The sequence below is a fragment of the Ruegeria sp. CF3 genome (genome assembly GCF_056537365.1).
In genome coordinates this window covers 1238165-1292803 of the sequence record NZ_JBQFRK010000001.1, presented here as the reverse complement: position 1 = coordinate 1292803, position 54639 = coordinate 1238165, and the positions used below count along the sequence as shown (strand labels likewise).

Below are 54639 nucleotides of genomic sequence, written 5' to 3'. Positions count from 1 at the left end.
GGTTTCCCGTTCGGCTCGCACCACCAGATCGATCAGCGCGTCCAGTCGCCGCGCCTGCGGCGCCAAAGGCCGGTCCAACCAGCGGGTCTCGACCGGATAGCTGCGCCCTTCGGATGTCACCAGAGGCGCGTTCATCAGCTGGCCCACCGGTTCAGCATCCAGCGTCGCGGACATCGCCAGCAAGATCAGGTCATCGCGCAACGCTCCAGTCACCTCAAGGCACAGTGCAAGCCCAAGATCGGCGTTCAGGGACCGTTCGTGGAATTCATCGAATATCACAGCACCTACGCCGGGCAGGTCAGGTTCGGATTGCAGCATCCGTGTCATGATACCTTCGGTCACAACCTCGATGTGCGTCGCCTTTGAAACTTTCACGTCTCCACGGACACGATAGCCCACGGTCTGGCCCACGGGCTCACCCAGCGTCTCAGCCATGCGTTCGGCGGCGGCGCGGGCGGCCAGCCGCCGGGGTTCCAGCATGACGATCCGGCCCTCGCACAGACCGGCCTGCAGCATCTCAAGCGGCACGCGGGTTGTCTTGCCCGCACCCGGCGGCGCCTGCAGCACCGCGCGCCCATGCGTTCGCAAGGCGTTCAGAAGATCGGGAATGGCGTCATCAATGGGCAACCGGGTCATATCGCCTTATCGCCAAAGCCTCGGCCAAGGTCCAGCGTCGCCAAACTCAGCTCCGGTTGGGGCTGGACAAACCGGGTCATCCCCCCTCATCTAGGGCAAATTCCAGCCGGGGACTTACCGATGAACATTGCCGAGCTTGGCGACAGGATCTTGAACGGAGAGCGCAGGGCATTGGCCCGTGCGATCACACTGGTCGAAAGCGGGCGTGAAGATCATCGAGCGCAGGCAACCGCGCTGCTGGATCAATTGAGCGGCGCCGGACGCCAGGCGTTGCGGATCGGCCTGTCGGGCACGCCGGGTGTAGGCAAATCGACCTTTATCGAAAGCTTCGGCATGATGCTGACGGGGCTGGGGCTGCGCGTTGCGGTTCTTGCAGTTGACCCTAGCTCGGCCCGTTCGGGGGGCTCGATCCTGGGCGACAAGACCCGCATGGAAAGGCTGAGCCGCGAGAAAAACGCCTTTATCCGCCCGTCCCCCAGCCAGAGCCATCTTGGTGGCGTGGCGCGACGCACACGCGAAGCGATTGCACTTTGTGAGGCGGCTGGTTTTGACGTCGTGCTGATTGAAACCGTGGGTGTGGGCCAATCGGAAACCGTTGTGGCCGAGATGTCTGACCTGTTCCTGCTGCTGCTGGCCCCGGCGGGCGGCGATGAGTTGCAGGGCGTCAAGCGCGGCATCATGGAGATGGCTGACATGATCCTGATCAACAAGGCGGATGGCGACCTGAAAGCGACTGCCACCCGCACCTGCGCCGATTACGCGGGCGCGCTGCGTCTGCTGCGCAAACGCCCGCAGGATCCCGAAGGGTTTCCCAAGGCCATGACCGTTTCAGCGGTTGAAGAGCATGGGCTGGAACAGGCCTGGGACGAGATGCAGGCCCTGACAACCTGGCGGCGCGAAGCCGGGCATTGGGTATCGAACCGCGCCACACAGGCACAATACTGGTTCGAGCAAGAGGTACGCCACGCATTGCTTGCGCGTCTCGAAACGCCACAGATGCGCAGTCGGATGAGCGATCTTGGCGCTCAGGTCAGTGCGGGCCACCTCAGCCCATCGGCGGCGGCCGAACAAATCCTCTCCGGGCTGTCCGACGCGTAACACTCTGGCGGTATGATGCGTGCGCGGCTGGTGCGCTGACCGCTAATCGTGTATTAAAGCTACATATATTGTTGTGTTTGAGTGTAAGTCACTGCGTTTGAACCGGGTTGAGAAAGGGCTTGGTCAGCTCGGATCGTGCCCGGATTCTCCGAGGAACGGGACACGTCAGAATGCCCAATATCAATGGTACCAACGGCGACGACGATATCGATGTCACAAATGACAACGGTACTCTGAACGGAAACCCGGCGACGCCTCCGGTGACCGGTATCCGCGGCCGTGGCGGCGATGACGATATCACCATCACCAATAGCACCATTGCCAACAATGTCCTGGGCAATGCAGGCACCGACACGATCATTGTCACCAACAGTACGGTTGGCGGGCGCATCGCTAGCGGGTCCGATGCGGATACGGTTGATATCAGGGGGTCAACCGTCGGCGATATCCGGCTTGGTGCCGGTAATGACACGCTGAATTTCACCAGCACCACGGTGTCGGGTGACATTCGCGGCGGCAGCGGAACCGACACGCTGAACCTCCCTGAGGGCACTGTTATCACGGACGATACTTTCGGGGTGATTACGGTCGAAGACGGGGTTGGTTATTCAGTCTCTAGCGGCACATTTACCCTGCCTTCAGGCATCACCGTCACGTATTCAGCGTTCGAGAACGGGTCGGGTATGCCCTGTTTCACGCGCGATACATTGATCACGACACAGGATGGGCGATCCCTGATCCAGTCGTTGCGCACTGGTGATCTGGTCCACACTCTTGGGCAGGGCCTACACCCGATCCGTTGGATCGGGCGGCGCGAATTTGATCGCTTCCAGCTTGAAGCCAACCCCAGACTCTGGCCTGTGCGTATCCTTGCAGGGGCATTGGGCGAGGGGCTGCCGCATCGCGATCTGCTGGTCTCGCGCCAGCATCGGATGCTGGTGCACTCAAAGATCGCCCAACGCATGTTCGGCACGACCGAGGTTCTGATTCCGGCCATCAAACTCACCGCAATGCCGGATATCTACGTTGATGAAAGCGTGGAAAGCGTCGAGTATTACCACCTGCTGTTCGACCGCCATCAGGTGATCTTTGCCGAGGATGCGCCAACCGAAAGCCTCTATACCGGCCCCGAAGCGCTGAAAATGCTGAGCGCCGCGTCGCTTCGCGAGATATTCGAGATTTTTCCCGAACTGACAGACCTTGACTATCGCGCCGACCCGGCCCGCATGATCCCCGGCAGGCGGCTGCAAGCGCAGTTGATCACGCGGCATTTGAAGAATAACAAGCCGCTGTTGCGGATGTCCCCGATCTTGACCTCAAATGAATTCAACTCGGGTGCAAAGATTTCGCCGCAGCCGTCTTGACCCTTCGCGCGATTCCCACTAAACGCATCCAACCAGTTTTCGGGCGCGACTTCGGGTTGCGCCCCTTGTGATTTGGCCGCGGGTCTTGTACCCGGCCTCCAGAAACAAAGGAAGAAACCATGTCGCGCCGTTGCGAACTGACCGGAAAAGGCCCGATGACTGGCAACAATGTCAGCCACGCCAAAAACAGAACTCGTCGCCGTTTTCTGCCCAACCTGAACGACGTTACCCTGCAGTCGGAAACTCTGGGTCGTGGCGTCAAGCTGCGCATCTCGGCAGCTGCCCTGCGCTCGGTCGACCACCGCGGTGGTCTGGACGCGTTCCTGGCCAAAGCCAAGGATGACGAGCTGTCAGCGAATGCCCTGAAAGTGAAGAAAGAAATCGCCAAGGCGCAAGCCTCGGCCTAAGCGCTTTCTCACGCAAGAATTCAGCCCTGCACCCTGCGGTGTGGGGCTTTTCTTTTTTGCATTCGCTGCCCCTGTACGAATGATTGTCTCTAAAATGGTAATAAAACGCCCTGCTTCGTGACGTTGTTCACAGAACGCCTGCTGAATATCGCATATGTTGATGCATATTCATGTTGAGGGGGTTACCATGTCACTCAAAGCAAAGAATTTTCTGTTTTTACTGCCACGATCAATTGCAAAAGCCGTGATCCGCTGCACCCGGATGCAGCGCCGGGTAAACCGACTGCATACGGGGATGAATGCCGAGGCGTTCAGGCCGCCGAAAAGCTGAGCTAGGCCATACTGTCTCAGCCACTGCTTTGCGCTTGAAGCCGGTTCAGTGGGCGGCGTATATACCAAGCTGACATGACAGGCTTTTTCCGCACATTTCTGCCTTATGCGCTGTCCCTGATGGTGATCCTCACCGGGCAGGGACTGGCCGTGTCGCGGGGTATGGAGCGCGCGGTCGGGCAGATGGTTTTGTGCACCGGCAGCGGGCCGGTCGTCGTCTATATGGACGAAGACGGCCAACCGACCCGCGCACCGCAATACTGCCCTGACTATGCGCTCAACCTTCTGGGCGCGATCCATGAAGCCTCGGTTGCCGTACCTCCGGCCCCGTCGCGCGCGCTCCCCGCGCCGTCGCTCCTTTCCCAGCATCTGATTGCCGCGCCGTTGCCGCGACACCCAGCTCGTGCCCCGCCGGTTTCTGCCTGATTCCAGTTTCCAAACTCTATCAGACAGTTACCAAGGAGAGGCATAATGACCCTCAAATCCAGCCTGCTTGCAGTCCTGACTACCTTTTCGCTGACCGGTGCGGCGCTGGCTGCCGATACCATCTCGGTCGAAGACCCTTATGCACGGTCTTCGGGCAAAACCGCGAAGGCGGGTGCCGCCTTCATGATGATCCAGAATCAAGGCGATACCGATGACCGCCTGATCGGCGTGACCTCGGATGCGGCTGCCCGAGTGGAACTACACACTCATAAGGTTGACGAAAACGGTGTCGCCAAGATGGTGCATGTGAAGGAAGGCTTCGCCATTCCGGCGGGCGAAACCCACATGCTGAAACGCGGCGGTGATCACGTCATGTTCATGGGCCTGACAGCGCCCTTCGAACAGGGAGGGAGCGTTCCCGTCACACTGATCTTCGAAAACGCCGGAGAGGTCGCGGTCGAGATCCCGGTCGATCTTGAGCGCCAGGACAAAGGCGGCCATTCGAACTAACGCCTGTCTTCAGGCTGTGGTACAGCCATCATTCATACGTCAGGCCGGGCAATGCCCGGCCTGTTGCGTCATCTGTTGACGGTTTTCATCTCCAATCGATCGCCCGCTTTTTTGAACCGTGCCGCCAGAAAGAACATCACCACCGCCGAGGTCAGCGCGAAGAAGGCAATTGCCCAGCCCAACGCCACCATGCCGCTGCCGGGCCAGAAGATCAGCACCAGCCCGACGATGAGTGCGAAGATACCTGAATTACGCACCGTTGCGCGCTCGGGGTCTTGTGGATGCATTTGCGGCAGCGCCATGAACGAGCCGATCGCAACGAACAGCGCCATCGCCCCCATGAGGGTGAAGGCCAGCCAGGCCACGCCCTGTGGCCAGATCAGCAACACCAAACCGATCAGCGCGGCACCGATCCCGACGCCTCCGATCAGCCCGCGCCGCCCAAAACCCAGCCAGGTCAGCGCGCCATCCAGAATCAGCAGCGCCCCTACCAATCGCAGCAATAATGAGATGCTGCTGGTCGGCCAGAACAGCGCTGCAATCCCGATCAGACCTGCGAGAATTCCACGCAGCAGAAAGGTCCACCACAGGCTGGCCAGATTGGTACTTAACGTATCGCGCGCGTCGATACTGCCGTCGTCAAGGATTTCTCCGTCTTTGGGCGGTAGATCGGTCATGTCACTCACTCGGGTTTGCGTTTTCTGCACCATAGACGGGAAGACGCGCCGCTGTCTGCCCCTATCGCGTGCTGCCTCGCGCCAACAGCTCATCGACCCAGCGCGGTACTGCCTCTGAGGCTGGCCCCAGCCGGGTTTCATCAAAAATTCCGGCGGATGGCTCAAGGTTCAATTCGATCGTCCGCGCGCCCACGGCCCGCGCCTCTTGTACAAACCCTGCCGCCGGATAAACCTGCCCCGAGGTGCCGATCGAGGCGAACAGCGATGCTTCCATCAGATGGTCGTAGATCTCATCCATGAAATATGGCATCTCGCCGAACCATACCACGTCGGGCCGGGCCGAGGGCTGGTGACAGGACGGGCAGGGCTCACCCACATCCATTTCGGGTGGCGAAGCCCAACGATATCCGCACGCCGCACACAAAGCCCCAGCCAACGTGCCATGCATATGGATCACATGCGCGGCCCCTCCTGCCTCGTGCAGGCTGTCGACATTCTGGGTGACAAGGATCACCTCTCCAGGCCAGCCCTGCTGCAACCGGGCCAGCGCCTGATGCGCCGCGTTGGGTTGCGCCTTGGCGGCCTGTACTCGGCGGGCATTGTAAAACTGATGCACCAGCGACGGATTGCGGGCAAAGCCCTCGGGCGTGGCCACATCCTCGATCCGGTGCTGCGCCCACAGGCCCCCTTCATCGCGGAACGTGCCCAACCCGCTTTCGGCGGAAATCCCGGCCCCGGTCAGAATGACGATCTTTTCCATACCTGCCCCACGCGCTAAACCTCTCTTATGTCACACCGTATCCTTTTCGTCTGCCTGGGCAATATCTGCCGGTCCCCCGCCGCCGAAGGTGCTTTTCGCGCCCGCGCCCCGCAGCACCAGACCGACAGCGCCGGAACCTCGGGCTGGCATATCGGAGACCCGCCCTACGGCCCAATGCAAAAGGCAGCCCGCGCGCGTGATATCGACCTCAGCGACCTACGCGCGCGCCAGTTCGTGGCCGAGGATTTCAACCACTTCGACCTGATCATCGGAATGGACGCAGAAAACATCGCGAACATCGAAGATTTGCGCCCGGACGGCAACGACACCCCGGTCCGCCTGTTGACCGATTTCGCCCCCCATATCGGTGCCGACCATGTGCCTGACCCGTACTACACCCGGGATTTCGACGGCGTTCTGGACCTGATCGAAGAGGCCGTGGCGGGGCTGGATGCGCATGTACGGGCTCAGTGGTAGTTTTGCCTTGCGTATTCAATCAATCCAGAGCGACAGCATGTTTGAGCCCAAAACCAACGTTTATTCGGCCTCCGCAGGCTGCATCGCAATCAGCGACAGGGGTCAAATCATCCGCCCTCTTAGCGCAAACCCTTGTGCCTATGCAGATAGTCGCATTAAGTGGATGGAATACTAGTCCGATCCCCAATGGTCATTTGATGGAATGATACAAATTCCTGATACACGCACGAGGCTGTCATCAGCACACATAAATCTCCAAGCTCCAAGTGAGACTGCAGCCAGTTAATCCAAATGAGTTAGACATATGATCACAGGCACGTTTAACCAGCTGAATACCCCGAAGGGTAGTCACAAAAAATGAACGACGAGCGCGCGCTGTTCCTGCACGAAGTTCTGTCACCGGAAAGACTGACGCGGGTGGTGGATGTGGGTGCCAATCCTCTTGGCGCTACCCCATATTCAACCCTCCTGAAGAACCGCATATGCGATGTCTGGGGTTTCGAACCACAGCAAGATGCATTTGCACGGCTCTCTGAAGAGGGAGGAGAAAATGAAACCTATCTTCCTTATGCGATCGGCAGAGGAGGAAGTGAGCGCCTTCATGTTTGCAAGGGAAGTGGCTTCACTTCGCTATTCGAGCCCAACCCCGACTTCATCAGAGTTATGGGAAGGTGGCCCAGGCAAATGCGGGTCGAAGAAGTTGTACCAATAACCACCCATCGGCTGGACGACCTGAAAGAGCTGCCAGAGTTCGATCTGCTGAAGATTGACGTGCAGGGCGGAGAATTGGACGTATTCAGGAATGCGCGCGAAAAACTCAAGAATGCGGTTGCTGTGATATCCGAAATCGCAATGGTGCCGCTTTACAAAGGTCAGCCACTGCTTGACTCACAAATGAGCGAGTTGTCTGCGCAGGGATTTCATTTCCACAAGTTTCTTTTTCTAAAATCGATGGCGGTCAAGACCCGTGCCTCGTCCCGCCTGAAGATGCGCGCTATGCGCAATCAGGCCATTGATGGCGACGCCGTGTTCCTGAAAAGGTTCTTCGCACTGGAGGACTCACCGACAGAAAGCTTGAAACATCTTGCGATCCTGGCGGACGCAGTGTTTCAAAGCCCCGATGTCGCACTTATGGCTCTGGAAGTGTTGGCTGATCGCGACGTCGTCAAAGAGGCTGAACTGGACGCCTACGAGGCGTTAGTAGAAGCTGAATTCAGCAGGTGAGAACAGCCTTTATTCCGGACATACTAACGCTCAGTAAACGTCTTTTGGTTTGCAGGACGGATGACGCATGGCTCAAACAAAAGAGCCTGGATGCTCACTTTCCGGTTCACCCCACCACCTTCAACTGACCACCTAACCACGGCAATTGCGCAATCGCTGGATCAACGATCTGGCTGCGCATCAGGCGTCGGATCATGTCGGCCACCTCCTGCGGCACCTGATCGGACCAGTCGGTCCGTGTAAACAAGGAAATGGTGCGTGCGAATTCACCGAACGGGGCAGGGTGCGCCTCCATCCCGTCGTGGAAGCGGGCGGCGCGCATATAGCCCAGCGGCGTGGTAATCGCCCAGCCGAGGCCGCGCGCGACCATCGCCATCAGCGCGAGGTGTGAGCCGATTTCGAACCGTTCCTCGAATTCCAGCTGCTGTCGGGCCAGATGGCTTTCGATCTGACGGCTGATCAACTGCTCGCGGGCATAGCGCAGAAAGGGCAGATCCTGCACTGGTTGCGCAACGCCCTTAGGCGCGACCAGAATGAACGGATCCTGCACCAGCGGATATTCGACCACGCCCTCCAGCACCTCGCCAGAATGGGCCGAGACCGCCATGTGCAGGCGCTGCGCTTCCAGCTCGGCAAACAGGTCCAGACTGGGCAGCGTGATCAGCTTGAATTTCGACCGGGTCAGACTGTCGGCCAGCAACGTCGCCAATCGAGGCGTCAGGTCGTTGTCGAAATCGTCGATCAAGCCGATGGACAGGGTGGTCAGATGCCCCAGATCCATCACCGCCAGTTCGCCTTGCGCCATCTGCAACTCGGCCAGCACTGCCTCGGCCCGCGCCAGGAAACTGCGGCCGGCCTGCGTCAGTCGCATCGGTCGCCGCCCGTGATCCACCAGATCGGTGCCCAAAGCCTTTTCCAGATTGCGCAATTGCTGGGAAACCGAGGGCTGGCTGAGCCCCGTGATCTCGGCCGCCTGCGCCACCGATCCCGTCCGTGCCAGCGCCTCGAACACCTCAAGGCCCCGCAGGGTCAGCCCTTTCATCACCATCGCACATACCTTTCGCTGCGCCATTTCTGAGGCGCAGCGGGCATCAGGTCAAGGATTGACAGGGCTCAGTTGCAGATCGCTTGCGCCATCTGGCCAAAGTTCTGATACCGATCCCACAGCGCATCATCGCGCGCGGTCTGCGACATCTTCAACTCCTGCGCCTGATGCGGGTTGGTGAACCACTTGGCGACGGTCTTCTGATCACTACGCGTCAGCGCCTGATCCGCCACGCGCTGAATACACCGGCACCGCGCCCGCGTCGCCGCTTCACGGTCTGATGCTAGACACGCCCGCTTGATCTGCGCCGCGTCCACTGTGTGGGCCACCGACGTCAGCGATGCCGCACAAAATGCGATTAAGAGGAACTGTTTCATACTCGAGCCTCGTTTTTTGCCTGCCCGGACGGGTCTTATGCCCCTCTCGGTCTGCGGCGGAGTATGAATCAAAGTGGATTCGGGATCAATTGGGTGGTTCGAAAAAGTGATTGCACGCGGCTGGGATGTCGCGTTTTCTGGCCAGACATTGTTTAAATCTCTTTCATGAGACCACTATGCTTAAGAAATACGGGCGCACGTTCCATCTGCCGGAGTCTCCCGGGGCCACCAGCGATGATAAGATCATGTCCAGCGTTGATGAACTGGCTTCGGCTGAGGAGGCCGTCTTCACCGAAGAACTGGACGGTGAGAATACAACGATTCATAGTCAGGGCTGCCATCCTCGCAGCATTGACGCGCGACACCACCCGTCCCGAGATTGGATGAAGGCCTTCGCTGCCGGAATTTCGCCACAGCTTGACGAAGATGAGCGCACAGTCGGTGAATATCTGTTTGCTCGCCACTCGATAGCGTACTCGGCGTTGCCGACTTATTTCCTGGGCTTCGCCTGGATCAAGGCAAAGCGCGTGCAATCGTGGGACGCGACGCTTTCACGCTTTCTCGAGCTGGGGATTACTGCCGTTCCCGAACTCTATCGCGGACGGTTCTCTGTTAAGGTTGTGGCAGATGTGATCGCGGGCCTGGAACTGGATACTCAGGAGGGTTTTGTCGTTCGCACAACTGCAGCGTTTAACGATGAAGACATGCCCACTCACCTCGCAAAATACGTGCGCGAGGGTCACGTGCAAAGTGATACGCATTGGATGAACGCGGAGTTGGTCAAAAACAGGTTGCTCTGAACGGTCAGAGGCCTCGCAATCAAAGGGTTTCGCTGGGGCTTCGTCCCACCTTGACCACAGCCCATTTCCGACGCATATCCCCAACCCATGACAGACCTCGCTCATATCCGCAATTTCTCCATCGTCGCGCATATCGACCATGGCAAATCCACCCTTGCTGACCGGCTCATCCAAGAGACCGGAACGGTCAAGGATCGCGACATGAAGGAACAGCTGCTCGACAGCATGGATATCGAGCGTGAACGCGGCATCACCATCAAGGCCAACACGGTTCGCATCGACTATACCGCCGACAATGGCGAGCAATATGTGCTGAACCTGATCGACACCCCCGGCCACGTGGACTTTGCCTATGAGGTCAGCCGCTCCATGCGTGCGGTCGAGGGGTCGCTGTTGGTTGTCGACTCGACCCAGGGGGTTGAGGCGCAGACGCTGGCGAATGTGTATCAGGCCATCGACGCCGACCACGAAATCGTGCCGGTGCTGAACAAGATCGACCTGCCCGCGTCCGATTGTGACCGCGTGGCCGAACAGATCGAGGATGTGATCGGCATCGACGCGACCGACGCCATTCAGGTCAGTGCCAAGACGGGGCAGGGCATCCACGAAACACTTGAGGCCATTGTGCAGCAGCTGCCCGCGCCGCAAGGCAACTTGGACGCGCCGCTCAAGGCGATGCTGGTGGATTCCTGGTACGACGCCTATCTCGGCGTCATCGTTCTGGTCCGCATCATGGACGGCACGCTGAAAAAGGGGATGCGGGTGAAGTTCATGTCGAACAACACCCTGCACCATGTCGACCGCGTCGGCGTCTTCCGGCCTGAGATGGAGATGGTGGATTCGCTGGGCCCCGGTGAGATCGGCTTCCTGACCGCCTCGATCAAACAGGTCCGCGACACCCGCGTCGGCGACACCATCACCAATGACCGCAACGGCACCGAAGAGGCCCTGACGGGATTCAAACCCGCGCAGCCGGTGGTGTTCTGCGGCCTCTTCCCCGTCGACAGTTCCGAATTCGAAGACCTGCGCGATGCGATCGACAAACTGGCCCTGAACGACGCCAGCTTCAGCTTTGAAATGGAAACCTCGGCGGCATTGGGCTTTGGCTTCCGCTGCGGTTTCCTCGGCCTGCTGCACCTAGAGGTCATCCGCGACCGGATCGAACGCGAATACGATATCGAGCTCATCACGACGGCTCCCTCGGTGATCTATCACGTCTACATGAAAGACGGCGAGATGATCGAGCTGCACAACCCCGCCGACATGCCCGATCCGTCCAAGGTCGACCATATCGAGGAGCCGCGCATCAAGGCGACCATTCTGGTGCCGGATGAATACCTCGGCGACGTGCTGAAACTCTGCCAAGACCGCCGTGGCATCCAGCTGGACCTGACATATGCGGGCACCCGCGCCATGGTCGTCTACGACCTGCCGCTGAACGAGGTTGTCTTTGACTTCTACGACCGCCTGAAATCGGTGACCAAGGGCTATGCCTCGTTCGACTACCAGATGACCGGCTACACCGAGGACAATCTGGTCAAGATGTCGGTGCTGGTGAATGACGAACCGGTCGACGCGCTGTCGACCATGGTTCACCGCGACCGGGCCGAGATGCGGGGCCGTGCAATGTGCGAAAAGCTCAAGGACCTGATCCCGCGCCACATGTTCAAAATCCCGATCCAGGCCGCCATCGGAGGCAAGGTCATCGCCCGCGAGACCCTCTCGGCCTTGCGCAAGGACGTGACCGCCAAATGCTACGGAGGCGACGCCACGCGGAAACGCAAACTGCTGGACAAGCAGAAGGCGGGTAAGAAAAAGATGCGTCAGTTCGGGAAGGTGGATATCCCGCAGGAGGCGTTTATTTCAGCGTTGAAGATGGACAGCTAAGGCTGTCCTTCCTCTCCGTTGATCGGTTCTATACGGCCTCAGGATCAGCGTCACTCTGACCAAGTTCCGCGAGTTCACTCCAAACCGCTCTTGGGATATCCCAATCCGCCCATTCGAGTGTTTGTCTCACATGCTGTGGCCAAGTCACTCCACACACCGTTGACGCAATTTTTGCGTCCCGCATCGAGAATTGCAGCGCTAAGGCGCCTAAGGGCACGTCATAGCGGGCACAGATTTCCTCAACCGCGCGCACAGGTGCGAGCGTTTCTTCTGTTGCTGGCCGATAGACGTAGAAATGATGGATTGCGCTGCCTCTGGCCAAGATTCCGCCGGCGTAAGGCGCTGCGTTCAATACCGTAACGTCCTTCGAGTTGGCCAGTTCGATCAGCGGCGCCGCATTCATGTTTACAAGCGTGTGCCGGTTGTGAGTCATCACCACGTCGAAATCCCGTTCGCGCAGCATTGGCATCAACACATCCAACTGCCCGCCCGCCAGACCAACTGCAGTTGCCAATCCTTCCTCTTTAATTTTGAATAATTCGTCCAGCGCACCTCCGCTGCGGGTAATCTCAGTTACGTCACCAGCGTATTCCGGGTCGTGCAGATGAAGGATGTCCACGCGATCTACCTCAAGAGCCTTGAGGCTTTGTTCAAAGGACCGCCGCGCTTGGGCGGCGTCGAAAACATTCGTTTCCATGTCACGGTCTACTTTTGTGGACAGAACGCGGCCTTTCGGCCAGCCACCGAGTTCACGGATGACACTCCCGATGCGCTCCTCGCTACGCCCCAACGCATAGCCTCGGGCGGTGTCGATAAAACCGTCGGGCCGGGCAAGTATGGCACGTATGGTCTCGCGCGCCCTATTCTCATCAACTTCGTAACCGTAAATCTGTGGAATGTTGCCTATACCGGTTGATCCAAAGCCAATTCGTGGGATTCGCACTCCGGTTTGACCTATTTCGCAAAGTGTTGTCATTGCACCCCTCCCCAGTCGCATATGAATAATTGAATTTTGAACAGGTCGACCCATCACTGCAAGTTCGGGGGCAAAAAAACACTAGAAGAAAAGCGAGAATGGAACCTGAAACTGTGACCCACCTCACAGCCCTAAATCAGCCCATCTGCTACAGTTGACCCAACGGCAACCTTTGCAGGAGGCCCTTATGTCTACATCGCTTGTTCCCCTTATCGCTTTTGGATCAGCAGGCCTTTATTCCGTTGCCATGATCGCGATGAAGTTCTGGTGGAAACTCCCCGGCGTGGGTCTTGGTCTACTGATCGTCGCGACCCTGCTGGCCGGGGCCACGCTCGAACTCGCCGCTCTGCGCGAGGAACGGCTGGGCATCATCTATACCGGCATTCTTGGGGCCGAAGTGGTTCTGATCGCCATCGCCTCATTCTTTCTGTTCGGCGAGAACTTCTCGTATCGCGAGGCGGCAGGTATCGGTCTGGTCATCCTCGGCACTGCGCTGGCCTGGGCCTGACGCAAACATTACCGGTTCATGAAGTTTCCCTTAGGTAAGTTGTAACCGGCGCACCTCCGCCCAATCTGTATGCCACAGCAAGGATGTTCGCTTTTGAACTTCAAAGGGTCGCTTTCAGGAGGAGATCCCCATGACCAGATACATGACTGCCGGAGCCGCCGCTCTGGCCACGTCCCTCGCCCTCGGAACCGCAGCACTGGCCGATACCACACCGGATCTGCGCGGCACGTGGGTCGGGTCTTACACGACCGTGCAGCCCAGCCATTATTACAAGGGGGATCAGCCCCGCTTTAATCAGGCCGAATGGATGCTCGACGTCCAGATGCAGGAAGACAATGTCTTCTGGGGCCCCAGCAAGTGGCGCCGCGAGGGTGATACTGAATGGAACGAATACGAAGCCACCGGAACCATCAGCCTCGATGGGTCTGGCGCGATCGGCATCGTTGAAACATCCCCGCTGGTGATTGGCGCCAATGCGTTGATCGATGCGCGGTACGAGGACGGCAAGATCTTTGCCGATTTCCGTAGCCTGCGGAACGGAACGACCTACAGCACAGTTCTGGAACGTCAGGTGAACTGAAGCGTTTCCGGCCCGATCGGATGTTAAAGGGGGTTAATGCCGCTGAGATTTGTGACTGCGGCAGGAGTAGTAGGTACCCCGTTCAGGTCGGAGCGCTTCTCATAAACAACTGTCTCCACAGGGAGGCGACGGGCCGGGCGGCGATCTCGCCGCCCGCGACAGGGTCCAGACCCCCGCGCTTGAGAATGCGGCGTTCCTCGGCACGGGTCATCTGGATCTCGCGGACCTTCAGCGCGGCGTCGCGCGCGGTGAGGTAAGAACCGTCCGGCCCAGGTTCCATCCCCGGAATACCACGCCCCTTCGACCACCACCCGCGCAGCCCGCTGAGCGGGTGTTTGCGTCCGATGGTGTCATCATCCAGTAACTCCCAGATCCGCTGCGCCTCGTTCATCGACACCAGTGCGGCGATCGGTTTGCCATAACGGGTCAGCACGATCACTTGCCGGGGGTCTTGCGACAAGGTGGCCAGTTCGCCCAAACGGGCGCGGGCTTGAGAAATGGTCAGGCGCATAGGCGAATCTCCGGTTGTACGATTCGAAAGATTGGGGGCTTGAGTGTTGTACAACTCGGACAATACCCCCCTAATTCAGCGCGCGGGACCTTCGCAGGTGCAGAAACCAAGCGAATTCTGGCCGGCGATCCATATTTGACTTTTTCCATCCCCAAGCCTGCGCGATGACGCGAATTCTCGGGTTATCCACATGGCTCTCCCGGCGGATATCAACAGCTTATCCCCGTCTAATTTTTATGCTGCAGTGCTATTTTCTTGCCGGATCATGACGCTGATGTAACAGTCTGGTTACTGCTTCTGATCTTCGGAACAGGGGCGGGATGCAAGGGCCAAGGGGGCCACAGCAGCGAAGGCGGATTTTAGGATTTGTTTGTAGTTGCAATGGCTTACCGGTGGTGGAGCAGGTGGTCTGGGCTTCGGTTCGGGTTAAATGCTCAGCCTCTCAGAAGGTCCGCGCGGACTGCGACGCGACATAGCGCGTGTGGCAGTGGCCAATGTCCCTTCGGGGGCCGAGGCAACTGGACCGGGAAGCCCCTCGGGCGGAACGGACCGGCAAGGCGTCAGGAGTGTCCGCAAGGATGCATGCAAAGACCGCGTCTGAGCACCTGACGCCTTTTCCTTTTTGAGAACCCAAGGTTCATACAGGCTACCACGCACCACCCTCCGGACCAGAACGGGGTTCTTTCGCTTGCGCAAAAGAACCCCGTCAAAGTGTCAGAAATGCAATGCCGCGTCTATGCACCTGTACCGGCACACTACTCGGGTTGAGTCGGTGTGGCAACTACATATTGCGGGTAAGCGTTGCCTGAACGCAACATCCCGTCACGATCAGATGTTTTCCTGCACGTCCTCGGCCGCGTTCTGGATGGCATCTCCGGCGTTTTCGATATCTTTGCCAGCGCCCTTTGCGGTTTCGCATGCGGTCAAGGTGAACAGGGCCAGGCCAATCAGAATTGCGCGGATCATCGGTTGCTCCATAAGTGCTTGTTTCGAATTGACTAGCAGCTTTCCCGGGCCATAGCTACAGGTTTTGCATGGCCGATTTCGAAGGGCTAAATACTAGGCTCAGGTCGCATCCTGAGCGCAAAACAGTTCGTACACCACTTCCAGTATTCGGGCTGGTCGATCATCTGCCAGCCGGTAATATATCGCCTTGCCTTCGCGACGAGGAACAACCAGCCCCTCAAGTCTGAGCCGCGACAGTTGCTGAGAAACGGCGGCTTGGCGGGCCGATAGCAATTGTTCCAGTTCAGTAACGGATTTCTCGCCCGAGACGAGGTGACACAGGATCATCAAACGCCCTTCGTGGCTTATGGCTTTCAGAAAGTTCGATGCGCGCGTTGCGTTTTCAACCATCCGGTCAAGCTCGCCGGGTGACATATCCTCGGTCATTTGCGGAAAAGCCATGATCGTATTCCCTCGTTAGTGCCGCCGAATCCCGACGCCTGACCGGCGCCGCATCCGCAGCGAGAACTCTTGGTACAATTTCCAGGCATGTATTTCCATATGCATGGATCAAAATAGCGTGATGTAACCAGCACGTTTCCGCGCAATCCGTCTACCGACCTGTAGCGGCGTGTGCATTCGGGTCGTGCAGGTAGACGGAATTCGTGGGAACGTTCGGCCCCCCTTGCAGCCCCCCTGTGGCGGCACTAAGACTCGGGTAACCCTTCTTCGGGTAAGGTCCCGATCCATATCAAAGCAGGCAGGTTCCCTATGTTCGATCCAGTTGACACATATATGAACACACTCGTCCCCATGGTCGTCGAGCAGACCAGCCGGGGCGAGCGCGCATACGACATCTTCTCGCGCCTTCTGAAAGAGCGGATCATTTTCATCAACGGCCCCATCCATGACGGTATGAGCCATTTGGTGGTCGCTCAGCTGCTGCACCTTGAGGCGGAAAATCCGAACAAGGAAATCTCGATCTACATCAACTCTCCCGGTGGCGTGGTCACAAGTGGTTTGTCGATTTACGACACAATGCAGTATATCAAGCCGAAATGTTCCACATTGGTGATCGGTCAGGCGGCGTCCATGGGTTCGGTTCTGTTAGCCGGGGGCGAGAAGGGAATGCGCTTTTCGCTGCCTAACAGCCGGATCATGGTGCACCAGCCCAGCGGCGGTTATCAGGGCCAGGCGAGCGACATCATGATCCACGCGGCCGAGACGCAAAAGCTGAAAGATCGCCTGTATGACATCTATGTGCGCCATACCGGGCAGACCAAAAAGGCGGTTGAAAAGGCGCTGGATCGTGACAATTTCATGAGCCCGGAAGAGGCCAAGGATTGGGGCCATATCGACGAGATCGTCGAGAACCGCGCCAAGATGGATGGTGACGAGGCCTAGGTTCAAATCCGCGCGCGTCCGGCGTGAGGGATGATTTTGAGATTGTAGCTGCCAGAACGCTGGCCTAAGCTGCAGGCATATACGGCAAGCGCGGCCCTTGAGAGGGGCCGCTGAGACGGAGCCCGAGGGGTAAAGCATGGCGACGAATTCAGGCGGTGACGGCAAGAACACGCTCTATTGCAGCTTTTGCGGCAAAAGCCAGCATGAGGTGCGTAAGCTGATCGCAGGCCCGACCGTGTTCATCTGCGATGAGTGTGTCGAGCTGTGCATGGATATCATTCGCGAGGAAACCAAGGCCAGCGGTCTGAAATCCTCGGACGGTGTGCCAACACCCAAGGATATCTGCGAAGTGCTGGATGACTATGTGATCGGTCAGGCCACCGCCAAGCGGGTGCTGTCGGTTGCGGTACACAACCACTACAAGCGTCTCAATCATGCCCAGAAAGCGGGCAGCGATATAGAACTGGCAAAATCCAACATCTTGCTGATTGGCCCCACCGGCTGCGGCAAAACCCTGCTGGCGCAAACGCTGGCGCGGATTCTTGACGTGCCGTTTACGATGGCGGACGCAACCACGCTTACCGAAGCCGGTTATGTGGGTGAAGATGTTGAAAACATCATCCTCAAACTGCTGCAGGCCAGCGAGTACAATGTCGAACGCGCACAGCGCGGCATCGTCTATATTGACGAGGTCGATAAGATCACCCGCAAGTCTGAAAACCCTTCGATCACCCGCGATGTATCGGGCGAGGGCGTTCAGCAGGCCCTGCTGAAACTGATGGAAGGCACCGTGGCCAGCGTTCCTCCGCAGGGTGGGCGCAAACATCCGCAGCAGGAATTCCTGCAGGTGGATACCACGAACATCCTGTTCATCTGTGGCGGTGCATTCGCTGGACTAGACAAGATCATTGCACAGCGTGGCAAAGGCTCGGCCATGGGCTTTGGTGCCGACGTGCGTGACAATGACGAGCGCGGCGTGGGCGAGATCTTCAAGGATCTGGAACCCGAAGACCTGCTGAAATTTGGCCTGATCCCCGAATTCGTCGGCCGACTGCCGGTTCTGGCGACGCTGGAAGATCTGGACGAAGACGCTTTGGTCACCATCCTGACCAGCCCGAAGAACGCTCTGGTCAAGCAATACCAGCGGTTGTTTGAGTTGGAAGATGCGGAACTGGCCTTTACCGATGATGCGCTGAAGGCGATCGCCAAGAAAGCGATCGAGCGTAAAACCGGTGCGCGCGGTCTGCGTTCTATCCTGGAAGACATCCTGCTGGATACAATGTTCGAACTGCCGGGCATGAAGAACGTGACCGAAGTTGTGGTCAACGAAGAGGCTGTGACGTCGGACTCTCAGCCTTTGATCATCTACGCAGACGCGGCGGAATCGGCTTCGGCGGGTTGAACCGAATAGATTAATGCACACACGGCGCGGCAATGTCCGCGCCGTTTTCGTTTGAGGACACGATGACAGTAAGACGTATCTCTTCGGGTGGTGAGTTTGAAGCTAAGGTTGGCTATTGCCGCGCGGTTGTCGCGGGTGGTTGGGTTCATGTTGCGGGAACTGTTGGGCAAGGTGAAACGGTAGTGGAGCAATGCCGCTCGGCGCTGTCTATCATCGAAAACGCGCTGGCCGAGGCGGGTGCTTCATTCTCTGATATCGTGCGCATCACTTATATGCTGCCGGATCGAACCGAATTTGAACCTTGCTGGCCCATTCTGGCCGAAACCTTTGGTGCGAACCCTCCTGCAGCGACGATGATCGAATGCGGATTGATCGATCCGAAATACCGGATTGAAATTGAAGTCACCGCTATCCTGCCGGAATGACGCAGGTAGCGCTGGCAGTACTGGACCTTAGCGTGCCTTTGGTCCATATCTTCTGGGACAGAAATGCCGGAGGCAGCCGATGGGAATCCTGAACAGTCTTTTGCGGGCCGTGACCTGGTGGAACGGGGCCACCCTGAACACGCAGTTCTACACTGCGCGCAAGGGGATCAAGATCGGTGAGGACGACGAGGGCAACGTGTTCTATCGCAATGCCGACGACAGCAAGCGCTGGGTGATTTTCAATGGCGAAGCCGAGGCCAGCCGGATCGATCCCGATTGGCATGGCTGGCTACACCGCACATGGGATGAACCGCCAACCGATAAACCTCTGGCGCACAAGTCCTGGGAAAAACCGCATCAGGAGAATCTGACTGGCACCGCGCTGGCCTATGCACCTGCCGGTTCTCTGCGTCGTGCCGATCCGGTTGAACGTAGCGATTACGAGGCGTGGAGCCCGGAATAAGCGAGGCCAGATGTCTAATCATACGAAGACCGAAGTTATCGTCGGCGGTGCCGTGCTGGCCTGCGCCATTGCGTTCGGTGTCTACGCCAGCCAATCCACAGGCTTGTCTCAATCCGGCGCAGGATACGAGCTGGGCGCGTCTTTCCGCTCGCTCGAAGGTGTGGGCGTTGGCACGGATGTACGCCTTGCCGGGGTCAAGATTGGGACGGTGACCGGCGTTACGCTAAACTCTGATACGTACCGTGCGGACACCCGATTTTCCGTGGCAGATGGTATTCTTATTCCAGACGATAGCGCCGCTGTGATTTCTTCCGAAGGCTTGCTGGGTGGCAACTTTGTTGAGGTTATGCCGGGCGGTTCCCCGTTCTATTTTGAGGCGGGTGATGAGATTACCGATACGCAAGGCGCGGTCAGCCTGATCTCGTTGCTGGTCAAATTCGTGGCCGGGGACGGAAGCGAATGATCCGCGCTGCACTGGTGGCTCTGATGGTCACCGCAACCGGAGCTGCTGCGCAGCAAAAGGTCGAATCCGGCCCCGGCGCCATGTTGCGCGGGTTGGACAAGGTCAGCGGGCAGACGGTGGACATCGAAATACAGAACGGCGAGACCACGTCGGTCTTTGGTCTGGATGTCGCGCTGGGTGATTGTCGCTATCCAGCCGAAAACCCGACAGGTGACGCCTTTGCCTATCTGACCATCTGGGAACAGGGTAAGGCGCAGCAGCTGTTTGATGGCTGGATGATTGCGACCTCACCCGCGCTGAACGCGTTGGATCACGCCCGCTACGATGTCTGGGTGATACGTTGTATCACACCCTGAGGGGTTTGCTGCAGATCAGCGGTGAAATCTGCTTTCAGGTCAAGCGCTTGTTTCAATTCGCTATGATAAACCGCACGCGGGATCTCGATCGCGCCCAACGAGGCCAGATGCGCCGTCAGAAACTGCGTATCGAACAGCGTGAACCCGGTTTGGCGCAGTCGATCCACCAGATAGGCAAGTGCAATCTTCGATGCGTCCGTGCGACGCGAGAACATGCTTTCGCCAAAAAAGGCCGCGCCGAGGACTACACCGTAAACGCCGCCAATCAGTGAAGCGCCGTCCCAGACTTCGAGGGAATGCGCGCGGCCGGTCCGGTGTAGTTCCTGATAAAGACGGCGTAGTTCGGGATTGATCCAGGTATCCGATCGGTCGGCGCAGCCATCCACGACGCCCGCAAAATCGCGATTGATGCTTACCGAAAACCCACAGGTCCGGATACGCCGCGCTAGGCTGCGGGAGATGTGGAACCCATCCAGAGGGAACACGCCGCGAAACTTCGGGTCGACCCAGAACAACTCGGGGTCGTCGCGATGCTCAGCCATCGGAAAAATGCCGATGGAATAGCCATGGAGCAGAAGTTCAGGGGAAAGGCTCATGCCGGGTGCCTCGGGGCCGAAGGGGGGTTGTCCTTCGGCCCTTTGGTCAGATTAGGCAATGTTCTCCGCAAGCCAGTGCTCCAGCCAGTGGATGTTGTACTCGCCGCTGTGCAGGTCAGGTTCCTGCAGCAGCGCGTGGAACAGCGGCACGGTGGTGTCGATACCGTCGACGATCAACTCGCCCAAAGCACGTTCCAGACGGGCCAAAGCTTCAGCCCGGTCACGGCCCTGAACGATCAGTTTGGCGATCAACGAGTCGTAATATGGCGGGATCGAATAGCCGTCATAGAGCGCGGAATCCATCCGCACGCCCAGACCACCTGGCGCGTGATAGGCCGTAATCTTGCCCGGGCAGGGCGAGAAGTTCGGCAGTTTTTCCGCGTTGATGCGAACCTCGATGGCGTGGCCATTGATCTCAAGATCGTCCTGACCGAACGACATGTCCTCACCAGCGGCGACGCGGATTTGTTCGCGCACCAGATCGACGCCGAAGATGCCTTCGGTCACGGGGTGTTCCACCTGTAGACGCGTGTTCATCTCGATGAAGTAGAACTCGCCATTTTCATAGAGGAACTCGATGGTGCCCGCGCCGATATAGTTGATCTTGGCGACCGCATCGGCACAGATCTTACCGATCTTGGCGCGTTCTTCCGGCGTGATACTGGGGCCGGGGGCTTCTTCGAACACCTTCTGGTGGCGACGCTGCAGCGAACAGTCGCGTTCGCCCAAATGCACTGCCTTTCCCTTGCCATCGCCGAAGACCTGAATCTCGATATGGCGGGGGGTGGTCAGATATTTCTCGATATAGACCTCATCATTGCCAAAGGCGGCCTTGCCTTCGGCGCGTGCGGTCATGAAGGCGCTTTCCATCTCATCGGCGTTTTGTGCCACCTTCATGCCGCGACCGCCGCCGCCGGCGGTGGCCTTGATGATCACGGGATAGCCGAATTCCTCGCCGATACGCTTGGCGTCGGCCAGCGTGGGAACGCCGCCGTCCGAACCGGGAACGCAAGGTACACCCAGTTCCTTCATCGTGTCCTTGGCGGTGATCTTGTCACCCATGACACGAATATGTTCGGCGGTGGGTCCGATGAAGGTAATGCCGTGATCTTCGACGATCTGCACGAACTCGGCATTCTCGGACAGGAAGCCATAGCCGGGATGGATCGCCTGCGCGCCGGTGATTTCACAGGCCGAGATGATCGCGGGCACGGACAGATAGCTTTGCGGGCTGGGCGGGGGGCCGATGCAGACCGATTCGTCCGCCATGCGCACATGCATCGCATCGCTGTCGGCGGTGGAGTGCACGGCAACCGTCTTGATCCCCATCTCGCGCGCAGCACGGATCACACGCAGGGCGATCTCGCCTCGGTTGGCAATCAGGATTTTGTCGAACATGGGCCCGCCTTACTCAACGATGACCAGAGGCGTGCCGAATTCCACAGCATCACCATCGCCGACCAGAATGCGTTTGATGGTGCCCGACTTGGGTGCGTGGATGTGGTTCATTGTCTTCATGGCTTCGACAATCAATAGCGTGTCACCTTCCGAGACCGATGCACCGACCGAGATAAACGCAGGCGCGCCCGGTTCCGGTTGCATGTAAACCGTGCCTACCATGGGCGAGGTCACCGCGCCTGGATGGCTGGCGGGATCATCCACGGCAGCGGGCGCTTCGGCAGCGGCCGGCGCGGCAGCAGGTGCGGCAACCGGTGCAGCCGCAGGAACCGCAACCTGAACCGGAGCGGCCACGGTCTGCGACATGCGGCTGACACGGACATTCAGGCTGTCTTCCTCGCCATATTCGCGCTTGACCTGCAATTCGGTCAGGTCATTCTCGCGCAGCAGTTCGGCCAGTGCCTTGATAAACGCGACATCCGCTTCGTGTTTGGTATCTGTCATGAGTGTCCTCGAAGGTTCCCCTATGCCCGTCTGTTTGCTGCGGGCTTGGTTTGATTACGCAGGGTTATAAGCCATGCAGACGGCCATGAAAAGCGCCGTCTAAGCCTGCCAAATGGGGGTTTTTGCGCGAATTACGAGGGCTGTCGCGATTACAGCGGCGTTCCAGACAATTTTGCGACCAGTTCTGGTAGCTTGCGGGCTCCGTATTTTTCCAAAAGTCGGGCGCGATAGGCCTCGATCGTGCGGTAACTTAGCCCAAGTTCAACGCCAATTTCCTTCGCGGATAAACCCCGGCATGACAGGATGGCCACTTCGCGTTCGCGGGTTGTCAATTGCACCAAGGGGCGCTCTTCCGAGATGTCCGAAAAGCTCCATATCCCGTGCCGGAACGGATCGTCTGGCGTCAGCGAACGCCCCCGCGCGCGGCACCAGAACAGGTCACCGTCGCGTCGCCGCATCACCCGTTCGTCTGTGTAATAGCCTGTATCGCGCATCACCTGCAGACTACGCGCGCCGATCCGTTCCCAATCGGCGACCGAAGGATAAAGATGCAGCAGGGGCATGTTGCGATAGTCAACCTCATCCCCGCCAAAGGTCCGCGCAAATTGCAGATTGCACCGTCGGATGATCCGGTTCTCAAGCTCAACAAGGCCGATGGGGGCGTATTCAAAGGCGGGATCGCTCATGTTCTTATGGTGACGGGTATTGCGTCGAAAGAGAAGGGTGGGCGGTAGGAAAGGGCGGGTTTCTTTCTGTTGCTGTTGTCAAAGTTGTAAATCTTCTTTGAAAATTAGTCAGCAACAGATAATAAATACTTAGTTAATCTGCAAAACCAGCCGCAGAAGCCAAGGATATAAACGCCATGCGTGACACGCTGACCGGCAGCCGGATACGCGAAAGACGGCAAATCTCTGGGCTGCGACAGGCGGAACTGGCGCGGCAGGTGGGGATTTCGGCATCGTATCTGAACCTGATCGAACACAACCGCCGCCGCATTGGGGGCAAACTGCTCGTCGATATCGCGGCGGCTTTGTCCGTCGAGCCGTCGCTGCTGACAAAAGGGATCGAAGAGACGCTCATCGCCGCTCTGCGCGAGGCCGCGGCGGATGCAGTCGGTCAAAAGGCCGAGGTGGACGGGCTGGAAGAATTCGCCGGCCGCTTTCCCGGTTGGTCGGGTGTTCTGGCGCAAATGCATCGCCGCGTAGTGTCGCTGGAGCGCACTGTCGAAGTTCTTTCCGACCGACTGACCCATGACCCGCATCTGGCGGCCTCAATGCACGAGGTGCTGTCGACCGCCGCCGCTATCCGCTCAACAGCTGCAATCTTGGCTGAACCGGGAGAGATCGAACCGGAATGGCGCGACCGGTTCCATCGCAACTTGCATCAGGATGCCGAACGACTGGCCGAAAGCTCCAAAGCGCTGGTGACCTATTTGGATGACAGTGACGGGCAGCGCGATCTGCGCGGTATCCCACTGGACGCGGTCGAGGCGTTTTTTGCCGAGCAAGGATATCATTTCCCGGAACTCGAAGACGGTGGGCAATTGACCGAAGTGCCGCTGGATGGGCTCGATTCCGCTGCGGCCAACACTGTGGCCTCGGGGTTGCTGGACCTTTATGCCGCCGACGCGCGCGCTATGCCGCTGGATCAGGTGTGTGCCGCGCTGGATGCAGCAAACCCCGATCCGCTGGCGTTGGCGACGGTGTTTTCAGTGGATCTTGCTACGGTATTGCGACGGTTGGCCTTTCTGCCTGAAGGCACGCTGGCGCGTCCGGCTGGCTTGGTAATTTGCGACGCCTCCGGCAGCGTTCTGTTTTTTAAACCCGCGCCGGGGTTTGCCCTGCCGCGCCATGGCGAGGCCTGTCCGCTCTGGCCCTTGTTCACCGCCTTGAATCGGCCCTTGGTCCCGATCCGGAAACGGGTCGTTCAGCTTGGTCGAACCGCTGCCGAGTTTGATTGTTTTGCAATCGCCACCCCTCAGCCAGCTAAGGAATTCGGGGCCGAGCCGGTCTACCGTTCGGTCATGCTGGTGCTGCCGGTCGAAGACACGGTGCAGCCTGCGGAAAACGCGGCGCAAGCCGGAGCCAGTTGTCGGATATGCCCGAAACGCGAATGCAGCGCGCGGCGCGAGCCATCGATCCTGAGCGAAGGGTTTTGACAGTTTCGTGACACAGCGCTTAATCTGGGCTGGACGGGTGGCCGGACGTGCAATCCGTCATGGGGAGGATATGCAAATATGAGCCGCAAGGTTCTGTTGATCGAGGATGAGCCCAACATCACCGAGGCGATCCGGTTTCTGCTGACACGCGAGGGGTGGCAGGTTGAAACCCATGCCGAGGGAACGGATGCGGTGCAGGTGATTCTGTCCGCGCGGCCCAATCTGGTGATTCTGGATGTGATGTTGCCGGGAAAAAGCGGGATGGATGTACTGCGCGATCTGCGCGAACATGATGAAATGAAGGCGTTGCCGGTTTTGATGCTGACCGCGCGCGGGCAATCCCGCGATCGTGAAATGGCCGAGCAGGCAGGGGTCAGCCGATTCATGACCAAGCCGTTTTCGAACACCGAAGTCCTGACAGCGGTGCGCGACCTGCATGCGCAGGCGTCTCAGTTATGAGCTCCGCGGGCGACGGCAAAGATCGGCCCTCGCCAGTTCGTCCGTCCCTGTTTCTGGAACGGCAAAGCTATCGTCGGCGCAGGCTGGCGGATGCAGCGCGGCTGCTGCCGTTTCTAGGTGCCGCAATGCTCGCGCTGCCTCTTCTATGGCCGGATGATAGCGCAGGCGCCGAGGCTCTGTCGCTGTCGACGGCCATGTTCTACATCTTTGCGTGCTGGGGTGTTCTGATCCTGATCAGCGTGATCTTCGGCTTCGTCGCCAAACGCATGACCGCGCGCGAGACTGCCGAGCCCGAGGCCGAGACATGGCAACCCTGAATGTCCTGATTCTGGTCTGTCTGGGCTATGTGGTTCTTCTGTTCGGCGTCGCCTTCGCAGCGGACCGGCTGGCTGCGCGTGGCGGCGGGAAATGGTTGCGTTCCCCGCTGATCTACACCCTGTCACTGTCGATCTATTGCACTGCATGGACGTTTTATGGCGCGGTTGGCAACGCCGCGCGTTCTGGGCTTGAATTCGTAACCATCTATCTGGGTCCTACACTGGTGATGATCAGCTGGTGGTGGGGCCTGCGCAAACTCGTGCGCATCGGACGCAGCCAGCGCGTGACGTCGATCGCTGACCTGATCTCGTCACGATACGGCAAGTCCAACACACTGGCGGTCTGCGTGACCATTCTGGCGGTGTTGGGCGGCACGCCTTATATCGCGCTGCAATTGCAGTCGATCACACTGTCCTTTTCGATCTTTGCCGAGGCCGATCCCTCAGGTCTCTATCGCGAAGGCTCCAGTGTGTTCTGGGTCGCGGCGGGCTTGGCCGTCTTCGCGATCCTCTTCGGGACGCGCAATCTGGATGCCAATGAGCGCCACCACGGCGTTGTTACCGCTATTGCGTTGGAATCTGTGGTGAAACTCTTCGCCCTTCTGGCCGTTGGCATCTTTGTTGTCTGGGGCGTCGCTGGCGGCTTGGGGCCGATGATGGATCAGATCGATGCCTCGGAAATTGGCCAATGGCATGTGGATGCCGGGCGCTGGACCACTTTCATTTTCCTTTCGGCGGCGGCCTTTGTCTGCTTGCCGCGGATGTTTCAGGTCATGGTGGTCGAGAATGACGATGAGAGCCACCTGCGCACCGCCGCCTGGGCCTTTCCGCTCTACCTACTGCTGATGAGCTTGTTTGTCGTGCCCATCGCCGTCGTTGGGTTGGACCTGATGCCCGAAGGCTCGAACCCCGACCTGTTTGTGCTGACCGTGCCGCTGTCGCAGGGCAATGACTGGTTGGCGATGCTGTCGTTCATCGGCGGGTTTTCCTCGGCCACATCAATGGTGATCGTTACCGCGATGGCGCTGTCAACCATGGTCTCGAACCATGTGGTCATGCCGATCTGGCTGAATACGCAGGAAGGCACCGCGTCGGTCTCTGGTGATGTGCGAACAGTCGTGCTGATGGCGCGGCGCGTCTCGATCGCGGCGATCATGGCGTTGGGCTATTTCTACTTCCAGCTTTCGGGGGGCGGGGCTGCCCTGACCTCGATCGGGCTGGTGGCCTTTGCCGGGATTTCCCAGATTCTGCCCGCACTGGTGGGTGGCCTGTTCTGGCGCGGCGCGACCCGAACTGGGGCATTGGTCGGGCTCAGCGTCGGGTTCTTTCTCTGGATTTACACACTGCTGCTGCCTGGCATGGGTGGCGGCATTGTCCCGGCATCGGTGATTGAAAACGGACCCTTCGGCTGGGGCTGGCTGCGCCCGCAGGCGTTGTTCGGGATCGAAGGGATCGACCCGATGGTGCATACGGTCATGTGGTCGCTGTCGCTGAATACAATCGCCTTCTGTGTCGCCTCGATGCTCAGCTTCCCCAGCCCGCTGGAACGCCTTCAGGGTGCGCAATTCGTAAATGTATTTGACCATTCAGTTTCAGCCCGTGGCTGGACCGGTTCGGTTGCGCAAAGCGAAGACTTGATGATCATGACCCAGCGGATTCTGGGCACTATTCCCGCGCAAGAGTTCTTTCAAGCCGAAGCCGAGCGCCAGAATGGTCGCCCCGGACGACTGCCCGAGCCTACGCCGCAGTTTCTGGAACGGCTGGAACGTGAACTCAGCGGCTCGGTCGGGGCCGCGACCGCCCATGCGATGATCGGTCAGATCGTTGGCGGGGCGTCTGTGTCTGTCGAAGACCTGTTGGCCGTTGCCGACGAGTCCGCGCAGATGTTGGAATATTCCAGCCAGCTTGAGGCAAAATCGACTGAGCTTAGCCGCACAGCGCGGCAATTGCGCGAGGCGAATGCCAAGCTTACGCAAGTCTCGAAACAGAAAGACGCGTTTCTTAGCCAGGTCAGCCACGAATTGCGCACGCCCATGACCTCGATTCGGGCGTTTTCTGAAATTATGCGCGACACCGATGGCCTCAGCGCCGAGGAACAAATCCGTTATGCTGCGATCATACATGATGAATCGCTGCGTCTGACCCGGCTACTGGATGATCTGCTCGACCTTAGCGTGCTGGAAAGCGGCCAGGTTAGCCTGAACATGGGCGAAGCCACCCTAAGCGAAGTTCTGGACCGCGCCGTTTCAAGCGCGCTGGCGGGCAGTGATCGAAAGATTGGCGTACGGCGGGTGCGCGCAAGTGAACGTATCCCGTTGCACACGGATCTCGACCGGCTGGGGCAGGTGTTCATCAACCTGATTTCCAACGCCCAGAAATATTGCGACGCCATTGAACCGGTGCTGACCATCTCGGCCCATGATGTCGGCGGGCAGGTGGTAATCGATTTCATCGACAACGGCGGTGGTATCCCGGCCGAGGCGCAATCGATGGTATTCGAGAAATTTGCCCGCGTCGGCTCGGACAAGGCAGGCGGGGCAGGGTTGGGGCTGGCGATCTGCCGAGAGATTATGCAGCGCCTGGGCGGCGAAGTTGCCTATCTGCCGGGGCAGGGAGGGGCGGCATTCCGCGTCAGCCTTCCGCTGGCCTTTCGTCAGGCCGCGCAATGAGGGCGTCATAAAGACATTCGTAACCTCCGCCGGGTTAGACAAATTGTCATCGCATCGACAAACGGCGGAACGGGGCCATGACCACATCAGCACTGGCACGAAAGCTTTCAGCGGGGCAATGCGGTGCCGACACGCCCCGCTCGGTCCTGCGCGCCTTGCGGCTGGGGTTGGCACGCGCCTCCGGCGAAAGCATGGGGCTGGCGCTGTCGGTCATCGGGGCAAAGCAGGCCGTACGTGCGCAGGAAGATATAGCCGACCGGCTGAATGAGGGGTGGTTGATGCTGCTGTTTACCTCGGATCAGGGCGGCCTGGCTGCGGCCTGTCTGGACCCGGGTTGCGTCTCTGCCATCGTCCAGCAGCAAACGATTGCCATGGTCACCTCTGACCCATCACCCGAGCGTGCGTTTACCGACACCGACGCTGCCATGGTCGCCCCTCTGATCGAGGATATGCTGAGCCGGGCTCTGAAACTGGTTGAGTCCCCGGCAGACATGGCCAGCCTGTCCGGGTATGAGTTCACCTCACGCGCCGAAGGTCGGCGCGCACTGAACCTGGCGCTGGTGGATGAGGTCTATCGCATGTTTGATCTGACGGTCGAACTTGCCGGTGGTCCGCGTCAGGGCGAGGTCAGTATCCTGCTGCCCGAGCGCCCGCTCTCGGATCAGGAACAGGTTGCGGATATCATCCAATCGGAGGTGAATCTTGATCAGGCATCCGGGGTAATTCGGGCTGAGCTGAACACCGTGATCTGCCGCCTGTCTTTGCCGCTGACAGCGCTTTCGGAATTGTCCGTCGGGGATGTCCTGCCGCTGCAGGGCGCGCGGGTGGATCGGGTTGAAGTTCTGTCAATCGATCGTGCCCGAACCGCCATCGGACGTCTCGGTCAGTGCGGCGGAATGCGTGCGGTTCGGATCAACGAACAAGGCCCTCCTTCTGCGTTGCCCGCCAAGGACTGCGCCGGATTTCTGGCCAGCAAATCAAGCTTGACGCCCTCGGCCCCGGATGACGAGATGTCGTCCCCGCTTGATGACGATATTGTAGCGCATGATCTGACGACCGAGGATTCCCTCCTGGAACCCGACGACTTGTTGCCTGCCAGTTCCGAACAGCGTGTCACGGAAATCTCGCACCTCGCCGGTCTGCCAGCGCCCAAAGGCAATGGCCGCGATTAAGAGGCTTATCCGCGCCCTCGCAGCTGTTCCAATGCCGGGCGCAACCCGTCGAGCGCATAGCCCGCTTTTCCGGTCGCATCGAGGATTTCATCCGTGCTTAGCCGATCGCACTGTCCCAGCGCCCAGACCACCGAGCATCGTGTGCCAGAGGCGCAATAGGCCAGAACCGGCCCGCTGCAGCTTTCGGCCAGATCGCGTTGCAGCGCCACGTTTTCCGGTGTCATCGTCTGGTGTGTCAACTCCAGAACCTCATATTCCATCCCGGCCTCGCGAACGGCTTGACCGATGGCGTCTGACTGCTGATCCGGCGGAACTTCGGTATTGGGACGGTTGCAGATCACCTTGACGAAACCGGCCTCGGCAATGGCTGGCACGTCCTCCACCGAGATCTGAGGTGAGACGGCGTAGCGGGGGGTTATCGGTCGAATCTCCATGGCAATTGCTTAGGCTGCGTCGGCGATCCTGTCCAGTTGCGCACCCAGCTTTGGTGCCGCAAACATGCCCGCGATCATCGCAATCAGGAACACAATCCCGCCAACGCCTCCATATCCAAGCGAGGCCATCGCCGGGCCCGGGCACAAACCCGCCAATCCCCAACCGACGCCGAACAGGACCGACCCGACGATCAGACGGCGATCCAGTTCAACACGGGGCGGGGCGGGGAACTGTCCGCCCACTACAGGGATCCTGTTCCGTGTCAATCGCCACGCCACCAGCATCGGCAGGATCGCCCCGCCCATGACAAAGGCGAGCGTCGGGTCCCAATTGCCGAACACATCCAGCCACCCCTGCACTTTGGTGGTGTCGGTCATGCCTGAGATCAAAAGCCCGATGCCGAACAGCGATCCGGCGAGAAAAGCAAACACTGAGCGCATTAGATCACCCCCAAAGCATGGCGAAACAGCGCAACCGTCAGACCACCTGCAAGAATGTAGAACACCGTTGCGACGATCCCGCGCAACGAGAAGCGAGAAATCCCACAAACGCCGTGACCCGACGTGCAGCCATTGGCGATCCGTGTTCCAGCCCCCACCAGCAGCCCAGCAAGGATCACGATCGCCAGATCCGGGGTCAAATGGGTCTCGGCCTGCGGCGCAATCAATGGGCGCAGCAATAAGGGCATCCCGACCAAGCCAGCGACGAAAGCCAGGCGTTCCGTTAATACGCTCCGGTCGCTGCGTTCCAGCAGTCCGCCCAATATGCCGCTCGCCCCCATGATCCGCCCATTACACAGCAGATAAACGCTGGCACCCAGCCCGATCAGCAGACCACCAGCCAGACCCGAAATCCATTCGATATTCATTGTCTCGTCTGCCCTCGTATCAAAGCTTATTGACTGGGATTTTCATGAAAACGTCGCCCTGCTCATCCGCTGGTGGCATCTGACCGGCCCGCATATTGACCTGCAGCGAGGGCAAAATAAGGCGCGGCATCGCCAGGGTCGCATCCCGCGCATCGCGCATCTCGACAAATTCTTCGACGCTGCGGCCCTGACCGATATGAACGTTCAGCGCCTTCTGTTCGCCAACCGTGGTCTCCCACGCGTATTCATCGCGACCAGGCGCTTTGTAATCATGGCCTACAAAAATCCGCGTCTCGTCAGGCAGAGACAGGATTTTCTGGATCGAGGCATACAGGTCCGCCGATGACCCGCCGGGAAAATCGCATCGGGCAGTTCCGAAATCTGGCATGAACAGCGTATCGCCCACAAAGGCCGCATCGCCGATCACATAGGTCATGCAGGCTGGCGTATGGCCTGGCGTGTGCAAAACGTCCCCGCGCATCTGGCCGATGTGAAAGCTGGACCCTTCGGCAAACAGTGCATCGAACTGGCTGCCATCACGCTGAAACTCGGTGCCTTCGTTGAAGACCTTGCCGAACGTGTCCTGAACGACCACGATATTCTCGCCAATCCCGATCTGACCACCCAGCTTTTCCTGTAGGTAAGGGGCTGCTGACAGGTGGTCGGCATGGACATGGCTTTCCAGAATCCATTCCACCTTCAGTCCCTGTGCCGTCACATAGTCGACAATCTGGTCGGCCGAGCTGGTGTCGGTCCGCCCCGAGGCGTGATCGAAATCCAATACACTGTCGATGATGGCGCAGGCCTGCCCCTGAGGTTCCTGCACAACGTAAGAGACGGTGAAGGTCTGCGGGTCGAAAAAAGCTTTCACACTTGGCGTCATGGGTTCCTCCGTTCAGCTTGCATACATATAACAATAGTGGAATATGTTTAAAGCCCCTAATCACGAGTTGATGTCTGTCAAAGCAATCTCCGCAATTTGAGCGTATGCTTTAGGCGACCATGGACATATTGACGGTTTTTTGCCTGACTAGGCAAGAATTCGCGATGTTTTGTTCCGGTCTCGTGCTCGTCTTAAACTCGTTACCTATATCAGGCACATTGGCACCATATGGGAGGAAGGAAATGACTGCTCAGGATCTTTTTACCGAAGCGGAACGGCTTGAACAAAAGCTGAATGGTGCGTGTCTTGAGACCCGGCTAGAGCTTCAGCCACATGTCAGCATGGTTCTGGATAAAATGCGCGCGCAGGGGGTTCATATCCCATCGCGCTTGCGTCGGCTGGATGCTGCGCTATGCGAAGACGTGCTTGAAGCGCGGTTCGACAATCTGCCGATCTGATCGATCTGGTTATCCCAGCGAAATGCCCAGGATAACCATCATCAGCCCAAGTACCGACAGGAAAAGCGACGCCAGATTCCAAGGCAGAACCCCCTGAACTGCAGCGCGCAACTCGTCATCCGTCAGGTTGGCTTTGCGCGCTTTCATCACTTGCAGGATGCACCAGACCAGACCGACCAGCCCGGCCACAGACAGGGCGGCCCCGCCCCAGACGATAATGTCGAACATGGTTGTTTACGCTCACCCTTTGAATCCGTGACCGCGCTTATCGGATCGGCGCAGGTCAGACAAGCCCGCCGTGCAGAATGCACGCTTGCGGTCGGGTCGGTGCCGATGTATCCGGCACCTTATTTTCAGCCCTTGGGAGAGACGCAGATGGAAGACACCACCGAAGATCAGGCCGCAGCCAACTACCGAGTGACCGCAGGCGAGCTGCGCCAGTTCGTCGAACGGTTCGAGCGTCTTGAGGCCGAAAAGAAAGATATCGCCGACCAGCAGAAAGAGGTCATGGCCGAGGCCAAGGCCCGCGGCTACGACACCAAGGTCATGCGCAAGGTCGTCGCTCTTCGCAAGCGCGACAAGGACGACATCGCCGAGGAAGAGGCGGTACTGGAAATGTACAAGGAAGCGCTGGGCATGTAGCGCCAGCCGCTTACGGGTTCAGAAAACGTATATCTGGCATGGTCTGCAGCCGTGCCAGATCCTGCTCATAAAGCTCGGTAAAGGCGGTAACGATATCTTCGTTCCAGCCAGGCAGCTCCACCTCTTCTTCGATTTCATCCGTCAGCGCATGCTGCTGAAACACCTGCGCCAGCCTGCCCCTGAGCACGGGATCATTGGGGGCCGCTTGATGCTCTAACAAGCTCTGAATCTCCTGTTTGCCCATGTCTGAGACAAGTGAGGACAGCAGCGCGTATTCCTGTTCCAGCGGCGTGTCCTCGGGTAGCCCCACTAGCGCGCGCGCGATGTCGCCGCAGATCAGCGGCGAATCCTCATTGCTCCACAAGGTGATTTTGACATCTGGTGCTAGATCGCGAATGTCTTCGATCATCGCAAGCCAACTCAGGCAGCTCAGGTCGGTGGTCGACAGAATATGCGCGCGTTCCGGTGCCGATAGCAACATCAGCACCTTTGGAATAAAGCTGCCGGGGTTGCGCAGACCTACGAGCAGTTCCACCGTCGAGTCGCTGAACAGTTGTTCCAGATAAGCCATCCGCTGCCCGGCATTGGCGTAGAACTGCCCGTCCATGATGATCGAAGCCCGCTCTCCCAGATACAGCGCGCTCGACAGGATCGCCCGATCCACCTGTTGCCCGTTGGGGAACAGTTTATGAAATCGCGCCAGTGTATCCTGATGTGATGGCCGGTCGGCAGAGGGTTTCAGCGCAGGTCGAAAGATCTTTCTGAACGGACGAAGCCCCCAGAAGGCGGTATGATTTCCCGCAACCAGATCCGCATTCGCCTGCAGTAGATTGAGCAGGTGATCATGGTCGGTAAAGTGCGCTCCGGCTTGGATGACCATCTGCATATCGGAATTGTCCTTACCTCGGTCGGGATCGACGCCTGGGTTACAACCTGTCCCCGGTGCAGTCAAATTCGGATGAGGCCTGATATTACTGTTATCCTAAGGCAAACCAGCACAAAGTTAAGATGACCCGAAATTTCGGGCTTGCAGTCCCTGTTCCGAGATATTAATCGACACCCAGTGCCCCTATAGCTCAGCTGGTAGAGCAACTGATTTGTAATCAGTAGGTCCGCGGTTCGAGTCCGTGTGGGGGCACCATCTCTTCAGATATCTATGTATATTTGCTCGATCTGGCTCGCGACCTATGTGGTCTTGGGGGCAAATATAGGGGAACAGAAGATTCAGTAGTCGCGCTTTATTGTGCGTCAAATCTTACTGTGATGCTCCGCGCTCATCGCCCGTTTTCTACAATAAAAACGCGGCCGTCCAATGTCGGGGTTTACCAGGAACCCGGCACCCGCAACCATCGGAAACCAGCAAATATCGTATTAAGCGCTCGACCCTTAGTCTTCTTTATTAAGTTTTGATTAATCTCGAATCAAACAGACGCTGATCTCTTGTACGCTAGACGCGCCAGAGCCACTTACTCAGATAACTATTTGGTATTTGAGAGGCAATCGAGATGAACAAAGCACTGACAACCTGTGCGCTTGCGACCTCACTGCTCTTGGCTGCTTGCGGGGCTCCGACGACGCCAACTCAGGCGCAGGTACAGCAAGACGCTCGCTGCGCTGCGGGAATCCTTGGTGGCGCTACCCTTGGGGGAGTGGTTGGAAATCGGTTCGGAGGCGGAACAGGCAAGACACTCGCGACTGCAGCAGGTGCAGGCGCTGGGATGTATGCAGGGCAATCAGCTTGCAATTGACAACCTTGCAATAAACCCTCTTACCCCACGCTCGTTTTTGGCTCCGCAAATATTGGTTTCGCAGGTCATGCAGTTGCCCTGTCTGGCGGTTGCGCGCCTAGCTTCCTGGATGTGCCAAATTCAAGGTCAACTGGCTCAGCAGCAATCCCCTTGCTGCGTCGTTTCTCGCCGATGGGGTTCGCGGGTCGGAACTGACAAAGCATAACCGTTATGGGGCAGGGAATAAGGGCCTTGCCCCTTCACGCGGTATCATTCGATTGATTGTTATCCAATCACGGCTCGGCTGGGCGTGCTTGCTCGGGGCGCACTTCGTCATCCGCCACTTCGTCCGAAGGTTTCAAAGACAAGGGCGGGTCTTCGGGCTCTTCCGAGATTGGGGCAGGGGCGGCAGGAGTTTTGGCCAAAACCTCTTCGGGTCCCGGGACTGCGCGCGCGGTTGGGGCGGTGTCCTCTTCGACGGGTTCGGACTGCTCAGGTTTTTCCAACGCCAGAGCCCGGCGGAAAACCAACACGTTGCGCCAGTTGGTGGTTGACCCGGTCAGACCCGAACGTTCTTCGCTGGGCAGCAACTCGGCGCGCTGATACTCCCAGCCATCCTGTCCCATCTGGTTCAGCAGTTGCTCGATCGAGGTGGCAAACCGGCCCTCGGGCGTTTTCACGCCCTTCGCCTTGGTGCCCTTTTGCGGAGCGGGGACAACTTTGTATTCGTAGCGCTGCATCAACTGGTCCTGATTGCCATGTCGGGGCAAATTAACATTTTGACAGGCGGGCGAAAGCCAAGATCACGCATTGGCGAAATTCAGCCCGCACTGTTGCTTTAGCCTCGCGCTGCCTTGCTGACCAGCGACAGGCACGTTTCGGTTGCGACCGCCATGTCCTGAACCGAAATCCATTCCAACGGGCCGTGTATGCATTGCATGCCTGTGAAGATATTAGGTGTTGGTGTGCCAAATTCGGTCAGGCGCGAGCCGTCGGTGCCACCTCGGATCGGCACCGAGACCGGCTCGATCCCTTGTTCACGGCAGCCCTCGCGGGCCAGATCAACCGGCGTCATGTCCTTTTCTAGCCAATAGCGCATGTTGCGATACTGATGGGAGATGTCGCAGGTGATGGTCGCACGCGGCTCGGTGGCCTGTACGGCGGCGCAGACTTGTCGGACGATCTCGCGCTGGGCTTCCAGCGCATCCATTTCGAAATCGCGCAGGATCAGCTTGATTTCCATCTCGGACGAGCCGCCATTCATATCGGTGACATGGATGAACCCCTGACGCCCGTCCGTGACTTCGGGCGTCATCGTCGCCTGCGGCAGGGTCTGCACGATCTTCGCCGCCAGATGCGCGGCGTTTACCATTTTGTCCTTGGCCAAACCGGGGTGGATCGACACGCCGGTGATCTTGATCACCGCCCGATCGGCCGAGAAGCTTTCGTATTCGATTTCACCCAGTTCCTGCCCGTCCAGCGTATAGGCGAAATCCGCGCCCAGATCTTTGGGCAGCTGTTCGGTAACACCGCGCCCGATCTCTTCATCCGGGGTAAAGGCGATGCGAATCGGACCGTGCGGCACGTCCTTGTTCTCAAGCAGGTGTCGCGCCATCGTCATCAGGATCGAAACGCCCGCTTTGTCATCGGCCCCCAGCAGAGTTGTTCCCGACGCAGTGATCAAATCATGCCCGATCTTTTCGGCCAGATAAGGGTGCTCTTCAGGCGACAGCACTAGCTCGGGATCATCAGGGAAAGTAATCTCGCCGCCATTATACCCTTTGATCACCCGAGGCTTCACGCCGGTTGCATTGAACTGAGGCGCGGTGTCGACATGCGCCAGAAACCCGATGGTCGGTCCTTCGGCCGTACCGGGGATGGTTGCCACCACGACGCTGTCACCAGTCATCTCAACATCCTGCGCACCGATTTCGGTAAGCTCTTGCTTCAGCAGGTTCAGCATGTCGAACTGGATTTCGGTGCTGGGGGTCGATGGCGAGGTCTCATCGCTCTGGCTGTCGATGGCGGCATAGCGCACCAGCCGGGTTTCCAGTTCCTGATCGAAACGATTTTTCATTGATGCTCACCTCTCTGACTTGGCGAGATGAGAATGCGCATTCGGGCAGGGAGTCAAGCCGATGGCTTGCCCGATTTGAGCGCTCTGAAATTAAGTTTTCGTTATGTACAAATCGAACAAACCCCTGTCCGGGGTTTGTACAACTCGGAAGGTTTACGAACCCAGCTTTTTGCTGACCAGTTCGTTAACGGCCTTCGGGTTGGCCTTGCCGCCGGTGGCCTTCATCACCTGACCGACGAACCATCCGGCCAATTTCGGGTTCACCTTGGCCTTCTCAACCTGCGCCGGATTGGCCGAGATGATCTCGTCCAAAGCGGCCTCGATCGCGCCGGTATCTGTCACCTGTTTCATGCCGCGGTCTTCAACGATCTGCGCCGGGTCACCGCCTTCGGTATAGACGATTTCGAACAGATCCTTGGCGATCTTGCCCGAGATGGCATCCGACGAAATCAGATCAATGATACCCGCCAACTGAGCCGGAGACACCGGAGACTCGGTGATGTCGTGGTCTTCTTTTTTTAGGCGTCCAAACAGTTCGTTGATGACCCAGTTCGCGGCCAGCTTGCCGCTGCGCCCCTTGGCGACCTCTTCGAAATAAGCCGCTGATTCCACCTCGGCGGTCAGCACCGATGCGTCATAGTCGGTCAGGCCGAACGCACTGATAAAACGAGCTTTTTTATCGTCTGGCAGCTCGGGCAGATTGGCGGCGATGTCATCCACCCATGCCTGTTCGATCTCCAGCGGCAGCAGATCGGGGTCGGGGAAGTAGCGATAATCATGCGCCTCTTCCTTGGACCGCATCGAGCGTGTCTCGCCCTTGTCCGGGTCGTACAGACGGGTTTCCTGATCGATGGTACCGCCGCCTTCGACGATGGCAATCTGACGGCGGGCTTCGACCTCGATCGCTTGCTGGATAAAGCGCATTGAGTTCATGTTCTTGATCTCGCAGCGCGTGCCCAGATGCGAAAAGTCCTGTGTTTCCTGATACTTCTCGTAAGCACCCGGCAGACAGATCGAAACGTTTACGTCCGCCCGCAGGTTGCCGTTTTGCATGTTGCCGTCGCAGGTGCCTAAGTAACGCATGATCTGACGCAGCTTGGCGATATATGCCGCGGCCTCTTCCGGCCCGCGAATATCGGGGCGCGAAACGATCTCCATCAGGCACACACCGGTCCGGTTCAGGTCGACAAAGGACATATGCGGGTCCATGTCGTGGATCGATTTGCCCGCGTCTTGCTCCATGTGGATGCGTTCGATGCGGACCATGCGCGCGGTACCGTCGCCCATCTCGACCAGAACTTCTCCTTCACCTACAATAGGCTGATAAAGCTGGGAAATCTGGTATCCTTGCGGCAGGTCGGGATAGAAGTAGTTCTTGCGGTCAAAGGCCGATTTCAAGTTGATATCCGCTTTCAGACCCAGCCCGGTGCGCACGGCCTGTTCAACGCAATACTCGTTGATCACCGGCAGCATCCCCGGCATTGCGGCGTCCACAAACGCCACGTTCGAATTCGGCTCGGCCCCGAATTGGGTCGACGCGCCCGAGAATAGTTTGGCGTTGGACGAGACCTGAGCGTGCACCTCCATCCCGATCACCAGTTCCCAATCGTGCTTGGCCCCGGCAATGGTTTTGGGTTTGGGCATTTCGTATGTCAGGTCGAGCATGGCGCGCCTCATTTCCGCAGAAGTCTAAGCCTGCGTATTAGGCCCGGCGCGCCAAAGGGGCAAGGGGCAATGGCGCTTTAGTTCCCCGAGAACTGCAGCCCCGACGGTGTAAAGGTCACACTCTGCCCACTGCGCAACTCATCCCGCAACAGATTGGCGATTGCCTTCAGCGCATCGCGGCGACCACGGGCGGCAAAACGCTCGGCCGAGTTGACGCGAAGGCTGTTATTGAACCCGTTCGCCGCGTGGGCCCAGATCAGCGGATGCAGTTCGGTCATGTGATCGCGGATCAGCCAGTTTGCGGCCTCGCAAATCTGTTTGCGGGCGATATCGGCGCGCGGGTTCTGGCCCATTCTGTTCTGCAATGTGACCGAGCAATAGGCCGCCAGCAGGTTGATTGTCTGCTGATCCGGACGACGTGCAACGATATCGCGCAAACCTTCAAGGAAGTACTCGACATCTACCCGCGCGCAGGCCTCGTCATCCAGCGCGATGGCGTCGAATTGCACCCAGGTATACCCACCCGCACCCCAATTTTTCTGGGTCCGTGCGGCGTTTCGCAAGGCTTGCACCTCAAGCTGTTCATAGCTGCCGAACCAGCGCGGCAGCAGGTGGCTGCCCATCGCACGCATGTGGCGATGGTTCCGGGGATCCAGCGTGATCAGGGCCTCGTATTTATCAGCAACGCGGGTGCGCGGATCAATGTGTCCTGCCAGCAAAGCGCAATCCGCTGCAGCAATCGCCGGACTGTCGGGCAGCGCAGCGCGGCATTTCGGAAGCAGCGCAGCAGCCCGGTCGAAATGCGCGGCACAACGGGATTGGTGCAGCGCCGGCAGCGTGTCCGGGTGCGCCGTCCCGCGCCAGGCCCACGCCAAATCGATATGGGCCAAGGCAACCACAAGCGTGATCATCGGATCATCGGGATGGTTCTGAAACTCGCCTTCCAATTCCGAGATCCCGCCCAGCAGATCATAGTCTGACAGTGCTTTGCCGTCCGACAGCGCGTGCTCGGCCGCCAAAACCACATCGGACCGGGCCCCAAATGCCAACAGCTCGGAGATCGGTTGCCCGCAAGGGGTAGCCTTGCGCCCCTCATCTGCAGTGCGCATCTCCAGCGACAGTTCTGCCCACATATCCTGCCGCGCCAGATGGCGGCCACGTTCGATCACCTGATGCCCGATCGCATCATTTTCATCTGATTCTGCGATTGGGATGTTCAACTGCCCCGAGGCAACAAGCCATGCAGTAGCATCGGCGACGGACGCAGGCAGAGGTGTAGGGGTGGGATCAGAAGAACCGACAATACGGGCGGCAAAAGCCTTCAAAGACCAAAACATGGCACAACTCGAACTGGAACAAACTTGTAACCCGTCCAGTTTGCCAAAAAAACTGCTCAAATCAAGACTGCGTCGCGGAGAACCCGTGATTCAGGTGCCAATGTGGCCCAGACTCCATGAATCGTTTCAGAAAACTCTAAAATGATGTCGTTCGACCGCGAATCCCGCCTGATTCAGGACCATTTCGAATTGCTTGTGTGGTGGCAGTGATTCATCGGGTAAACGCACGCGTTTGTCGGATTTCAGAACCGCTGAGACGCGCACCGAGAAATCCCACCGCGTGTCAAACCGGAATCGATCCACCTCGGACAGCTTGAGTTGTCCCTGACGTTGGCCGGTGTGCCAACGCAGGGTTTCATCGGTCAGCTCCATACCTGCGCTGGTGTCCTTGATGACATCCCACAGCGCGGGCAGGGTAGTCAGGGCCAGAAGCGCCATCAGCCACCAGACCGCGTTCAGCAGGATCATCAAAGCGATCAACATCGCGTAAACGCCGATCAGGATCAGAACCGTTCGCTGATTTCGGTTCTGTCGAGTGAACGTAAACGCGGTCATGCGCCCAAGATGCGCGTGACCATTTCGGTCGTGTCCCGGGACAGGTTCGGCGTGTCGGCAATGCGATTCAGTTGTGCAAGTATTAAGGCCTGACGGTCGGCGTCATAGCGTTTCCAAGTTTGGAACACGCTGCACATCCTGGCGGTGGTCTGCGGGTTTACTGGATCAAGTCGGATCAACCAGTCTGCCAGCAGCGCGTAACCTGCTCCGTTCGCTTGGTGGAAGCCTGCGTGGTTGCCTGCCAGGGATCCCATTAAGGCGCGGAAACGATTTGGGTTTTTCCAATTAAAATCAGCATGCTCGGTCAACCTGTGCGCGGTCTCAACCGATTTTTCCGGTCCGGTCATCAAGACCTGCATGGCGAACCACTTGTCCATGACCAGCCGGTCATGCTGCCATTGATCATAGAAGGCGGCCAGCTCACGTTCGCCTTTGCCCGCGCGGAGCAGACAAGACAACGCGGCCAACTGCAGGGTCATGTTGTCAGCACCTGCATATTGCTCTGCGGCCTTGGCACCTCCATCCAGTCTCGAGGTCAGCGCAAGCGCCGCGCTGCCCAAGGCGCGTTTGCCTGATTGTTCAGCGTCCGGCTGATAAGGCGCGTCCACCAGAGTTTCACTGTTCAGACGGGGGAGCAGGTCTTGAACGTGTTGCGCCGTGGCTTGACGCAAAGTCTCCACCGCTCGCCAGATCGCCATCGGGTCGGGGGTGATGCCCTTGTCAAATAGTGTTGCGGCCAGTTCCGATTGCGTCGGCAGACCCAGCATCAGTGCCCTGTAGGCCGGGTCCAGCGCCTCATTCCGTAGCACTGCCAGCAAGCCGTCAAGGTAGTCGGTATCAGGCGTTGCCTCATCGGTGATCATGCGCAGCAGGGTGTCCTCGGCTAGCGACCGCCCTGCCTGCCAGCGGTTGAACGGGTCGGTGTCATGAGCCAGAAGGAAGGCGCGTTCGGCATTGCTGATCTCATGTTCAAGGATCACAGGGGCCGAGAAATCGCGCAGGATCGAGGGCACAGGTTTGGCCGCGAGACCGGTAAAGGTAAAACTCTGCTCGGCTTCGGTCAGTTCCAGCACTTCGGTCGTACGTATCTCGTCCCCGTTCGGGCCAAGCAGACCCACAGCGATAGGGATGACCTGAGGTTGCTTGTCTTCTTGCCCCGGCGTCGGCTCGGTCCGTTGGCGCAGCGTCAGGGTATAGGTGCCATCGGTCCAATCGTCGGCAACTGAGACACGGGGTGTACCGGATTGGCTGTACCAACGTTTGAACTGGGTCAGGTCGCGGCCCGTAGTGTCTTCGAATACTTTCAGCCAATCTTCGATCGTGCAGGCCTGCCCGTCGTGGCGATCGAAGTACAGGTCCAGTGCTTTGCTGTAGGCCTCATCCCCGACCAGCCGTTTCAGCATCCCGATCACCTCGGCGCCTTTTTCATAGACGGTTGAGGTGTAGAAGTTGTTGATTTCCTGAAAGCTTTCGGGGCGGACCGGGTGCGAGAGTGGCCCGTTATCTTCGGGGAATTGCCGCGCGCGCAGGTCGATGGCATCGTGGATACGTTTTACAGGGGCCGAGCGCATATCCGAGGTGAACTGCGCATCGCGGAACACGGTCAGCCCCTCCTTCAGACACAGTTGGAACCAGTCGCGGCAGGTGATGCGGTTGCCGGTCCAGTTGTGGAAATACTCATGTGCGATGATCGCCTCGATCCGTTCGAAATTCATATCGGTCGAGGTTTCAGGGCTGGCTAGAACGGCGGAGGAGTTGAAGATGTTCAGCCCCTTGTTCTCCATCGCGCCCATGTTGAAATCGTCAACGGCCACAATGTTGAACACGTCCAGATCGTATTCACGGCCATAGACGTCCTCATCCCATTTCATTGACTTTTTAAGGGCTTCCATGCCAAAGGCGCATTTGCCTTCATCGCCGGGGCGGACCCAGAGATTTAGTTCGACGTCGCGACCGGATTTGGTGGTGAAGTTGTCTGACGTGGCCACCAGATTTCCAGCAACGAGTGCAAAGAGATAGGCTGGTTTTGGCCAAGGATCGTGCCATTCCGCGCTGTTCCAATCAGAAATGACCGGGTTGCCATTGGACAGCATAACCGCCGGTGTGTCGGATACAATGCGTACGGTGAATACACTCATCACATCGGGGCGGTCGGGATAATAGGTAATCTTGCGAAACCCTTCGGCCTCGCATTGGGTGCAATACATGCCGTTCGACATATACAGCCCCTCAAGCGCGGTGTTGTTGCCGGGATCGATCTCGACCACGGCCTCCCACACGAAAGGCGCGTCTGGAACCGTTGCGGTGAGGCCTTCGGTGGTCACCTCAGGCGCGATCACGTCGCCATCAATTGCGGCACGGATCAGCTTTAGCTCTTCGCCATGCAGAAAAAACGTGCGGTCGGTCGCCTCGGGGTTCGGGCGGAAGGCGATGCGGGAAGTGACGCGAGTGGCGTGTGCGGCCAGATCGAAGGTCAGATGCACACTGTCCACTAGAAACCCGAACGGAGTGTAGTCTTTCAGATAAATCGTTGTGGGGGCGGCGTCGCGCATCGGGGGCCTCATCGACTGGGAATCTGGCGAGACGTTATGGGCTTCGCGCGGACGCTGCAACCGATGTGCCATTGCCGCTGTTCATTTGAGACGGTTCGCGCTGGGTCAAATGCCCCTCATGTCGGGACAGAAGTTGCCTATCGGAAACGAACGCCCTAATTGAGGAGCGCATACAATGGCACACAATCGTAGGGGATTCGGAATATGAGCAGCAGAGAGACCCGCAACGGGCTGCAGATTGACCCGGTTCTGGTGGATTTCATCGAACAGAAGGCGCTGCCGGGCACGAAAGTTTCGGCAATTGATTTCTGGGCGGGTCTGGCGCGCTTGGCCAATGAACTTGGGCCGAAAAACCGGGCGCTGCTGGACAAGCGGGCTGACATTCAGGGCCGGATCGATGGCTGGCACGCGGCGCGGCGGGGGTTGCCTATTGACGCGGCTGAATATCAGTCTTTTCTGCGTGAGATTGGGTATCTGGTAGAGGAAGGCGACGATTTCGAGATCGAGACAGCCAGTGTCGACCCTGAAATCGCGCTAATCCCCGGACCGCAATTGGTTGTGCCGATCACCAACGCGCGCTTTGCGTTGAATGCCGCAAATGCGCGCTGGGGCAGTTTATATGATGCGCTTTATGGAACAGATGCGTTAGGCGATCTGCCGACAGGCAAGGCTTATGACGCCGGGCGCGGTGCGCGGGTCATCGCCTGGGCGAAGGCGTTCCTGGATGAGGCTGTGCCGCTATCCGAAGGGTCCTGGGCGGAGGTCTCCGGGTTAAGCGTTAAGGACGGTGCGCTGATGCCGAAGCTCGCCGACCCGTCTCAGTTCGCAGGCTACGCTGGCGCAGCTGAAGCACCGGAGTTTGTATTGCTAAGCAACAACGGGTTGCACATTCAAGTCAGGATTGATGCGCATAGCACAATTGGCGCCACCGATCCTGCAGGTATTTCTGATGTCCGTTTGGAATCCGCGCTTTCGACCATCATGGATTGCGAGGATTCTGTTGCTTGTGTCGACGCGACCGACAAGGTGTTGGCCTATGGAAACTGGCTTGGCTTGATGGCCGGCAACCTGACCGAAGAGGTTACGAAAGGCGGCACAACCTTCACGCGCAAGCTTGCCGGGGATTTGGCCTACATGGCTCCGAATGGCACGCCAGCCACTCTGAAAGGTCGGTCGCTGATGCTGGTGCGAAATGTGGGCCATCTAATGACGAACCCCGCAGTGCTGGATGCCGAAGGGCGCGAGATTGGTGAAGGTTTGATGGACGCGCTCTGCACAACGCTGATCGCCATGCATGACCTGAAGCGCGAGGGCGGGAACTCGGTCAAGGGGTCTGTCTATGTGGTCAAACCCAAGATGCACGGGCCCGAGGAGGTGGCGTTTTCGGTCGAGATTTTCGACATGGTCGAGGATATCCTGGGCCTGCCGCGCAATACGGTGAAGCTGGGCATTATGGATGAAGAGCGGCGCACATCGGCCAACCTCAAGGAATGCATCCGGGCCGCAAAATCGCGCGTGGCCTTTATCAATACCGGATTCCTGGATCGGACGGGGGATGAGATTCATACTTCTATGGAAGCAGGCCCGATGCTGCCGAAGGGCGATATCAAGGATACGCCATGGATTGCGTCTTACGAGGATCGCAATGTGGATATCGGACTGGTCTGCGGCCTGAAAGGCAGAGCGCAAATTGGCAAGGGTATGTGGGCCATGCCCGATCGGATGGCGGACATGCTGGCGACCAAGATCGGCCACCCGCAATCCGGTGCAACCTGCGCCTGGGTGCCGTCACCTACTGCGGCAACGCTTCATGCAACCCACTATCACAAGATCGATGTGTTGGCGCGCCAGGATGAATTGGCTGCTGATGGGGCTCGTGGTACGTTGAATGATCTGCTGACCATACCTCTGCTTGGCGGTCGTAATCTCAGCGCTGGTGAGATCACCCGTGAGATCGAAAACAACGCACAAGGAATCTTGGGCTATGTTGTGCGCTGGATTGATCAGGGAGTTGGCTGTTCGAAAGTTCCGGATATCAACGACATAGGTCTGATGGAGGACCGCGCGACCTGCCGGATTTCTTCGCAGGCGCTGGCCAACTGGTTGCACCACGATGTGGTCAGTCAGGAACAGGTGATGGCGGCGATGCAGAAAATGGCCGCGGTAGTGGACCGTCAGAACGAAGGCGATCCGGCCTACAGGCCCATGGCACCGGGTTTTGACGGGGTGGCGTTTCAGGCGGCTTGTGATCTGGTGTTCCGGGGGCGGGTGCAGCCCTCGGGTTATACCGAGCCTGTGCTGCACGCCCGTCGCCTGGAACTGAAGGCAAGTTTGAGCTAGGGGCAAGGGCAGGAACGAGGGGGCTGTCTGCCCCCTCGTGCTCCCCCGAAGGTATTTTTGGCCAGATGAAAAGGATCGGGCATGAACATTTCATTGCGCAAAGCGCGGACCATCATTCGTAAAGCTCTGGAAAAAGGGCGCGAGATGGAGCTGAAACCGCTCTCGGTTGTTGTCCTGGACGCCGGAGGCCACGTGATCGCGTTCGAACGCGAAGACGGTGCCGCGCCGGGGCGTTTTGCTATCGCACATGGTAAGGCCTACGGATCGGTAATGCTGGGTATGGCGGGGACCGCGCAGATGCAGCGGGCCGAAGGGCAGGCCTATTTCATGGCGGCCGTGAGCGGGGTTTATGGCGGTCAGGTTGTTCCGGTTCCTGGCGGTGTGCTGCTGCGTGACCGCAAGGGCGCGGTGATCGGTGCCGTGGGTGTAACCGGCGACACTTCGGATAATGACGCAGCGGCCGCGTTGGCAGGTATCGAAGCCGCTGGGTTGACGGGCGAGATCTGACCCCTACGCCGAACTTCATCGGGGATGTGCGTCGCTGAACACGCGCTTGCGCTACCATGCAGGGTCTGTGCCGTTGCGCGCGGCCAAACCTGCCGATAGGTTTTGCAGGAAATGAGCGATACAAGGGACTTGGAATGGCGCGCCCCGTCGTTGGAATAATCGGCAACTCTTATCTGATGAATGATCAGTATCCGACCCATGCGGGCGGAACGATGAATTCCGAGGCGGTCTCGAACGTGTCTGACTGTCTGCCGCTACTGATCCCCGCCGACCCGCGTTATGTAGCGGTTGATGAGTTGCTCGAGGTTTGCGACGGCTTCCTGCTGACCGGCGGCCGTCCGAACGTTCACCCCGAAGAATATGGCGAGCCCGCGACCGAGGCGCATGGTGAGTTTGACCGCGCGCGGGATGCAATCACGCTGCCTTTAATCCGGGCTTGTGCTGAGCGGGGTCAGCCGTTCTTTGGGATTTGTCGCGGGTTTCAAGAAGTAAACGTCGCCTTGGGTGGTACGCTCTACCCTGAGATTCGTGACCTCCCGGGGCGTCAGAACCACCGGATGCCACCCGACGGCACTTTGGAGGAGAAGTTTGCTCTGCGCCATGTCGTGTCGCTAACCGAAGGTGGTGTGTTCCACCGCCTGCTGGGCGCGGCCGAAGTTATGACCAATACGTTACACGGACAAGGGATCAAGACGCTGGGCGAGAATGTGGTGATCGATGGCCACGCGCCTGATGGCACGCCTGAGGCGATCTATGTCGAGGATGCCCCAGGCTTTACCCTTTCGGTCCAATGGCACCCTGAATGGGACGCGGCGAATGACCCGGTCTCGCGGCCATTGTTCAAGGAATTTGGTCGCGCCGTATACGATTGGAAAAACGCGAAAACGGTCGGGGCGATCCGGCAGTCTGCTTAGTCACGCTAATCTGTCGATGGATCGTTCTAAGGTTTGCCGGCAACATTCGAATAAAAAGATAATTGGATATCTTCCCTGAACCGCGAATTTGCGCCGAGATACCCTTGGCAATATTCAAATCTGACTGGGTTCGGAGCAGTTCATGCACAGCTTTTCAGGAAAGTACCCTCGCGGTTTGAGAGAATTCGTTCCTGCGGCACTTTTTTTGGCGGTCCTGGGAACTGCAGGTCATGCGCAACAATGCAGCTCGGCCGGAGACCTGCTTTACATCGGGCGAACACCTGACTCTTCATCCTCATTGTGGTTATCGCAGACGGAAAGCGGTGCTTTTCGTCTGGAAGCTGCACAGGGCAACACGACCGTTGATACCTGGAGCCGATCTCGGCCTGGAGTTCATCTAAGCTTGTCTCCCTTCGTATCTAATGGATCAGGGGGCGTTCATCGTCTGTTCAAACGCGGAGGGGCACCAAATGGGCGCGACTGTCTGATCGATACGCAAAACCAAAAAAGAGATTGGACGCTGCCGGGTTGGGGTGGTGGCAATGGTGGCGGCGGGGGAGGAAACGGAGGCGGCTCGGGTGGATCCGGCGGCGGTTCCGGGGGTGGCTTCGGCGGTGGCGGCGGCTCGGGTGGATCAGGTGGCGGATTCGGAGGCGGGGGCGGCTTTGGAGGCGGCGGTTCCGGGGGTGGCTTCGGCGGTGGCGGCGGCTCGGGCGGATCCGGTGGTGGCTCTGGTGGTGGATCCGGTGGCGGATCCGGTGGTGGCTCTGGTGGCGGTTCCGGAGGGTCGGGCGGTGGAATTGGCAACATAGGCGAGACAGGTCGACCCGTTAATCCGCTCTACGTAAGTGGGCGACCATCGGGCGATGACCAAGCCTGCGTGGCGGATGCGACGGGTAAGCTTGACCCTGCCTTGTGCGATCCGGTTGTCGGCCCTCCGCTGACGGAGGGGCGCGAGTTTGGGCCAGAATCTGTTTGGAATGTATGGACCAATTTCACCTACACAGACATTGAAGACACCCGTGGAAACAGCGAACTGGATGTGAACGACAGCTTTTTCGAAATTGGGATCGACCGTCTTGTCCAAGAAAACCTCGTGCTTGGTTTGCAGCTTGAATACGAAAACACTCAGCTGGACGGCTTTCAGGGGCAGTTTTCTCAGGATACTTCGGGATTCGCGATCGGACCCTATTTCGCCTGGCGGATGTCTGAGAGGTGGGTTCTAAACGGTCTCGCCACGATCGGTCGCTTCTCCACGGATGTGGATGTGCTGGAGCTGAGCGGTGATTTTGATCGCACCCGTTGGCGCGCGAATCTCGAGGCAATCGGACAATATGAGGCTGGAGCTTACTTAATTCGTCCGTCGATCTCGTTTGATTACTATAATTACAGTGCCGAGGATTACGATCTCACCGGGACGTATCTGGGAAATCCAGCCGAGTTTATTGGTGAAATCCAAGAAGCAAAATACAGTGCCCTAACGCCCGAGGTCGAAGTAAGTCGTCCGTTCTTCAATGGCAGCTCTGTCATTTCACCTTATGCATCGCTCAGCGCGACCTATTGGTTTGAACGCGAGAACTTAGGGGGTGGAACAGTTGCAAACACTGACAATGATGTTGTTTGGTCAACCCGTTTGGGTGTGAGAGGACGCACAAGCAAGACGGTGTTTCTGGAGGCTTCAATCGGATATCTCGACATGTTCGAAAGTGATTTTGAAGCGACGGAAGCTGCAATCTTTCTCTCTGTCAACTTCTAAGGCCATCAGAAAGAGCGAGCGCCGACCCTTAGCCGGGTCGGCGCAAATTGATCATACGAGCAAGTCGAACTGCTTGTTCAGCGGCAAGCTGCGCGCGCGTTGGCCGGTCAGGTCGAACAGCGCGTTGCCCAAAGCGGGCATCGACGGCGGTGTCCCCGGTTCACCGACACCGCCCAGATGTTTGTTGGTCTCGAGTATCCGGACTTCCGTGATCGGTGTGCTTTGCATCCTTAACGCATCATAATCCGGGAAATTATACTGTTCGACCTCACCATCGGCAAAGGTGATCTCTTCTTGAACGGCGGCAGACAATCCGTAGATCATGCCGCCGATCATCTGCGCCTCGACCGTCGCCGGATCCAAAGCCAAGCCGACATCGCAGGCGATCCAGGCCTTGTTGATGCGGATGGTGCCGTCTTCGTCCACCACTTCGATGACCTGTGCGACAGGGGTGCCAAAGCTGTAGGCCATTGCCACGCCACGTCCGACACCATCGGGGGTTTTGCCGGTCCAGCCTGACATCTCTTTCACGGCCTCCAGGCACCCCGCAGCCGGGGCGAACTCGGACCTTGCCAACTCCAGCCGGAACTCCAGCGGGTCGCGCCCGGCGGCATGGGCCATTTCATCCAGGAAGGTCTCGTGGAAGAAGGCATTGTGGCTGTTGCCGACCGAGCGCCAGAAACCAACCGGTACAGCCAAATCGGCAACGTGACCACTCATTCTGTAGTTCGGCACCGCGTAGGGCTGGTTGAAAAAGCCTTCGACCAGAACCTTGTCGGGGCCGCCGCCAGAGAAACCCGTCACACGTTCGACCGCTTGGTGGGTCGGGGATTGCGAAGCAACCTTACCGTCGATCAGAACGGCCTTGCCATCCTTCACTGCCCCCCGCATGCGCGCCATCGCGCCGGGGCGGTAGAAATCGTGACGCATATCCTCTTCGCGGCTCCACGTCGTTTGCACAGGGGTGCCTGGAATGGCCATGGCGACCTTTGTGGCGATCTCGCCGAAATCCAACTCGCCCCGGCGGCCGAAACCGCCGCCCAGATAGGTGGTGTGAATCTCAACCGCTTCGGTATCTAGACCGGCGGTGTTGGCTGCGCGGATCTGGATCAGGGTCGGGGCCTGATTGCCGCACCACAGGTCCAGCTTGTTACTGGTATAGAGCGCCGTGGCGTTCATCGGTTCCATTGTGGCGTGGGCCAGATAGGGCACGGTATATTCTGCCGTAATCTCGGTGGCACCTTCAGGAAGCGTTTCGACATCGCCTTCATCGCGCATGGTCGAGTTCGGGGCGTCATCAAACGCCTTGGCAATTTGCGCGAATACCGCATCAGTATCGGGCGGATAGGGGGCATCGCCCCAATCCACGTCAATCGCCTCGACCGCCTGCATGGCAAGCCAAGTGTTGTTGGCAATCACCGCGACGCCCGTGCCCAGATCGACGATCTTTTCAACGCCGGGCATGGCTTCTGCAGCACTGGCGTCAAAGCCGTTCATTGCCCCGCCCAGCTTGGGGTTCATGCGGACCGAGGCGAATTTCAGGCCCTCGGGGCGCACGTCGATGCCAAAGGTGGCGGTGCCGGTGGATTTGCCCGGAATGTCGACGCGGGGCAGGGATTTGCCGATCAAACGCCATTCGGACGGATCGCGCAGAGTGACTTCGGGCGGTTCGATCTGGCCTGCGGCCTCGGCCAATTCGCTATAGGGAATGCGCGTGCCATCCGGGGCAACCACAGCACCATTTTCGGTCATGAGTTGATCGCGATCGACCCCCAGTTGGTCCGCGGCAGCCTGCTTCAAGGTTTCTCGCGCAGTAGCGCCGGCCATCCGCATCCGTTCGAACCCGTCTTTCATCGAGGTTGAGCCGCCGGTAACCTGCAGGCTTAACGTTTTGCCCAGAACACCCAGTGCCTCACCCAGATTGTGCTGGAAATCCGAGATGTCATAGCCCTTGCCTGGCAGGCTTTCCCCCATAAGAGCATGGTTGTAATAGGCGGCAGCAGCAGGTCCGTGCAGCACACGGATTTCGTCCAGCTCAACATCCAGCTCCTCGGCGATCAGTGCTGCCCAGGTGGTCATAACGCCCTGACCCATTTCAGCGCGGGGGGCGAACAGGGTCACGCCCTGCTGGTCGATCAGAACAAAGGGGCTAAGCGCGGTTTCCCCGTCACGCGGTTTCAGCGGGTTCGCAGCTGGACGCGTGACGTAGTAGGCACCGAAGGCCACTCCACCTACGATGGCGGCAGATCCGATCAGGAATGTGCGGCGAACGATTTTACCGATACGTCCCATGGCTCAAGCCTCCTTCAACTTGGCAGCGGCATCATGGATGGCCGCGCGGATGCGAGGATAGGTGCCACAGCGGCAAAGGTTGCCTTGCATCGCATCGTCGATGTCTTCGTCCGTTGGGGCCGGGTTTTCAGCCAGTAGCGATGCGGCCTGCATGATCTGGCCCGACTGGCAGTAACCACATTGGGCCACTTGGTGGTCAACCCAGGCCTTCTGGATCGTTGCCATGGCGTCAGGCGTGCCAAGCCCCTCGATCGTGGTGACATCACCCCAAACATCCGAGAGCGCTACCTGGCAGGACCGCACGGCCTCACCATCAATATGAACGGTGCAGGCACCGCAGGCAGCCACACCACAGCCGAACTTGGTACCGGTTAGTCCAACCTCATCACGCAGAACCCATAACAAGGGCACATCATCAGGCAGATCAACCTGATGGGTCTTTCCGTTGATCTTAAGGGCCGTCGCCATGGCGCACCTCTCTTAGCTTTGGCTGGTTTCTGACATAATTAATGAAAAGTGTCAGCTTGTCAATTGACAAAATGAACAAGAAGTGTCAGAGGTTCTCGCATGACGAGTGTAAGTGAAGATTCCAAGACAGCGGCCATTCTGAAATCGGCATTTCAGGCCTTTGCGACCTATGGGTTTAAGAAAACTTCGATGGATGACATTGCCAAAGGGGCAGGGATGTCCCGGCCTGCGGTCTATCTGCATTTCAAGAATAAAGAGGCCATCGTTCGCGAACTGACGCAGTTTTATTATGGCGAGAAAGTTACCCTAGTCGCTGAAGCCTTGGCCAGCGAAGGTCCATTGCCTCAGATCCTCGCTCAGGCGATCGAGGCGCAATCAAACGGGATGGCTGAAATTTTGGCCTCACCTCATGGGCTTGAAATGCTGGACGCGACCAAATCCATGTCGACGGATATCGTTCAGGAGGGCGAGGCCAAATTGACGCGACTTTACGCCGAATGGTTACGGCGCGAGGATGCGGCAGGTCGCGCGCATTTGCCTGTCGGCCCGGATGAGGCCGCAAAGACAATCACCACATCGCTGAAGGGCGTCAAGATGACAGCCTCCAGCGCTGAAGAGTTCGAACAAGGCATTTCGCAATTGGCCACGCTTTTGGGCGCGGCGCTTGAGGTCAGGTGACGCGCTGACGGATTTTGTATTCCGGTTTGTCCCACAGCTTGTTGGTTATGATATCGGCCAGAATTTGGGCGGCCTGTTCTACATCCCCTTCATCGACATATAGCGGTGTGAAGCCAAACCGCATGATATCGGGCGCTCGGAAATCGCCGATCACGCCACGCGCGATCAAAGCCTGCATGGCAGCGTATCCTTCATCAAAATGAAACGATACTTGACTTCCGCGCAGGGCTGGATCGCGGGGGCTAGCGAGTGTCAATCCCGGACAGGTGGCCTCAACCCGGGTAATGAACAATTCGGTCAATTCGATAGACTTGGCGCGCACATCGGCCATTTCAGCCATGTCCCAGATATCCATCGCTGCCGACAGCGCTGCCATCTGAATGACCGGAGGGGTTCCGACCCGCATCCTCTCGATTCCCGCGCCGGGGCGATAGTCGAGATCGAAGGCAAAGGGGGCTTCATGCCCCAACCAGCCCGAAAGCGCCGGGCGCACGCGATCCGACAGACGCGGAGCGACATAGACGAACGCTGGCGCGCCGGGACCGCCATTGAGGTACTTATACGTGCAGCCAACAGCGAAATCCGCGTTGCAACCGGACAGATCGACCGGGATTGCCCCCGCAGAATGGGCAAGGTCCCAGACGGTCACGACACCGTTCGCGTGGGCCAGTTCGGTCAAAGCCTTCATGTCATGCATACGGCCGGAGCGATAATCGACCTCGGTCAGCATCAGAACGGCGACCTCTTCGGTGATATGTGCAGCGACGTTTTCGGGATCGACCACGCGCAGTTCGTAATCCGTCCCCAGTGATCGCAACAGCCCATCTGCCATGTAAAGATCCGACGGGAAGTTGCCGTTGTCCGACAGGACCACCTTGCGGGTCGGGTTCAGCTCCAGCGCTGAGGCGACCGCCTGATAAACCTTGATCGACAGAGTATCGCCCACCACGACGCTGCCGGGCTCTGCCCCGATCAGCCGTCCGATCCGATCCCCCAGGCCGGTCGGCATACCCATCCACCCGGCTTTGTTCCAGCCGGTGATCAGCAACTGACCCCATTCGTCCTTCATCATGCTTCCGACACGGTCACCGGCTGATTTCGGCAACGGGCCCAGAGAGTTACCGTCGAGATAAAGAACACCCTCGGGCAGGTGAAACATGGATTTGGTTTTGGCGAAATCGGTCATGGCGAGGCTTTGTCTTTCTGAAACAGTCAGGTTGTAACTGGCTATCTGATACCGTTGTGTCTGTCTATTGGTGCGGGTTGTCCAGCGCCCTGGGTCGATGCGACACCCTGCGCTTTTGCCAATGCGGTCAGAAAACGATAGGAGAGCGATCAGAAGCGACATCTGCCACCATGTGTCGCCGCGTGAAGGGACAGCCATGCGCCTGATCGACATACCACCTGTTTGGCTTGTGGGCTTTGCCTTGCTCGCCTGGGTCCAGGCCCGCGTGTTGCCGCTGGGGTTGTCTCTGGATGGGGCGGTGACAGATCTGCTCAGCGGCATACTAATCGGTGGCGGTATCATTCTGGCCGTGATGGCGGTAATCGAGTTCCGCCGGCACAAAACCACGGTCTTTCCGCACGAAACACCCTCGACCATGGTGCAGACCGGGATTTATAAGCGCTGCCGCAATCCAATCTATGTGGGTGATGTGTTGATCCTGACCGGGCTGATGCTGCGTTTTGACGCGGTGTTGTCGCTGGTGCTGATCCCGGTTTTTGTCTGGGTGCTGGAACGCCGCTTTATCATACCCGAGGAAGACCGTCTGCGCCGCACATTCCGCGCCGATTTCGCCCGGTATGAACGCAAGACCAGACGATGGATATAAGGGTGTGGTCATCATGACACAGCGTCATAATTGCTGCGCTTGCGAAATAATCTTGCGCAGGATACATGTCTGCTTGTCATTCTATGCTGAACACCCACCTGGCCTGAATCAAAAATTAGGGGGAACCGACTGGTGAAAATTGGGACGCCAAAGGAAACGTACAAGGGCGAGAACCGGGTCGCGATGACTCCGGACTCGGCTGTGCAGTTGCAGAAACTGGGCTATGAGTGCCTGATCGAAAAGGGCGCAGGCGCTGCTGCGGGGTTTTCGGACGCCGCTTATGAAGCCGCAGGCGTTGAGGTCATGAAGACCGCTGCCTCGCTTTGGAAGGCTGCGGATATCATTGCCAAGGTGCGTCAGCCCGATGCCACCGAGCTGAAGCGTCTGACCAAGAACAAGACCCTGATTTCATTCTTTAATCCGGCTGGGAATGAAGACGGGATGGAGGCCGCCAAATCCAAGGGCGCGACCGTGATCGCGATGGAGATGGTCCCGCGTATCTCGCGCGCGCAGAAGATGGACGCGCTGTCTTCGATGGCCAATATCGCCGGGTACCGTGCTGTGATCGAGGCAGGCAACAACTTTGGCCGTTTCTTCACAGGTCAGGTGACGGCGGCTGGTAAGGTGCCACCTGCCAAGGTGCTGATCGTCGGTGCCGGTGTGGCCGGACTGGCCGCGATTGGGACCTCGACCTCGCTGGGTGCGATCACCTATGCGTTCGACGTGCGCCCCGAAGTGGCCGAGCAGGTCGAATCCATGGGGGCTGAGTTCGTCTATCTGGATTTTGAGGAAGAACAGCAGGACGGTGCATCGACTGGTGGCTACGCATCGGTCCAGTCGGAAGAATTCCGCAACGCCCAGCTTGCCAAGTTCCGGGAACTGGCACCCGAGATGGACATCGTCATCACCACGGCGCTGATCCCCAACCGTGAGGCACCTGAGCTTTGGACCAAAGATATGGTCGAAAGCATGAAGCCGGGTTCGGTCATCGTTGACCTTGCAGCGGAAAAGGGCGGTAACTGTAAACTGACGGTGCCGGATGAGAAGATCGTGACCGACAATGGCGTGACCATTATCGGCTATACCGACTTCCCCAGCCGGATGGCGGCGCAGTCATCGTCTCTGTACGCGACCAATATCCGTCACATGATGGCTGACCTGACACCCGAGAAGGACGGCAAGGTCAATCACGACATGGAAGATGACGTGATCCGTGGCGCGACCGTGACCCATGAGGGCGAGATCACCTTCCCGCCACCTCCGCCCAAGGTGCAGGCGATTGCGGCACAGCCTAAGGCCGAGGTCAAGGAACTGACACCGGAAGAGAAA

60 protein-coding genes and 1 tRNA gene (2 of these 61 only partly in view) are annotated in these 54639 nt (G+C 58.5%); 33 read left to right on the top strand and 28 right to left on the bottom strand.

Going from position 1 to position 54639, the window contains the following annotated elements; genetic code table 11:
• Window positions 1–636: the 5' portion of an ATP-dependent helicase HrpB gene (hrpB, locus tag ACR0KC_RS06550; protein WP_480771624.1), read on the bottom strand. 1803 nt of this gene lie to the left of the window's left edge; only the first 636 of its 2439 coding nucleotides appear in the window; it begins with the start codon at window positions 634–636; its stop codon lies off the left edge, out of view.
• A gap of 120 nt (window positions 637–756) precedes the next feature.
• On the opposite strand from hrpB, the gene meaB reads away from it, so the two are divergent.
• The 5 genes from meaB to ACR0KC_RS06525 all read left to right on the top strand — a co-directional run bounded on the left by meaB (window position 757) and on the right by ACR0KC_RS06525 (window position 4771).
• Complete coding sequence (meaB, locus tag ACR0KC_RS06545) at window positions 757–1734, top strand: methylmalonyl Co-A mutase-associated GTPase MeaB (protein WP_170733232.1); 978 nt, start codon at window positions 757–759, stop codon at window positions 1732–1734.
• Between the two features lie 170 nt (window positions 1735–1904).
• Window positions 1905–3098, top strand: a complete 1194-nt coding sequence (locus tag ACR0KC_RS06540; RefSeq protein ID WP_480771623.1) for a Hint domain-containing protein — start codon at window positions 1905–1907, stop codon at window positions 3096–3098.
• A gap of 119 nt (window positions 3099–3217) precedes the next feature.
• A complete protein-coding gene (gene rpmB / locus ACR0KC_RS06535) occupies window positions 3218–3505 on the top strand; it encodes a 50S ribosomal protein L28 (RefSeq protein ID WP_008756960.1) in 288 nt (95 codons plus the stop codon).
• 405 nt (window positions 3506–3910) lie between these two features.
• Window positions 3911–4261: a glycosyltransferase family protein gene (locus ACR0KC_RS06530; protein WP_170424215.1), complete on the top strand. Its 351-nt coding sequence runs from the start codon at window positions 3911–3913 to the stop codon at window positions 4259–4261.
• 45 nt (window positions 4262–4306) lie between these two features.
• Window positions 4307–4771, top strand: a complete 465-nt coding sequence (locus ACR0KC_RS06525; RefSeq protein ID WP_170397208.1) for a copper chaperone PCu(A)C — start codon at window positions 4307–4309, stop codon at window positions 4769–4771.
• 68 nt (window positions 4772–4839) lie between these two features.
• Here the strand turns inward: ACR0KC_RS06525 and ACR0KC_RS06520 are convergent, their stop codons facing one another.
• On the bottom strand, window positions 4840–5448 hold the full coding sequence (locus ACR0KC_RS06520) for an HdeD family acid-resistance protein (protein WP_480771622.1): 609 nt from the start codon (window positions 5446–5448) through the stop codon (window positions 4840–4842).
• Window positions 5449–5509: 61 nt separating this feature from the next.
• Entirely contained in the window at window positions 5510–6208 is a 699-nt protein-coding gene (locus ACR0KC_RS06515; protein ID WP_480705514.1) for an NAD-dependent deacylase, read from the bottom strand.
• A gap of 27 nt (window positions 6209–6235) precedes the next feature.
• On the opposite strand from ACR0KC_RS06515, the gene ACR0KC_RS06510 reads away from it, so the two are divergent.
• Window positions 6236–6685 (top strand): low molecular weight protein-tyrosine-phosphatase, encoded by a 450-nt coding sequence (locus ACR0KC_RS06510; RefSeq protein ID WP_480705512.1) that lies wholly within the window; start codon window positions 6236–6238, stop codon window positions 6683–6685.
• 420 nt (window positions 6686–7105) lie between these two features.
• The gene (locus ACR0KC_RS06505; protein ID WP_170404176.1) at window positions 7106–7909 is read left to right on the top strand and encodes an FkbM family methyltransferase; all 804 of its coding nucleotides are present in this window, start codon (window positions 7106–7108) and stop codon (window positions 7907–7909) included.
• A gap of 106 nt (window positions 7910–8015) precedes the next feature.
• Here the strand turns inward: ACR0KC_RS06505 and ACR0KC_RS06500 are convergent, their stop codons facing one another.
• Window positions 8016–8957: a LysR family transcriptional regulator gene (locus tag ACR0KC_RS06500; protein ID WP_170397757.1), complete on the bottom strand. Its 942-nt coding sequence runs from the start codon at window positions 8955–8957 to the stop codon at window positions 8016–8018.
• A gap of 65 nt (window positions 8958–9022) precedes the next feature.
• A complete protein-coding gene (locus ACR0KC_RS06495; RefSeq protein WP_170404173.1) occupies window positions 9023–9331 on the bottom strand; it encodes a hypothetical protein in 309 nt (102 codons plus the stop codon).
• A 176-nt stretch (window positions 9332–9507) separates the two neighbouring features.
• On the opposite strand from ACR0KC_RS06495, the gene ACR0KC_RS06490 reads away from it, so the two are divergent.
• On the top strand, window positions 9508–10131 hold the full coding sequence (locus tag ACR0KC_RS06490) for an RNA ligase family protein (protein WP_480771621.1): 624 nt from the start codon (window positions 9508–9510) through the stop codon (window positions 10129–10131).
• Between the two features lie 87 nt (window positions 10132–10218).
• On the top strand, window positions 10219–12018 hold the full coding sequence (lepA, locus tag ACR0KC_RS06485) for a translation elongation factor 4 (RefSeq protein ID WP_170424201.1): 1800 nt from the start codon (window positions 10219–10221) through the stop codon (window positions 12016–12018).
• A gap of 28 nt (window positions 12019–12046) precedes the next feature.
• Here lepA and ACR0KC_RS06480 read toward each other — a convergent pair whose 3' ends face one another.
• Window positions 12047–12994, bottom strand: coding sequence for an aldo/keto reductase (locus ACR0KC_RS06480; protein ID WP_170397197.1), 948 nt, complete (start codon window positions 12992–12994; stop codon window positions 12047–12049).
• A 187-nt stretch (window positions 12995–13181) separates the two neighbouring features.
• Between ACR0KC_RS06480 and ACR0KC_RS06475 the strand changes: the two genes are divergently transcribed.
• Entirely contained in the window at window positions 13182–13502 is a 321-nt protein-coding gene (locus tag ACR0KC_RS06475; protein ID WP_170397195.1) for a hypothetical protein, read from the top strand.
• A 130-nt stretch (window positions 13503–13632) separates the two neighbouring features.
• Window positions 13633–14082: a hypothetical protein gene (locus tag ACR0KC_RS06470; protein WP_170397193.1), complete on the top strand. Its 450-nt coding sequence runs from the start codon at window positions 13633–13635 to the stop codon at window positions 14080–14082.
• 82 nt (window positions 14083–14164) lie between these two features.
• Here ACR0KC_RS06470 and ACR0KC_RS06465 read toward each other — a convergent pair whose 3' ends face one another.
• The 3 genes from ACR0KC_RS06465 to ACR0KC_RS06455 form a co-directional block, all read right to left on the bottom strand.
• A complete protein-coding gene (locus tag ACR0KC_RS06465; protein WP_480763585.1) occupies window positions 14165–14593 on the bottom strand; it encodes a hypothetical protein in 429 nt (142 codons plus the stop codon).
• A gap of 828 nt (window positions 14594–15421) precedes the next feature.
• Window positions 15422–15559 carry an entericidin A/B family lipoprotein gene (locus ACR0KC_RS06460; protein WP_010443271.1) on the bottom strand — a complete coding sequence of 46 codons (138 nt, stop codon included), beginning with the start codon at window positions 15557–15559 and terminating at the stop codon, window positions 15422–15424.
• 99 nt (window positions 15560–15658) lie between these two features.
• Window positions 15659–16000, bottom strand: coding sequence for an ArsR/SmtB family transcription factor (locus tag ACR0KC_RS06455; RefSeq protein WP_480705502.1), 342 nt, complete (start codon window positions 15998–16000; stop codon window positions 15659–15661).
• 309 nt (window positions 16001–16309) lie between these two features.
• Between ACR0KC_RS06455 and ACR0KC_RS06450 the strand changes: the two genes are divergently transcribed.
• The 6 genes from ACR0KC_RS06450 to ACR0KC_RS06425 all read left to right on the top strand — a co-directional run bounded on the left by ACR0KC_RS06450 (window position 16310) and on the right by ACR0KC_RS06425 (window position 20051).
• Entirely contained in the window at window positions 16310–16942 is a 633-nt protein-coding gene (locus ACR0KC_RS06450; protein WP_039970058.1) for an ATP-dependent Clp protease proteolytic subunit, read from the top strand.
• Window positions 16943–17078: 136 nt separating this feature from the next.
• Window positions 17079–18344, top strand: coding sequence for an ATP-dependent Clp protease ATP-binding subunit ClpX (gene clpX / locus ACR0KC_RS06445; protein ID WP_170397188.1), 1266 nt, complete (start codon window positions 17079–17081; stop codon window positions 18342–18344).
• A 62-nt stretch (window positions 18345–18406) separates the two neighbouring features.
• A complete protein-coding gene (locus ACR0KC_RS06440; protein WP_480705501.1) occupies window positions 18407–18769 on the top strand; it encodes a RidA family protein in 363 nt (120 codons plus the stop codon).
• Window positions 18770–18848: 79 nt separating this feature from the next.
• Window positions 18849–19232, top strand: coding sequence for an NADH:ubiquinone oxidoreductase subunit NDUFA12 (locus ACR0KC_RS06435; RefSeq protein ID WP_480537206.1), 384 nt, complete (start codon window positions 18849–18851; stop codon window positions 19230–19232).
• A gap of 10 nt (window positions 19233–19242) precedes the next feature.
• Window positions 19243–19695: an outer membrane lipid asymmetry maintenance protein MlaD gene (gene mlaD, locus ACR0KC_RS06430; protein WP_170466091.1), complete on the top strand. Its 453-nt coding sequence runs from the start codon at window positions 19243–19245 to the stop codon at window positions 19693–19695.
• Entirely contained in the window at window positions 19692–20051 is a 360-nt protein-coding gene (locus ACR0KC_RS06425) for a DUF2155 domain-containing protein (RefSeq protein ID WP_170799915.1), read from the top strand. Before mlaD ends, ACR0KC_RS06425 begins: the two co-directional genes overlap by 4 nt.
• On the opposite strand, the gene aat is transcribed toward ACR0KC_RS06425, so the two are convergent.
• The 4 genes from aat to ACR0KC_RS06405 form a co-directional block, all read right to left on the bottom strand.
• Window positions 20015–20647 (bottom strand): leucyl/phenylalanyl-tRNA--protein transferase, encoded by a 633-nt coding sequence (aat, locus tag ACR0KC_RS06420; protein WP_170663837.1) that lies wholly within the window; start codon window positions 20645–20647, stop codon window positions 20015–20017. The genes ACR0KC_RS06425 and aat overlap by 37 nt on opposite strands.
• 51 nt (window positions 20648–20698) lie before the next feature.
• Entirely contained in the window at window positions 20699–22045 is a 1347-nt protein-coding gene (gene accC / locus ACR0KC_RS06415; RefSeq protein WP_480771620.1) for an acetyl-CoA carboxylase biotin carboxylase subunit, read from the bottom strand.
• 9 nt (window positions 22046–22054) lie between these two features.
• Window positions 22055–22549 (bottom strand): acetyl-CoA carboxylase biotin carboxyl carrier protein, encoded by a 495-nt coding sequence (gene accB / locus ACR0KC_RS06410; protein WP_170397178.1) that lies wholly within the window; start codon window positions 22547–22549, stop codon window positions 22055–22057.
• A 149-nt stretch (window positions 22550–22698) separates the two neighbouring features.
• Window positions 22699–23235 (bottom strand): helix-turn-helix domain-containing protein, encoded by a 537-nt coding sequence (locus ACR0KC_RS06405; RefSeq protein ID WP_170397176.1) that lies wholly within the window; start codon window positions 23233–23235, stop codon window positions 22699–22701.
• Window positions 23236–23411: 176 nt separating this feature from the next.
• Between ACR0KC_RS06405 and ACR0KC_RS06400 the strand changes: the two genes are divergently transcribed.
• The 5 genes from ACR0KC_RS06400 to ACR0KC_RS06380 all read left to right on the top strand — a co-directional run bounded on the left by ACR0KC_RS06400 (window position 23412) and on the right by ACR0KC_RS06380 (window position 29324).
• Complete coding sequence (locus tag ACR0KC_RS06400; RefSeq protein ID WP_480771619.1) at window positions 23412–24707, top strand: short-chain fatty acyl-CoA regulator family protein; 1296 nt, start codon at window positions 23412–23414, stop codon at window positions 24705–24707.
• A 78-nt stretch (window positions 24708–24785) separates the two neighbouring features.
• The gene (locus ACR0KC_RS06395) at window positions 24786–25166 is read left to right on the top strand and encodes a response regulator (protein WP_170511295.1); all 381 of its coding nucleotides are present in this window, start codon (window positions 24786–24788) and stop codon (window positions 25164–25166) included.
• Window positions 25163–25483, top strand: coding sequence for a hypothetical protein (locus ACR0KC_RS06390; protein ID WP_170397170.1), 321 nt, complete (start codon window positions 25163–25165; stop codon window positions 25481–25483). Before ACR0KC_RS06395 ends, ACR0KC_RS06390 begins: the two co-directional genes overlap by 4 nt.
• Window positions 25471–28152 carry an ATP-binding protein gene (locus ACR0KC_RS06385; protein WP_170397168.1) on the top strand — a complete coding sequence of 894 codons (2682 nt, stop codon included), beginning with the start codon at window positions 25471–25473 and terminating at the stop codon, window positions 28150–28152. Before ACR0KC_RS06390 ends, ACR0KC_RS06385 begins: the two co-directional genes overlap by 13 nt.
• Window positions 28153–28229: 77 nt before the next feature.
• The gene (locus ACR0KC_RS06380) at window positions 28230–29324 is read left to right on the top strand and encodes a FliM/FliN family flagellar motor switch protein (RefSeq protein WP_480771618.1); all 1095 of its coding nucleotides are present in this window, start codon (window positions 28230–28232) and stop codon (window positions 29322–29324) included.
• 5 nt (window positions 29325–29329) lie between these two features.
• Here ACR0KC_RS06380 and ACR0KC_RS06375 read toward each other — a convergent pair whose 3' ends face one another.
• From ACR0KC_RS06375 to ACR0KC_RS06360, 4 genes are read right to left on the bottom strand one after another with little or no spacing between them, the layout of a single operon-like run.
• Window positions 29330–29758 carry a protein tyrosine phosphatase family protein gene (locus ACR0KC_RS06375; protein ID WP_170397163.1) on the bottom strand — a complete coding sequence of 143 codons (429 nt, stop codon included), beginning with the start codon at window positions 29756–29758 and terminating at the stop codon, window positions 29330–29332.
• Window positions 29759–29767: 9 nt separating this feature from the next.
• Window positions 29768–30199, bottom strand: coding sequence for a DUF6691 family protein (locus ACR0KC_RS06370; protein WP_480437537.1), 432 nt, complete (start codon window positions 30197–30199; stop codon window positions 29768–29770).
• Complete coding sequence (locus ACR0KC_RS06365) at window positions 30199–30627, bottom strand: YeeE/YedE family protein (RefSeq protein WP_223117717.1); 429 nt, start codon at window positions 30625–30627, stop codon at window positions 30199–30201. Before ACR0KC_RS06365 ends, ACR0KC_RS06370 begins: the two co-directional genes overlap by 1 nt.
• A 19-nt stretch (window positions 30628–30646) precedes the next feature.
• A complete protein-coding gene (locus tag ACR0KC_RS06360) occupies window positions 30647–31510 on the bottom strand; it encodes an MBL fold metallo-hydrolase (protein WP_170397158.1) in 864 nt (287 codons plus the stop codon).
• A 242-nt stretch (window positions 31511–31752) separates the two neighbouring features.
• Between ACR0KC_RS06360 and ACR0KC_RS06355 the strand changes: the two genes are divergently transcribed.
• Complete coding sequence (locus tag ACR0KC_RS06355; RefSeq protein ID WP_480705490.1) at window positions 31753–31968, top strand: hypothetical protein; 216 nt, start codon at window positions 31753–31755, stop codon at window positions 31966–31968.
• Window positions 31969–31977: 9 nt separating this feature from the next.
• On the opposite strand, the gene ACR0KC_RS06350 is transcribed toward ACR0KC_RS06355, so the two are convergent.
• Window positions 31978–32196 carry a hypothetical protein gene (locus ACR0KC_RS06350; RefSeq protein ID WP_170397154.1) on the bottom strand — a complete coding sequence of 73 codons (219 nt, stop codon included), beginning with the start codon at window positions 32194–32196 and terminating at the stop codon, window positions 31978–31980.
• A gap of 147 nt (window positions 32197–32343) precedes the next feature.
• On the opposite strand from ACR0KC_RS06350, the gene ACR0KC_RS06345 reads away from it, so the two are divergent.
• Window positions 32344–32610, top strand: coding sequence for a DUF2312 domain-containing protein (locus ACR0KC_RS06345; RefSeq protein WP_480771617.1), 267 nt, complete (start codon window positions 32344–32346; stop codon window positions 32608–32610).
• A 10-nt stretch (window positions 32611–32620) separates the two neighbouring features.
• Here the strand turns inward: ACR0KC_RS06345 and ACR0KC_RS06340 are convergent, their stop codons facing one another.
• Window positions 32621–33496, bottom strand: coding sequence for a hypothetical protein (locus tag ACR0KC_RS06340; protein WP_480758594.1), 876 nt, complete (start codon window positions 33494–33496; stop codon window positions 32621–32623).
• Between the two features lie 179 nt (window positions 33497–33675).
• Between ACR0KC_RS06340 and ACR0KC_RS06335 the strand changes: the two genes are divergently transcribed.
• Together ACR0KC_RS06335 and ACR0KC_RS06330 are read left to right on the top strand one after the other, a co-directional pair.
• Window positions 33676–33751 (top strand) — tRNA-Thr (locus ACR0KC_RS06335).
• A 364-nt stretch (window positions 33752–34115) separates the two neighbouring features.
• A complete protein-coding gene (locus ACR0KC_RS06330; RefSeq protein ID WP_480771616.1) occupies window positions 34116–34358 on the top strand; it encodes a glycine zipper 2TM domain-containing protein in 243 nt (80 codons plus the stop codon).
• Window positions 34359–34630: 272 nt separating this feature from the next.
• On the opposite strand, the gene ACR0KC_RS06325 is transcribed toward ACR0KC_RS06330, so the two are convergent.
• From ACR0KC_RS06325 to pepN, 6 genes are all read right to left on the bottom strand, one after another.
• Window positions 34631–35077 carry a DUF4177 domain-containing protein gene (locus ACR0KC_RS06325; RefSeq protein WP_170424178.1) on the bottom strand — a complete coding sequence of 149 codons (447 nt, stop codon included), beginning with the start codon at window positions 35075–35077 and terminating at the stop codon, window positions 34631–34633.
• Window positions 35078–35175: 98 nt separating this feature from the next.
• Complete coding sequence (pepT, locus tag ACR0KC_RS06320; protein ID WP_480771615.1) at window positions 35176–36414, bottom strand: peptidase T; 1239 nt, start codon at window positions 36412–36414, stop codon at window positions 35176–35178.
• A gap of 153 nt (window positions 36415–36567) precedes the next feature.
• Window positions 36568–38079, bottom strand: coding sequence for an Asp-tRNA(Asn)/Glu-tRNA(Gln) amidotransferase subunit GatB (gene gatB / locus ACR0KC_RS06315; RefSeq protein ID WP_170612191.1), 1512 nt, complete (start codon window positions 38077–38079; stop codon window positions 36568–36570).
• 77 nt (window positions 38080–38156) lie between these two features.
• Window positions 38157–39416 (bottom strand): hypothetical protein, encoded by a 1260-nt coding sequence (locus ACR0KC_RS06310; protein ID WP_480570777.1) that lies wholly within the window; start codon window positions 39414–39416, stop codon window positions 38157–38159.
• 126 nt (window positions 39417–39542) lie between these two features.
• Window positions 39543–39971, bottom strand: coding sequence for a hypothetical protein (locus ACR0KC_RS06305; RefSeq protein ID WP_170397141.1), 429 nt, complete (start codon window positions 39969–39971; stop codon window positions 39543–39545).
• The gene (pepN, locus tag ACR0KC_RS06300) at window positions 39968–42523 is read right to left on the bottom strand and encodes an aminopeptidase N (RefSeq protein ID WP_480705482.1); all 2556 of its coding nucleotides are present in this window, start codon (window positions 42521–42523) and stop codon (window positions 39968–39970) included. The genes ACR0KC_RS06305 and pepN overlap by 4 nt, the downstream gene beginning before the upstream one ends.
• 204 nt (window positions 42524–42727) lie before the next feature.
• Between pepN and ACR0KC_RS06295 the strand changes: the two genes are divergently transcribed.
• The 4 genes from ACR0KC_RS06295 (at window position 42728) to ACR0KC_RS06280 (ending at window position 48040) form a co-directional block, all read left to right on the top strand.
• Window positions 42728–44863: a malate synthase G gene (locus tag ACR0KC_RS06295; protein ID WP_480705480.1), complete on the top strand. Its 2136-nt coding sequence runs from the start codon at window positions 42728–42730 to the stop codon at window positions 44861–44863.
• An 81-nt stretch (window positions 44864–44944) separates the two neighbouring features.
• Window positions 44945–45370 carry a GlcG/HbpS family heme-binding protein gene (locus tag ACR0KC_RS06290; protein ID WP_480771614.1) on the top strand — a complete coding sequence of 142 codons (426 nt, stop codon included), beginning with the start codon at window positions 44945–44947 and terminating at the stop codon, window positions 45368–45370.
• A gap of 134 nt (window positions 45371–45504) precedes the next feature.
• Window positions 45505–46284 carry a gamma-glutamyl-gamma-aminobutyrate hydrolase family protein gene (locus ACR0KC_RS06285; RefSeq protein WP_170397133.1) on the top strand — a complete coding sequence of 260 codons (780 nt, stop codon included), beginning with the start codon at window positions 45505–45507 and terminating at the stop codon, window positions 46282–46284.
• 403 nt (window positions 46285–46687) lie between these two features.
• Window positions 46688–48040, top strand: a complete 1353-nt coding sequence (locus ACR0KC_RS06280; RefSeq protein WP_480763591.1) for an autotransporter outer membrane beta-barrel domain-containing protein — start codon at window positions 46688–46690, stop codon at window positions 48038–48040.
• A gap of 51 nt (window positions 48041–48091) precedes the next feature.
• On the opposite strand, the gene ACR0KC_RS06275 is transcribed toward ACR0KC_RS06280, so the two are convergent.
• Together ACR0KC_RS06275 and ACR0KC_RS06270 are read right to left on the bottom strand one after the other, a co-directional pair.
• Window positions 48092–50332: a xanthine dehydrogenase family protein molybdopterin-binding subunit gene (locus ACR0KC_RS06275; RefSeq protein WP_480705476.1), complete on the bottom strand. Its 2241-nt coding sequence runs from the start codon at window positions 50330–50332 to the stop codon at window positions 48092–48094.
• Window positions 50333–50335: 3 nt separating this feature from the next.
• Complete coding sequence (locus ACR0KC_RS06270; protein WP_170397127.1) at window positions 50336–50800, bottom strand: (2Fe-2S)-binding protein; 465 nt, start codon at window positions 50798–50800, stop codon at window positions 50336–50338.
• 99 nt (window positions 50801–50899) lie between these two features.
• On the opposite strand from ACR0KC_RS06270, the gene ACR0KC_RS06265 reads away from it, so the two are divergent.
• Window positions 50900–51478: a TetR/AcrR family transcriptional regulator gene (locus ACR0KC_RS06265; RefSeq protein ID WP_170397125.1), complete on the top strand. Its 579-nt coding sequence runs from the start codon at window positions 50900–50902 to the stop codon at window positions 51476–51478.
• Here the strand turns inward: ACR0KC_RS06265 and kynU are convergent.
• Entirely contained in the window at window positions 51471–52664 is a 1194-nt protein-coding gene (gene kynU, locus ACR0KC_RS06260; protein WP_480705474.1) for a kynureninase, read from the bottom strand. The genes ACR0KC_RS06265 and kynU overlap by 8 nt on opposite strands.
• 196 nt (window positions 52665–52860) lie before the next feature.
• Between kynU and ACR0KC_RS06255 the strand changes: the two genes are divergently transcribed.
• Both ACR0KC_RS06255 and ACR0KC_RS06250 read left to right on the top strand, forming a co-directional pair.
• The gene (locus tag ACR0KC_RS06255; RefSeq protein WP_480771612.1) at window positions 52861–53310 is read left to right on the top strand and encodes a methyltransferase family protein; all 450 of its coding nucleotides are present in this window, start codon (window positions 52861–52863) and stop codon (window positions 53308–53310) included.
• Window positions 53311–53442: 132 nt separating this feature from the next.
• Window positions 53443–54639 carry the 5' portion of a Re/Si-specific NAD(P)(+) transhydrogenase subunit alpha gene (locus tag ACR0KC_RS06250; protein WP_170424155.1) on the top strand. It continues 375 nt past the right edge of the window, so the window shows 1197 of its 1572 coding nt (coding positions 1–1197); it begins with the start codon at window positions 53443–53445; the stop codon falls past the right edge of the window.

Coding starts and splice junctions, on each gene's coding strand:
- meaB (WP_170733232.1), top strand. CDS start 757: ATGAACATTGCCGAGCTTGGCGACAGGATCTTGAACGGAGAGCGCAGG.
- ACR0KC_RS06540 (WP_480771623.1), top strand. CDS start 1,905: ATGCCCAATATCAATGGTACCAACGGCGACGACGATATCGATGTCACA.
- rpmB (WP_008756960.1), top strand. CDS start 3,218: ATGTCGCGCCGTTGCGAACTGACCGGAAAAGGCCCGATGACTGGCAAC.
- ACR0KC_RS06530 (WP_170424215.1), top strand. CDS start 3,911: ATGACAGGCTTTTTCCGCACATTTCTGCCTTATGCGCTGTCCCTGATG.
- ACR0KC_RS06525 (WP_170397208.1), top strand. CDS start 4,307: ATGACCCTCAAATCCAGCCTGCTTGCAGTCCTGACTACCTTTTCGCTG.
- ACR0KC_RS06520 (WP_480771622.1), bottom strand. CDS start 5,448: ATGACCGATCTACCGCCCAAAGACGGAGAAATCCTTGACGACGGCAGT.
- ACR0KC_RS06515 (WP_480705514.1), bottom strand. CDS start 6,208: ATGGAAAAGATCGTCATTCTGACCGGGGCCGGGATTTCCGCCGAAAGC.
- ACR0KC_RS06510 (WP_480705512.1), top strand. CDS start 6,236: ATGTCACACCGTATCCTTTTCGTCTGCCTGGGCAATATCTGCCGGTCC.
- ACR0KC_RS06500 (WP_170397757.1), bottom strand. CDS start 8,957: ATGGTGATGAAAGGGCTGACCCTGCGGGGCCTTGAGGTGTTCGAGGCG.
- ACR0KC_RS06495 (WP_170404173.1), bottom strand. CDS start 9,331: ATGAAACAGTTCCTCTTAATCGCATTTTGTGCGGCATCGCTGACGTCG.
- ACR0KC_RS06490 (WP_480771621.1), top strand. CDS start 9,508: ATGCTTAAGAAATACGGGCGCACGTTCCATCTGCCGGAGTCTCCCGGG.
- lepA (WP_170424201.1), top strand. CDS start 10,219: ATGACAGACCTCGCTCATATCCGCAATTTCTCCATCGTCGCGCATATC.
- ACR0KC_RS06480 (WP_170397197.1), bottom strand. CDS start 12,994: ATGACAACACTTTGCGAAATAGGTCAAACCGGAGTGCGAATCCCACGA.
- ACR0KC_RS06475 (WP_170397195.1), top strand. CDS start 13,182: ATGTCTACATCGCTTGTTCCCCTTATCGCTTTTGGATCAGCAGGCCTT.
- ACR0KC_RS06470 (WP_170397193.1), top strand. CDS start 13,633: ATGACCAGATACATGACTGCCGGAGCCGCCGCTCTGGCCACGTCCCTC.
- ACR0KC_RS06465 (WP_480763585.1), bottom strand. CDS start 14,593: ATGCGCCTGACCATTTCTCAAGCCCGCGCCCGTTTGGGCGAACTGGCC.
- ACR0KC_RS06460 (WP_010443271.1), bottom strand. CDS start 15,559: ATGATCCGCGCAATTCTGATTGGCCTGGCCCTGTTCACCTTGACCGCA.
- ACR0KC_RS06455 (WP_480705502.1), bottom strand. CDS start 16,000: ATGGCTTTTCCGCAAATGACCGAGGATATGTCACCCGGCGAGCTTGAC.
- ACR0KC_RS06450 (WP_039970058.1), top strand. CDS start 16,310: ATGTTCGATCCAGTTGACACATATATGAACACACTCGTCCCCATGGTC.
- clpX (WP_170397188.1), top strand. CDS start 17,079: ATGGCGACGAATTCAGGCGGTGACGGCAAGAACACGCTCTATTGCAGC.
- ACR0KC_RS06440 (WP_480705501.1), top strand. CDS start 18,407: ATGACAGTAAGACGTATCTCTTCGGGTGGTGAGTTTGAAGCTAAGGTT.
- ACR0KC_RS06435 (WP_480537206.1), top strand. CDS start 18,849: ATGGGAATCCTGAACAGTCTTTTGCGGGCCGTGACCTGGTGGAACGGG.
- mlaD (WP_170466091.1), top strand. CDS start 19,243: ATGTCTAATCATACGAAGACCGAAGTTATCGTCGGCGGTGCCGTGCTG.
- ACR0KC_RS06425 (WP_170799915.1), top strand. CDS start 19,692: ATGATCCGCGCTGCACTGGTGGCTCTGATGGTCACCGCAACCGGAGCT.
- aat (WP_170663837.1), bottom strand. CDS start 20,647: ATGAGCCTTTCCCCTGAACTTCTGCTCCATGGCTATTCCATCGGCATT.
- accC (WP_480771620.1), bottom strand. CDS start 22,045: ATGTTCGACAAAATCCTGATTGCCAACCGAGGCGAGATCGCCCTGCGT.
- accB (WP_170397178.1), bottom strand. CDS start 22,549: ATGACAGATACCAAACACGAAGCGGATGTCGCGTTTATCAAGGCACTG.
- ACR0KC_RS06405 (WP_170397176.1), bottom strand. CDS start 23,235: ATGAGCGATCCCGCCTTTGAATACGCCCCCATCGGCCTTGTTGAGCTT.
- ACR0KC_RS06400 (WP_480771619.1), top strand. CDS start 23,412: ATGCGTGACACGCTGACCGGCAGCCGGATACGCGAAAGACGGCAAATC.
- ACR0KC_RS06395 (WP_170511295.1), top strand. CDS start 24,786: ATGAGCCGCAAGGTTCTGTTGATCGAGGATGAGCCCAACATCACCGAG.
- ACR0KC_RS06390 (WP_170397170.1), top strand. CDS start 25,163: ATGAGCTCCGCGGGCGACGGCAAAGATCGGCCCTCGCCAGTTCGTCCG.
- ACR0KC_RS06385 (WP_170397168.1), top strand. CDS start 25,471: ATGGCAACCCTGAATGTCCTGATTCTGGTCTGTCTGGGCTATGTGGTT.
- ACR0KC_RS06380 (WP_480771618.1), top strand. CDS start 28,230: ATGACCACATCAGCACTGGCACGAAAGCTTTCAGCGGGGCAATGCGGT.
- ACR0KC_RS06375 (WP_170397163.1), bottom strand. CDS start 29,758: ATGGAGATTCGACCGATAACCCCCCGCTACGCCGTCTCACCTCAGATC.
- ACR0KC_RS06370 (WP_480437537.1), bottom strand. CDS start 30,199: ATGCGCTCAGTGTTTGCTTTTCTCGCCGGATCGCTGTTCGGCATCGGG.
- ACR0KC_RS06365 (WP_223117717.1), bottom strand. CDS start 30,627: ATGAATATCGAATGGATTTCGGGTCTGGCTGGTGGTCTGCTGATCGGG.
- ACR0KC_RS06360 (WP_170397158.1), bottom strand. CDS start 31,510: ATGACGCCAAGTGTGAAAGCTTTTTTCGACCCGCAGACCTTCACCGTC.
- ACR0KC_RS06355 (WP_480705490.1), top strand. CDS start 31,753: ATGACTGCTCAGGATCTTTTTACCGAAGCGGAACGGCTTGAACAAAAG.
- ACR0KC_RS06350 (WP_170397154.1), bottom strand. CDS start 32,196: ATGTTCGACATTATCGTCTGGGGCGGGGCCGCCCTGTCTGTGGCCGGG.
- ACR0KC_RS06345 (WP_480771617.1), top strand. CDS start 32,344: ATGGAAGACACCACCGAAGATCAGGCCGCAGCCAACTACCGAGTGACC.
- ACR0KC_RS06340 (WP_480758594.1), bottom strand. CDS start 33,496: ATGCAGATGGTCATCCAAGCCGGAGCGCACTTTACCGACCATGATCAC.
- ACR0KC_RS06330 (WP_480771616.1), top strand. CDS start 34,116: ATGAACAAAGCACTGACAACCTGTGCGCTTGCGACCTCACTGCTCTTG.
- ACR0KC_RS06325 (WP_170424178.1), bottom strand. CDS start 35,077: ATGCAGCGCTACGAATACAAAGTTGTCCCCGCTCCGCAAAAGGGCACC.
- pepT (WP_480771615.1), bottom strand. CDS start 36,414: ATGAAAAATCGTTTCGATCAGGAACTGGAAACCCGGCTGGTGCGCTAT.
- gatB (WP_170612191.1), bottom strand. CDS start 38,079: ATGCTCGACCTGACATACGAAATGCCCAAACCCAAAACCATTGCCGGG.
- ACR0KC_RS06310 (WP_480570777.1), bottom strand. CDS start 39,416: ATGTTTTGGTCTTTGAAGGCTTTTGCCGCCCGTATTGTCGGTTCTTCT.
- ACR0KC_RS06305 (WP_170397141.1), bottom strand. CDS start 39,971: ATGACCGCGTTTACGTTCACTCGACAGAACCGAAATCAGCGAACGGTT.
- pepN (WP_480705482.1), bottom strand. CDS start 42,523: ATGCGCGACGCCGCCCCCACAACGATTTATCTGAAAGACTACACTCCG.
- ACR0KC_RS06295 (WP_480705480.1), top strand. CDS start 42,728: ATGAGCAGCAGAGAGACCCGCAACGGGCTGCAGATTGACCCGGTTCTG.
- ACR0KC_RS06290 (WP_480771614.1), top strand. CDS start 44,945: ATGAACATTTCATTGCGCAAAGCGCGGACCATCATTCGTAAAGCTCTG.
- ACR0KC_RS06285 (WP_170397133.1), top strand. CDS start 45,505: ATGGCGCGCCCCGTCGTTGGAATAATCGGCAACTCTTATCTGATGAAT.
- ACR0KC_RS06275 (WP_480705476.1), bottom strand. CDS start 50,332: ATGGGACGTATCGGTAAAATCGTTCGCCGCACATTCCTGATCGGATCT.
- ACR0KC_RS06270 (WP_170397127.1), bottom strand. CDS start 50,800: ATGGCGACGGCCCTTAAGATCAACGGAAAGACCCATCAGGTTGATCTG.
- ACR0KC_RS06265 (WP_170397125.1), top strand. CDS start 50,900: ATGACGAGTGTAAGTGAAGATTCCAAGACAGCGGCCATTCTGAAATCG.
- kynU (WP_480705474.1), bottom strand. CDS start 52,664: ATGACCGATTTCGCCAAAACCAAATCCATGTTTCACCTGCCCGAGGGT.
- ACR0KC_RS06255 (WP_480771612.1), top strand. CDS start 52,861: ATGCGCCTGATCGACATACCACCTGTTTGGCTTGTGGGCTTTGCCTTG.